Genomic DNA, 40443 nt, shown 5'->3' on the forward strand with positions numbered 1-40443 from the left:
CGGGCTGCGGGAGATCCCCGGCGCGGCCAAGGCGGCCTTCGACGCGGTGTTCGAGCCGGACCCGACCTTCTGGGGCGACAAGGAGCACGGCGTCGGGGTGGCGGTGGCCGCGCCGCGCTGACCTGACGCGTCGGCGCCGTCGGCGGCGGGGTTGTCGGTGGGGTGCGGGATGATCGGCGGGTGCGGTCGGTGCCGAGCATTCTCCACCTCGACATGGACGCCTTCTTCGCCGCGGTGGAGCAGGCGGCCAAGCCGAGCCTGCGCGGGAAGCCGGTCATCGTCGGCGGTCTCGGGGTGCGGGGGGTGGTCTCCACCGCCTCGTACGAGGCCCGGAAGTTCGGGGTGCACTCGGCGATGCCGATGGCCCAGGCCCGCCGGCTCTGCCCCAACGCGGCCTTCCTGAGCGGGCGCTACGACGCCTACCGCCAGGTCAGCGAGGTGGTGATGGGCCTGCTGCGGGAGCTCTCCCCGCTGGTCGAGCCGCTCAGCGTGGACGAGGCCTTCGTGGACCTGGAGGCCGGGCCGTACGGTCCGGCGCTGGCTGCGGTGGATCCGGAGGCGGGGGCGGAGATGGCGGTGGCCATCGCCACCGACCTGCGGGCCGACATCGAGGAGCGCACGGGCCTGACCGGCTCGGTCGGGGTGGCCGGCTCCAAGCTGATGGCCAAGATCGCCTCGGAGCAGGCCAAGCCGGACGGGCTGGTGCTGATCGGCGTCGGCCACGAGCGGGCGGTGCTCTCCACCATGTCGGCGCGGGCGCTGCCCGGGATCGGCCCGGCCACCGAGCAGGTGCTGCGCCGGGCGGGGCTGACCACGGTGGCGGACCTGGCGGAGGCCGGGGAGGGCGAGCTGGTCCAGCTGCTCGGCCGGGCGCACGGGGCCGGGGTGCACCAGATGGCGCTGGGCCTGGACGAGCGCCCGGTGGTGCCGGACCGGGACGCCAAGTCCGTCTCGGTCGAGGACACCTTCGAGGTGGACGTGGCGGACCGGGGCCGGGTGCTGCGCGAGATCGACGAGCTGGCGGCCCGCTGCGTCCGCCGCCTGCACGCGGCCGGGCGCTCGGGGCGGACGGTGGTGCTCAAGGTGCGGCGCTTCGACTTCTCCACCATCACCCGCTCCGAGACGCTGCGGTCCCCGACAGACGACCCGGTGGTGATCGCCGAGACGGCCCGGCGGCTGGCCCAGCAGGTGGACGTCACCGGCGGGGTCCGGCTGCTCGGGGTCGGCGTGGCGCAGCTTGCCGACTTCACCCAGGAGGACCTGTTCGCGCAGGCCGAGCGGGAGGAGCGGGCGGCGGAGGCGGCCGGGGCCGCGGAGGAGGACGTGCCGGAGGCGGTGGTGGCGGCCGCGGCGGTCGTGCGGCAGTGGCGGCCGGGGCAGGACGTGACGCACGCTCAGCTCGGGCCCGGATGGGTGCAGGGGAGCGGGGTGGGGCGGGTGACGGTGCGCTTCGAGACGCCGCAGGGCGAGGTGGGGCGGGTGCGGACCTTCGCGGTGGACGATCCCGAGCTGGAGCCCTCGGGGCCGCTGCCGCTGCGGCCGGGGATGGTGCGGCCGGCGGCGGAGGAGGGCGAGCAGGAGGAGCGCGAGCGGGCCGAGGGCGAGGAGGACGACCGGCGTCGGCCGGGTGAGTGGGGGCGGGAATGACGACGGCCCCCGCACCGTGTCCAGCGGTGCGGGGGCCATTCATCCTGCGGCCGCTCGTCCGGGCGCGATGCCCTCGCGTACCGGCGGCGGCCGGAGCCCACCCGCGCGACCCGTCCCTGAGCGCGCGGGTGGTGACGCCTCGTCAGGCGTCGGTCTTCACCAGCTCGGGCGAGGCGGCGGCCTCGGCCGGAGCGGGGATCTCCTTGATCCGGCGGATCGCGAACGGGACGACGGCGGCCACCAGGCAGACGGCGGCGGCGACCCAGAACGCGTGCTTGTAGGCGTCCAGGGTGGGCAGCTGGACCGGGATCGGCAGCTTCATGGTGTCGCCGGTCAGGATCGCGGCCATCACGGCGGTGCCGATGGCGCCACCGACGGTGCGCAGCACCGCGTTCATGCCGTTGGCGATGCCGGACTGCTCGGCCGCGACGGCGCCGTTGATGTAGGCGGGCATCGCCGCGTAGGCGAGGCCGACACCGAGGCCGAAGACGGCGGAGGCGAAGTAGATGTCGCCCTCGGCGGAGTGACGCAGCGCCAGGTAGACCATGGCGGCGGAGCCGAGCACGGCACCGAGGACCAGCGGCAGGCGGGGGCCGCGGCGGGCGATCAGCAGCGCGCCGACCGGGGCGGCGACCATCGAGCCGACGGCGGAGGGCAGCAGCATGACGCCGGCGTGCAGCACGGTGGCGGTGAAGCCGTAGTGGGCCAGCTTCTCCGGGGTCTGGGCGAAGTTGCTGATCACCATGAACGAGCCGTACATGCCGAAGCCGATCAGCAGGCCGGAGATGTTGGTGAAGGCGACGGCCGGACGGGCCATCATCTTCATGTCCACCAGCGGGTGCTTGACCTTGACCTCGATGATCCCCCAGACCAGGGCGATCACGGCGGCGGCGGCGAACAGGCCCAGGGTGCGGTTGGAGGTCCAGCCCCAGGTGTTGCCCTGGGAGACCGCGATCAGCAGGGCGGAGAGCCAGCCGGCCAGGGTGAGCGCGCCGAGCGGGTCGGCGCCGCCGTTCTTGTCGACCACCGGGTCGGTCGGGACGCGGACGGCGACCAGGACGACGGCGAGCAGGCCGAAGCCGAGGCCCATCCAGAAGATGGACTTGTAGTCCCAGTGCTCCAGCAGCAGGCCGGTGGCGACCAGGCCGAGGCCGGAGCCGACGCCCATCGAGGCGGAGATGGCCGCGACGCCGCCGGTGACCTTCTCCTTGGGGAGCTCGTCACGGACGATGCTGATCGCCAGCGGCAGCACGCCACCGCCGGCGCCCTGGAGGACGCGGGCGACCACGAGCCAGGTGAACGAGTGGGTGCCGACCGCGAGCGCGGAGCCGGCCACCAGGCCGGCGAGCGAGACCAGCAGCATCGGCTTGCGGCCGCGGAGGTCGCCGAAGCGGCCGAGCAGCGGGGTCAGGACGGCGGCGGACAGCAGGTTCGCCGTCATGAGCCAGGTGATGCTGGAACCGGAGACGTCCAGTTCGCGGGCCAGCGAGGGCAGGATCGGGACGACGGCGGTCTGCACCACGCTGAATGCCAGCATCGCCAGCACCAGGGCGGGGAGCACGCGCGTGCTGCTCGGCCTCACGGGAAGCTTCCTTCGGTTGAAAGTCAAGGGACTGAAGTAACCATGACGGGAGATACTTCAGTGTGTCAAATATTGTCTGGTGAAGCTTTGGCAAAGTGGGGTGCCCTGCCGGGCGGGCGAGGGGCGGAGGGGTGGGGTGAAGCTCTGGCGAAGTGGCCTGGGGCACGTGGGCGGGTTCCGGAAACGGCGAAGCCGCCCCCGGAGGGGCGGCTTCGTGAGGGGATGTCAGGAGGGGCGCAGGGGTTCCGGGCGGCCGGGGGAGGCCTGAGGGGCCGGGGGTGCCGGTTCGGTGGTGTCGTCGTGGATCTCGACCTGTTCGCGGCGGAGTTCGTCGTGGATGACGGCCTCCTCGGTGTAGCGCTCGACGACCAGGCGGACGCGTTCGACGGGGGCGAGGTACTTGCGGACCACCGGGCGTTCCTCCCGGAGGGTCACCTCCTCGACGGCCTCGGCGATCTCCTGCTCGCTGAGGGCGGCCCGCTCGGCCTCGGTGACCGGCACTCGTTCGACCCGGACCCGCTCCTTGACCACCGGGACCTTGCGTTCCACCGCCTCGGAGGTGACGTACTTGCGCAGCTTCGCGGTGCCCAGCACGTGCCACTCGGTGGTGACGTCGAGGCGCTCCTCGCGGCAGGTGATCTCGATCGGGCCGCTCGGGGCGTTGCCGGGGACGGTCGGGGTGGTGGGTGCGGCGGACTCGGCCGGCTTGGCGGTGGTGACCGGGGCGGCCGGCATCTCGGAGGTGGCGGTGAAGGCCATCGGGGCGGCCGTCATGGTCGGGGCGGTGGTGGTCGCGTTCACGCTGCTGCTTTCCTTGGTGGTGCCGATGGTGCCGAAGTCGAGGTCCTTGACGGCGTCCGTGCCGTTGGCGGCCACGGCGGCGGCCGCCACCGGGGCGGCGACGGGCATGCCGGTCTCCAGGCCGTAGTAGCGGTAGAGCTGCAGTTCCTGCGCCGGGGAGAGGTGCTGGCCGACGCCGAAGTCGGGCGAGTCCTTGATCAGTGACTTGTCGTAGGGGACCCGGAGCTCCTCGCCGGAGAACTCACTGGTGGTCAGCGGGACGAACGCGTCCCGGCCGAAGATCCCCGTGCGGACGGCCGCCCACTCGGGTTCGCCGGTCGCGTCGTCGAGGTAGACCTCGTCGACGGTGCCGATCTTGTCACCGTTCCGGTCGACCGCCTTGTGCCCGATCAGGTCTCGCGGGTCGATGTCGGTCTGCACGCTGTCCTCCAGAGGAGAGGTACGAAAGCACCCCTGACACTCCGTCAGGGGGCGGTCGGCAGAGCTGCCCGGCCGCACTTCACACGAAAAGCCATCAATCGGACGTCGGCCATTCGAACGCCGCCGTTGGGGAGGGGATGGGGCCGTTCGAGGGCGGGTCGGGAGCGGCCGGAGTGCGCCGGGGGCGCCCGTGATCTGCGGCGCGACCGCTGGTACCCTGGGCGCGACTGCCGAGCCCGCTCGGGAGAGTCCCCTCCGCCCCGGCGGAGCAGGGCGCCGAAGGAGCAAACCCTCCCCGGAATCTCTCAGGCATCCGTACCGTGCGGGGTAGGTCACTCTGGAAAGCAGGGCAGGACCGACGGCGAGGGAGCCGGCGGGCCCCACCCTCACCGACGGTGCAAGCCGACGGGCGGCCGCGGGCCGCCACGTGCGGGCGAAGCTCTCAGGTACCGATGACAGAGGGGGAGGCCTGACGGGTTCGTGCGTTTCGAGGCCCCCGCTGTCCCACGGCGGCGTTGGCCGACGGCGTGCGTACCCCCGCCGGTCCGTGACCAGGAGGCCTCGACCCCCATGAACGCCAAGCCGACCCTCACCGAGCTCGAACTCGCGAGCCCGTTCGAGAACCGTCACATCGGCCCCGACGCCGCCGCCCAGGAGAAGATGCTGGCGCACGTCGGCTACGGCTCGCTGGACGAGCTGTCCGACGCCGCCGTGCCGGACGCCATCAAGAGCCTCACCGCCCTCGGCCTGCCCGCCGGCCGCAGCGAGGCCCAGGTGCTCGCCGAGCTGCGCGAGCTGGCCGGGCGCAACACCGTCCTGCAGTCGATGATCGGCCTCGGTTACTACGGCACCTTCACCCCGCCGGTGATCCTGCGCAACGTGCTGGAGAACCCGGCCTGGTACACCGCCTACACGCCGTACCAGCCGGAGATCTCGCAGGGCCGCCTGGAGGCCCTGATCAACTTCCAGACCGTGGTCGCCGACCTGACCGGCCTGGACACCTCCGGCTCCTCGCTGCTCGACGAGGGCACCGCGGCCGCCGAGGCGATGTCGCTGGCCCGTCGCGTCACCAAGGTCAAGGGCGGCGTCTTCCTGGTCGACGCCGACACCCTGCCGCAGACCATCGCGGTCATCGAGACCCGCGCCGAGCCGACCGGTGTCGAGGTGGTCGTCGCCGACCTCTCCGCCGGCATCCCGGCCGAGATCGCCGAGCGCGGCGTCTTCGGCGTGCTGCTCCAGTACCCCGGCGCCTCCGGCGAGGTCCGCGACCTCGCCCCGGTGATCGAGCAGGCCCACGGACTCGGCGCGGTCGTCGCGGTCGCCGCCGACCTGCTGGCCCTCACCCTGCTGAAGTCCCCGGGCTCGCTCGGCGCCGACATCGCCTGCGGCACCTCGCAGCGCCTCGGCGTGCCGATGGGCTTCGGCGGCCCGCACGCCGGCTACCTGGCCGTCAAGGCCGCGTACGCCCGCAACCTGCCCGGCCGCCTGGTCGGCGTCTCGGTGGACGCCGACGGCAACCGGGCCTACCGGCTGGCCCTGCAGACCCGCGAGCAGCACATCCGCCGCGAGAAGGCCACCTCCAACATCTGCACCGCCCAGGTGCTGCTGGCCGTCATGGCCTCCATGTACGCGGTCTACCACGGCCCGGACGGCCTGGCCGAGATCGCCCGCCGCACCCACCGCTACGCGGCCGCGCTGGCCGAGGGCCTGCGGGCGGGCGGCGTGGAGCTGACCAGCGGTCAGTTCTTCGACACCGTCACGGCGAAGGTCCCGGGCAAGGCCGCCGAGATCGCCGCCGCCGCGCGGGCGAACGGCATCAACCTCTACCAGGCGGACGAGGACACCCTCTCGATCTCCTGCGACGAGACCACCACCCGCGAGCACCTGGCCGGCGTCTGGGCCGCCTTCGGCGTCACCGCAGAGGTCACCGAGACCGCCGACGCGCTGCCCGATGCGCTGCTGCGCGACGACGAGTACCTCACCCACCCGGTCTTCCACAGCCACCGCTCGGAGACCGCGATGCTGCGCTACCTGCGCCGCCTCTCGGACCGGGACTACGCGCTGGACCGCGGCATGATCCCGCTGGGCTCCTGCACCATGAAGCTCAACGCCACCACCGAGATGGAGCCGGTCACCTGGCCCGAGTTCGGCCAGCTGCACCCCTTCGCGCCGGTCGACCAGGCCGAGGGCTTCCTGACGCTGATCCGCGGCCTGGAGCAGCAGCTGGTGGAGGTCACCGGCTACGACGCCGTGTCGATCCAGCCGAACGCCGGTTCGCAGGGCGAGCTCGCCGGTCTGCTGGCGGTCCGCGCCTACCACCGCGCGAACGGTGACGTCGAGCGCGACGTGTGCCTGATCCCGTCGTCGGCGCACGGCACCAACGCGGCCTCCGCGGTGATGGCCGGGATGCGGGTCGTCGTGGTCAAGACCCTGCCGGACGGTGACGTGGACGTCGCCGACCTCAAGGCGAAGATCGAGCAGCACCGCGACCAGCTCTCGGTGCTGATGGTCACCTACCCGTCGACCCACGGCGTGTACGAGACCGAGATCACCGAGATCTGCGCGGCCGTGCACGAGGCCGGCGGCCAGGTGTACGTCGACGGCGCCAACCTCAACGCGCTGGTCGGCCTGGCCAAGCCGGGCAAGTTCGGCGCGGACGTCTCGCACCTGAACCTGCACAAGACCTTCTGCATCCCGCACGGCGGCGGCGGCCCGGGCGTCGGCCCGGTCGCGGTCCGCTCGCACCTGGCCCCGTACCTGCCGAACCACCCGCTCCAGGCGGAGGCCGGCCCGGCCACCGGCGTCGGCCCGATCTCGGCCGCCCCGTGGGGCTCGGCCGCGATCCTGCCGATCTCCTGGTCGTACGTCCGGCTGATGGGCGGCGAGGGCCTCAAGCGCGCCACCCAGGTCGCGGTGCTGAACGCCAACTACATCGCCAAGCGGCTCGCCCCGCACTTCCCGGTGCTCTACACCGGCCCGGGCGGGCTGGTCGCGCACGAGTGCATCATCGACCTGCGTCCGCTCAGCAAGGAGACGGGCGTGACGGTGGACGACATCGCCAAGCGCCTGATCGACTACGGCTTCCACGCGCCGACCATGTCGTTCCCGGTCGCGGGGACGCTGATGATCGAGCCGACCGAGTCGGAGGACCTGCACGAGATCGACCGCTTCTGCGAGGCGATGATCGCGATCCGCGGCGAGATCGAGAAGGTCGGCTCGGGCGAGTGGCAGGCGGAGGACAACCCGCTGCGGAACGCTCCGCACACCGCGGCGGCGCTGGCCGGTGAGTGGGAGCACGCGTACACCCGCCAGGAGGCGGTCTTCCCGGCGGGCGTCAACCCGGCGGACAAGTACTGGCCGCCGGTGAGCCGGATCGACGGTGCGTACGGGGACCGGAACCTGGTCTGCTCCTGCCCGCCGCTGGACGAGTACGGCAGCTGACCCGGCAGGGGGTCACACCCCCGTAGGTGGCTACACCAGGGGCGCGGGGAACTGCGCGAGGGTGGAACGGCAGCACCTGCAACTGGCTGATGGTGGGTCAGTTGCAGGTGGGCCGCCTCCCGGAGCGCGCAGTTCCCCGCGCCCCTAGGTCGCTGCCTGGCTGGTCACCCAGCGACGGCCAGGGGGCGGCGGGGGGCGATGATGCGGCCGTCGGGGAGGAGTTCGCCGGTGTCCTCGAAGAGGAGGACGCCGTTGCACAGGAGGCTCCAGCCCTGGTCGGGGTGGAAGGCCATCGGGACGGCGGCCTCGCGGTCGGTGGACAGTGCGGACGGACACTCAGGCTGGTGCTGGCACATCGTCGTACCCTCGCTTCAGATTCCCCTGACCGGCCCAGGTGTGAACCGGCGCTCCGACGGGTAGGACTGACGGCCCCCCGCGTCGGTTCCCAGTGTCGTCATCCCGAGGCCTTCCCGCAGCGATTTCGTGACATGCGCCACAAGCGGTGCCCAGGGATCACCCGTTCAGATGGAAAAAGGGCCACTGCCGCCCGACCGGAAGGTCGCGCGGCAGTGGCCCTTTCGGGTGAAGGGGTGTCAGGAACGCCCGGCGGGTGCGAGCGGGCGGGCGAGCAGGGCGAGCAGCTCGCCGGCGGGGTAGACGCGGTGGGCGGTGACGCCGAGCGGGGCCGGGGCGAGGGGGATGAGGAGGTCCACCGAGGGGCCCGGGTCGGGGTGGTGGAGCCAGAGGGCGGTGGCGTAGTGGCCGGGGATGGAGAGCAGCCGGGGGTGGTGCCGGGTGCGGGCGGAGATGGCGATCTGGTGGGCCTGGCGCAGGGCGCGCAGGGTGGAGTCCAGGTAGGGGCCGGCGGTGAAGTGCGAGAAGGCGTGGTGCTGTTCGGCCGTCTCGGTGACTTCGGCGGCGGCCACGGGGCCGCCGACGCCGGCTTCGACCAGGAACCGCCAGCCCGTCCGGCGGGCGCCGGCCAGGGGGGCGCCGGGCTCGTCGAGGACGTGCACCGCGAGCGGGTGGGTCGGGTGCAGCCGCTCGTCCCCCTCGCCGCCTGCGAGCGGGACGAGGGGGCCGAGCGCCGACTCACAGTCGAGCGCGCCGAGGACGGCGCGCAGGGCGCTCGGCGGTGGCTGGGGGGTCTGCAGGGTCATGGTGGGTCGCCTCTCCGTGCTGGAAACGGCGTGCGAGTGCGGCATACCGGCTGGTGGGTCGTGGACCCGGGCCGTGTCCGGTTGGGCATGGTCGCTTGCGGGCGCGGGCCTGCCGCTCGAAGGTCCTTCGGGGGCGGCGGGTGCCGGGCGGGAGCTGTGCGAATCCTGCTCGAACGGATGCACAGGGTGACTTTCTTATCACATTCGGTACCCGGCGGCAAGTCGGGATTCTTCTGACGTGTCGTCAGGAACCTTGTTCGACAACCGCGTTAGGGCAGGAGGCTAGGGATCTTCGGGGTGGGCATGATGCAGGGACCGTTCGGCTAGGTGGAGGGGCACCCATGGGCGAGAAGGTCGTCGCGACGCGTGCGGAACTGTCCGACCGGCAGTTGTACCGGCGCAAGCTCCAGTCCTGTCTGGACGCCCTGGAGCGGATGCTGCGCGAGGGCCGCTTCGACCGTCCGCGGGCCATGGTGGGGCTGGAGATCGAGCTCAACCTGGCCGATGACCTGGGGCGTCCGGTGATGCGGAACGAGCAGGTGCTCTCCTCGATCGCCTCGGGCGACTTCCAGACCGAGCTGGGCCAGTTCAACATCGAGGTGAACATCGCGCCCCGCCGCCTCACCGGTCACGTGCTGGACGAGCTGCGCGAGGAGATCGACACCGGGCTGCGGTACGCGGACCGCAAGGCCGAGGAGGTGGGGGCCCGGATCGTCATGGTCGGCATCCTGCCGACCCTCGACCTGGACCACACCGGGCTGGACGCGATGTCGCACAACGACCGGTACACCCTGCTCAGCGACCAGATACTGGCCGCCCGGGGCGAGGACATCGCGCTGGACATCGAGGGGGTGGAGCGGCTCAGCGTGGAGTCGGTCTCGATGGTGGCCGAGGCCGCCGCCACCTCGCTGCAGCTGCACCTCCAGGTGACCCCGGAGCGCTTCGCCCCGGTGTGGAACGCGGCCCAGGCGATCTCCTCGGTACAGTTGGCACTCGGTGCCAACTCGCCCTTCCTGTTCGGCCGGGAGCTCTGGCGGGAGACCAGGCCGGTGCTCTTCCAGCAGGCCTGCGACACCCGTTCGGCGGAGCTCAAGGCCCAGGGCGTGCGCCCCATCACCTGGTTCGGGGAGCGCTGGGTGAACTCCGCGCTGGAGCTCTTCGAGGAGAACCAGAAGTACTTCCCGGCCCTGCTGCCGATCTGCGACGACGAGGACCCGGTCAAGGTGCTGGCCTCCGGCGGCATCCCCCGGCTGGCCGAGATGCGGCTCCACAACGGCACCATCTACCGCTGGAACCGGCCGGTCTACGACGTCGCCGACGGCGTGCCGCACCTGCGGGTGGAGAACCGCTGCCTGCCGGCCGGGCCGACGGTGGTGGACACCCTGGCCAACGCCGCCTTCTACTACGGGCTGGTCCGGGTGCTGGCCGAGCAGCCCAGGCCGATCTGGACCAGGCTCGCCTTCGAGCAGGCCGACGAGAACTTCCACACCGCCGCCCGGTACGGCATCGACGCGGTGCTGCACTGGCCGAAGTCCGGGCGCGGAGCCCGGGGCACCGTGCCGGTGGCCGCCACCGAGCTGGTGCTGAACGAGCTGCTCCCGATGGCCCGTCAGGGACTGGACGACTGGGGCGTGGAGCCGGGGGACCGGGACCGCTACCTCGGCATCATCGAGCAGCGCTGTCTGCGCAGGACCAACGGCGCGGCCTGGCAGGCGGCCACCGTGCACCGGCTGCGCGACCACTACGGGATGGACCGGGGTTCCGCAATCGCGGCCATGACGCGCCGTTACATGGAGCACTCCCGCACCGGCGAGCCCGTCCACACCTGGCCGGTCGGCTGAGCGGGGTGGCGGACCGTCAGGTTGTCTAGACAATCTCGCCTCCGGCCCGTCACGTGATCATTGTTGTCTGTACACCTCGGGCGCTTAGACATGGGCGGGTCCGGGCCGGAACGCGGCCGGGAGCCGAACGAGGAGCACCCCCTGATGAGTCCCGAAGTCTCGCGCCGCACCCTGCTCGGCGGCGCGGCCGCGGCCGCCGTCCTGTCCGCCCTGCCGCTCAGCGTCCGGGAGGCGCTGGCCGCCCCGGCCAAGCCGGGGAAGCTGGCGGACATCCAGCACGTGGTGGTGCTGATGCAGGAGAACCGGGCGTTCGACCACTACTTCGGCACCCTGTCCGGGGTGCGCGGCTTCGGGGACCGGGCGGCGGTGCGCGGGGTCAACGGCCGGTCGGTGCTGCACCAGCCGGACGCCTCCCGCAAGGAGGGGTACCTGCTGCCGTTCGCGATGAACGCCGCGCACACCAACGCGTACCAGCAGGGCGCCCCGGCCTTCGGCTTCGTGGACTCGATGAAGGCGTGGAACGACGGCCTGGCCGACGGCGCCGTCTCCCGCCGCTCCTCCGGCTGGCTCGGCCAGGGCTACTACGAGCCCGCCGACATGCCGTTCTACTCGGCGATCGCCTCGGTCTTCACCACCTGCGACCACTACTTCGCCTCGGTGCAGTGCAACACCAACACCAACCGCGACCACTTCATGACCGGCACCAGCGGCGGCACCGTGCGGGACGTGCCGGTGACGGACAACACCGAGATCCCCGGCGGCTACGAGTGGACCACCTACGCCGAGCGGCTGGAGGCGGCCGGCATCAGCTGGCGGACGTACCAGGCGCTGGACAACTACGACGACAACGCGCTGGCCTGGTTCGCCCCGTTCGTGAAGGCCAAGCCGGGCGAGCCGCTGTACGAGCGCGGGATGAGGATGGTCGGTGACCCGGCCAAGAAGGGCGATCCGTTCGCGATGGGCGACGCGCTGGTGGAGGCCTTCGCCGCCGACGTCCAGGCCGACCGGCTGCCGCAGGTCTCCTGGCTGGTCGCGCCCGCCGCGCTCTCCGAGCACGCCAACTACGCGCCGCCGAACGGCGAGCACCTGACGGCCCGGCTGCTCTCGGCGCTGGCGGCCAAGCCCGAGGTCTGGGCCAAGACCGTCTTCATCCTCAACTACGACGAGCACGGCGGCTTCTTCGACCACCTGCTGCCCCCGGTGCCGCCGCTGGCCGCCGGACGCGGTGCCTCGACGGTGCCGGTGGACGGCGAGGTGGTGGTGCGGGTCTCCAAGGGCGGCTCGACCTACCACAGGGTGGTCGGCCAGGACGGCCGGTACCGGGTGAAGGCCGCCGACGGCTCGCTGACCTGGGCCGACGCGCTGCCGGCCGGGGGAGAAGCTGGAGTCCGGCCCCTACCCGATGGGCCTGGGGGTGCGGGTGCCGATGGTGGTGGTCTCGCCCTGGACCCGCGGCGGGGTGGTGGACTCCACCGTCTACGACCACACCTCGGTGCTGCGCTTCCTGGAGCGGCGCTTCGGCGTGGCCGAGCCCAACATCAGCCCGTGGCGCCGGGCCGTCACCGGTGACCTCACCTCCGTCTTCGACTTCTCCGGCGAGGACCCGGTCTGGCCGCAGCTGCCCGACACGGCCGGCAACCGGCAGAAGGTCACCGACACCGGCAAGCTGCCGGCCCCGACCGTGCCCAGCCCGCAGCGGACGCCCCGTCAGCAGGCCGGCACCCGTACCGCCCGGCCGACCCCGTACAACCTCAAGCTGAAGCCGAGGGTGAGGGACGGCCTGCTCACCCTGGACCTGGCCAACCACGGCAAGCAGGGCGCGGTGCTCGCCGCCTACCCCGCGCCCGGCCTGGCGCCCCGCCACTACACGGTGGGCGCCAAGGAGAAGCTCTCCGACAGCTGGCCGGTCGGCCCCGAGGGCTACGACCTGCGGGTGCACGGGCCGAACGGCGCGCTCTGGCACCTGCGCGGCGACGCGGCCGCGCAGTACGAGGTCGAGCTCTTCCCGGAGTCCGGCGCCGAGCGGGTGCTGGAGTTCCACCTGATCAACCGCTCGAAGAGCCCGCAGACCTTCCTGATCGGGGACCTCGCGTACGGCGGCGGCGTGCAGGAGGTCCGGATCACCGGGCAGGACACCCGGCCGGTGCGGGTCAAGGTCGGCCGCGAGGGCTGGTACGACGTGGCGGTGGGCGTGCAGGGCGACCTGACGTTCCGTCGGCGCTACGCCGGGCGGATGGCCGGGCAGGAGCAGGGCGTGACCGACCCGGCGATGGGCCTGGCGGACGCGCTCGTCCTGGACGTGGCGCTCGGCGCCGCCTCGGCCACCATCGACGAGGCGATCGTGCTGCCGGGCCGCCCGGCCCGGGTGAAGGCCACCTTCACCGCCGCCGCGGCGCTGTCCGGGCTGGAGGCGAAGCCGGTGGTCCCGCCGGGCTGGACCGTCCGCGAGGTCACCGCCGCCCCGGCCGCACTGGCCGAGGGCGCCACCGCCACCGCCGAGTGGGAGGTGCTGCCGCCGGCCGTGCTGCCGGACGGCGCCGCGCACCGCCTGCTGGTCACCGCCCGGGCCCGCTCGGGCCAGCGCTTCGTGCTGGCCGACGGCGAACTGGCCGCCCGCACCGCCCCGGTGATGACCGGTCACCTGCTGGACCAGGACTTCGAGGAGCTGGCCCCGCTGCTCGCCCCGGTCGGCACCGTCTCCGGCTGGACGGCGCAGGCGCCCCAGGGCTGGTCGGTGGTGAACGCTCCCGGCATGCCGCAGGGCACCGCCCGGCTGCAGGGCTGGACCTTCCACACCAAGCGGGCCTGGTCCAACCCGGCCGGGCAGGACCGGGGCAACTTCACCCGGGGCCTCGGCGTGCTGGCCGTCGCCGACCCGGACGACTGGGACGACACCGGCGCGCCGTCCGGCAAGGGGAAGTTCGACTCGACCCTGGTCTCCCCGGCGGTGGCGATCCCGGCGGGCGTCGGCAGCCTGTACCTGGGCTTCGACTCGCACTACCGGCAGGAGGCCCCGCAGAAGGCCGCCGTGACGGCGGTCTTCGACACCGGGCAGGAGGTCCGCCTGGTGCACTACAGCTCGGACGCGGCCGGGAACGACAACGCGGGCAAGGACGTCCAGAACAGCTTCGTGGTCCGGCAGTTCGCCGTCCCGGCGGGCGCGGCCTCGGTGACCCTGAAGTTCCGGATGTACGACGCGGGCAACAACTGGTTCTGGGCGGTGGACCACGTCCGCCTGGACAAGGCGCCGATCAAGGGCTGATCGAGGGCTGACCCGCTCTCAGGGGCGTGTGCGAGGATGATCGACCCGGCCGCCCGGCCGGGTCGGTCGTTCCTCGTGGGAGTCATGGTGACTGCGGTGTCCACCCCGCCCGAGGCCGCCGGGACCTCCCGGCGCCTGCTCGGGATCGAGCTGCTGGTGGTGCTCGGGCTCTCCTTCGGGATGAGCGGGCTCGGTGCCCTGATCAGCTTCGTGGGCTCCCTCACCGAGCCGGCCGAGCTGGGCAAGCAGGTCGCCACCCTGAACGGCTCGCGCGCCCCCGGCCGCCCCTGGCTGGACCTGGCCTGGCAGCTCTACTACATCGGGCGCGGCCTGATGCCGGTGGTGCTGGTCGGCTACCTGCTGGTGCGCGAGGGCGTCTCGCTGCGGGTGCTCGGCTTCGACCTGCGGGAGAAGCTGCGGGACTTCGGCCGCGGCACGGCGGTGGCCGCCGCGATCGGCGGCTCCGGGCTGCTGCTCTACCTGGCCTCCCAGGCCGCCGGGTTCAACCTCACGGTGGCCCCGTCCGGGCTGCCCGAGGTGTGGTGGCGGGTGCCGGTGCTGATCGCCTCCGCCTGGGAGAACTCGATCGCCGAGGAGGTGATCGTGCTGGGCTTCCTGCTGCGCCGGCTGGGGCAGCTGGGCTGGAGCTGGCCGGCGATCGTGGTCACCAGCTCGCTGCTGCGCGGCTCGTACCACCTGTACCAGGGCGTCGGCGGGCTGGTCGGCAACATCGTGATGGGCGTGGTCTTCTGCCTGCTGTACCGGCGGTGGGGCCGGGTGATGCCGCTGGTGGTCGCGCACGCGCTGATCGACACGGTGGCCTTCGTCGGGTACGCGCTGCTGGCCGGGCACGTGAGCTGGCTGCCGACGGGCTGACGCCCCGTCAGGCGTACGACAGCCCGAGCCGCTGGGCCACCGGCGGGCGGCGCAGCAGCCGGTCCACGTGGTGGCGCTCCAGGCCCTGGCCCGGGTCGATCCGCAGCAGCAGCCTGTCCCGGCGCAGGACGGACCGGCGGGTCAGCGAGCCGGGGATCACGTCGTCGACCCAGGCGAACGGGCGGCCGGCGGCGTAGCGCAGCAGCGGGGCCCACTTGTGGGCAGCTATCAGGTCGAGCACCGGCACCTTGGGGTCGTCCGGCTGCGCCACGTACCCGGAGAAGTGCACCACCGGGAGCTGGGGGAGGCCGAGCACCGGGGCGATGTGCTCGTTGGCGTGGTCCTCCCAGGTGGTGGCCCAGCAGAGGTCGTAGGTGCCCGCGAGCTCGCGCAGCCAGTCGCCGTGGCGGGCCGAGAGCAGCACGGCGTAGCCGAACAGCGTGTGGGTGTCGAAGTCCGCGTCCGGGTGCGGGCAGACGGGGTTGAGGACGCCGTCGACGTCCAGGAACAGCAGTGGCTTCGGCAAGTCGGCTCCCCCAGGTGACTCCTGTCACATGGTCGGACGAACGAGGCCCGGGGACGGTTGCGCTCCGTCAGGCGGAAGTGACGGCCGGTCGTTCCGGTTCGGCGGGGGTGGGGGAGGCCGAGGGGGTGACGGCCTTGCGGCGCAGGGTGCGGACCTGGGACTCGGCGAGCACGGCCACGGCGAGGACGGTCATCGCGAGGGCGCAGAGCCAGAGGGCGTTGCGCATGCCGAGCAGGGAGGCGGCCGGGCCGGCCAGCGCGGTGCCGACCGGGGCGAGGGCGATCGAGCCGAAGTAGTCGTAGGCGGAGACCCGGGAGAACAGCTCGGAGGGGATCTCCTGCTGGAGCGCGATCATCCAGTTGACGCCGAAGACGGTGACGCCGAGGCCGCTGGTGAACATCGCGGCGCAGAGCAGCCACAGCGGCGCCTCCAGCACCAGGGCGTAGGCGGGGGCCGCGAACAGGAAGACGCCGTGGTTGCCGGCGAGCAGGATGCGGGCGGGCTGCCAACGGACCATCAGGAAGCCGGAGAGGAACAGCCCGGCCGAGAAGGCGGCGAGCGCCAGGCCCCAGGCGTCCGCCCCGCCGAGGCGCTCCTTGGCGATGACGGGCCCGTAGACGGACTCGACCGCGCCGAGGCAGGCACCGACCAGGGAGAACTGCAGCACCACCACCCAGAGCCAGCGCCGGGAGGCGAACTCGCGCCAGCCCTCGCGCAGCGCCTGCACCATGCCGCCCTGCTCCGCCGGGGTGGTCGGGGCGTCGAGGTCGAGGAGCAGACGCAGGGCGGCGGCGAGGGTGAAGCCGGCCGCGTCCACGGCCAGCACCCAGCCGGGGCCGATCGCGGTGACCAGGACGCCGCCCAGGGCCGCGCCGGCGATCTGACTGCCGTTCAGGGCCATCCGGAAGACGGCGAAGGCGCGGGAGGCGTGCTCCTCGGCCACCGACTCCATGATCATGCCCTCGGAGGCGGGGGCGTAGAACGCCTGGCCCGCGCCGCCGGCGGCGGAGAGGGCGATCAGCTGCCAGAGCTGGGCGGTGCCGGTGAGGACGAGCACGGCGAGCAGGGCCTGGGAGGCGGCGTTGAAGAGGTTGGCGCCGACCATCACGTGGTGGCGGGGGAGGCGGTCGGCGAGGGCTCCGCCGATCAGCAGGAAGACCACCATCGAGGCGAGGTGGGCGCCCGTCACCAGGCCGACGGCCGTGGCCCCGCCGCCGAGGTCGAGGACGGCGAAGGCGGTGGCGATCGGGGCTCCGGCGTTGCCGAGGCCGGCGATAACGGTGGCGGCGGTCTGGACGCGGTAGTTGCGGCTCGCCCAGGAGAAACGACGGGTCTTCACCGGGAGACTATGGCGGCTGCCCCGCGGGGTGTCACCTGGTTATCGGCTACGCCGCCGGGGGCGCGGGGCTCTGCTGATATGCGGCTCCGCCGCGTGGGCGCGAGTCCGGAGGGAGGCCGGGGCGAGTGGTGAGGCCGGGGGCGCGGGGAACTGCGCGCTGGGGAACGGCACCACGTGCAACTGGCTGACGTGCCCCGATCTTGCGGTGGGCCGCCTTCCGTACTCGCGCAGTTCCTCGCGCCCCTGGGGCCGCTGGCGCGGCTCAGCCGAGGTGGGCCCAGAGGAAGGTGAGGGTGCGTTGCCAGGCGACGGTGGCTTGGAGGTCGTCCTGGTGGTCCGTCATGAAGCCGTGGGTGGTGGGGTAGAAGTGCAGCTCGGGGCGGACGTCGGTGGCTTCGCCTAGGCGGATGGCGGCTTCGTCGACGGCGGCGGGCGGGACGGTGGGGTCGGATTCGGCGAAGTGGCCGAGGACGTGGGCGGTGAGGCCGAGGTAGGAGAAGTCGGGGTCGGCGGGGAGGCCGTAGCAGGCGACCACGGCGGCGACGCGGTCGCCGAGGGCGGTGGCCAGTTCGAGGGCCTGGCCGCCGCCGGGACCGAGGCCGACGATGCCGATGGCGTCGCCGACCAAGCGGTCGTCGGAGAGGGTCCGGAGCGCGTCGGGGTCGGCCGGGCCGGTGAGGACGGCGAAGCCCTCGGCGAGGAGGCGGTCGACCAGCTCGGTGGGGTCGACGCCGGGCTCGGGGAGCAGCAGCACTCCGGGGCCGAGCCCGGCGGCGGGCAGGGTGACGTCCACTCAGCCCATCTCCTCCAGTGCCCTGCCCTTGGTCTCCTTGATGCAGAACGCCACGAAGGGGATCGAGAGCAGGGCGAAGGCCGCGTAGATGACGTACGTGGCGGAGAGGTTCCAGTCCGAGAGGTTCGGGAACGTGACGGTGATCGCCCAGTTGGCGATCCACTGGGCGGAGGCGGCCACCGAGAGGGCCAGGGCCCGGATCTTGTTGGGGAACATCTCGCCGAGCAGCACCCAGACCACCACGCCCCAGGAGAAGGCGAAGCAGAGCACGAAGACGTGGGCGGCGACCAGGGCCACGGTGGCGTGGGTGTCGTCGAGGGTGGCGGTGTCGCCGGTGCCGTGCCGGTAGGAGAAGGCCCAGGCGGCGGTGGCGAGGGCGGCGGCCATGCCGACGGAGCCGGCCAGGGCGAGCGGCTTGCGGCCGATCCGGTCGACCAGGGCGATGGCGATGACGGTGCCGACCACGTTGACGATCGAGGTGGAGAGCGAGATCAGCAGGGAGTTGGACTCGTCGATGCCCACCGACTGCCAGAGGAAGGAGGAGTAGTAGAAGATCACGTTGATGCCGACGAACTGCTGGAAGACCGAGGCGCCGATGCCGATCCAGACGATCGGCAGCAGGCCGAAGCGACCGCCGAGGAGGTCCTTCAGGCGCGGCTTGTGCGAGGTGTCGAGGACGGAGCGGATCTCGGCGATCCGGGCGTCCAGGTCGACGTCCGGGCCCTCGACCTCGAGCAGCACCTTGCGGGCCTGGTCCTCCCGGCGGTCGGCGATCAGGAAGCGCGGGGACTCCGGGATGGCGAGGGCCATCAGGCCGTAGACGATGGCCGGGATGGCCTCGACGCCGAGCATCCACTGCCAGGCCTGGACGCCGCCGAGGTGGCCGGTGGACTCGCCGCCGGCGGCCTCGTTGAGCGCCCAGTTGGCGAGCTGGGAGACGGTGATGCCGAGCACGATGGCCAGCTGCTGGAAGGAGGCGAGGCGGCCCCGGTAGGCGGTGGGGGCGACCTCGGCGATGTAGGTGGGGGCGATGACCGAGGCGATGCCGATGGCGATGCCGCCGATCACCCGCCAGAAGCCGAGCATCTCGATGTTGGGCGGGAACATCGAGCCGACGCCGCTGATCGCGAAGAGCACCGCGGCCAGCAGCATGGTGCGGATGCGGCCCAGGTGGTCGGCGAGCCGGCCGGCGATGACGGCGCCCGCCGCCGAGCCGAGCAGGGCGATGGCGACCACGAAGGCGGTCTCGCCGTTGCCGACCTCGAAGTGCTTCTGGATGCCCGTCACCGCGCCGTTGATGACGGCGCTGTCGTAGCCGAAGAGGAAGCCGCCCATCGCGGCGGCCGCCGAGATGAAGACCACGTGGCCGAGGTGGGCGTCGCCGCTCGGCTTGGTCGCAGGGGTGGTGGACAGGGCGCGCTCCCGGGGCCGGACGGACAGGAATCGTCATCCATTCCATCAGCCGGTGCGTCATATCGCATGGTACGAGGTGCATCTGATGGAATGTCGTTTTTCTCCGCCACCCGTCCGGCCCCCGGCGCCTACCCCCGTTCGCGCGGCTCAGACGGGGCAGCCCCCGGTGCGCCGGGCGTTGCGGCGCAGCAGCTGCTCCCGGGCGCCCGTGTCCCGGCCGGTCAGGTGGGGTGCCATCGCGGCCTGCTCGGCGGGCGGCTTCTTGTCGTCGTACTTGAACTTGGCGTCCACCCGGTCGACGGCGAGCCGCAGGCCGCGCAGGCCGGAGAGCTGGCCGCTGTACGGGGCCTGACCGGGCGTCACCGCCCCGCCGGGCCAGTCCGGCTCGAAGTGCGCGAGCTGGCGGTTGAGGATCTCCGCCTTGCCCGCCGCGTCGTCCACCGGCTCGGCGGTGCAGGAGAAGTGCACGGAGGCGTAGTAGCTGGTCGGCACGTGCGGGGCGGCCCGCCACTGCCCGGCGGCGTAGGCGTAGTCATCGGTGACGGCCAGGGTGACCTTGGGGTCGGCGGCGATCGCGGACCAGAAGGGGTTGGGCTTGGCCAGGTGCAGCAGGATGGTGTCGCCGTCCAGCAGGAAGTGCGTCGGCACCAGCACGGGGCCGCGGCCGTCGGGCCCGTTGGCGGCCAGCAGGCCGAAGTCGCGGCCGGCGGCCAGCCATGCGCGCCACTCCTGCTCCTCGCCGCGGTCCCAGGAACGGATCAGCACGGTGGCCTCCTCAGGTGGTGAGCGCCCGGAGGTTCTCCGGGAGCGGGACGGTGGTGGAGGGGTGCGGCTCGGGGGTGCCGTAGACGGGGGCGACGGGTACCACGCCGGCCCAGTACGGCAGGTCGAGGTCGGCCTCGTCGTCGCCCGCGCCGGCTGCCCGGGTCTTGGCGGAGACCTCGTCCAGGACCAGCCGGATCACCGCGGTCTTCGCCAGCTCCTTGGGGTTGGCCCGGCGGGTCTCGCCGGAGCGGCCGGGGACGGCGTGGTCCACCAGCGCGTCCAGTGCGACGGCCAGCTCCTCGGGGTCGGTGACCTGGTGGGCGGTGCCGTGGGCCACCACGGAGCGGTAGTTGACGGAGTGGTTGAAGGCGGACTTGGTGAGCACCAGGCCGTCCACGTGCGTGACGGTGACGCAGACCGGCATGCCCTGCTCGTCGGAGGCGCCGCGCATCGGGCGGCTGCCGGTGGAGCCGTGGACGTACAGGCGGTCGCCGACCCGGGCGAAGATGGTGGGCAGGACGACGGGCGCGCCGTCCACCACGAAGCCGAGGTGGCAGACCCAGGCGGCGTCCAGGATCGCGTGGATCGCGTCCTGCTCCCAGGTGGCGCGGTCGCGGTAGCGGGTCGGGGTGGTGCGGGCGTTCCGGGTGTAACTGGGCGCGTCCGACATGACAACCTCTATGTACTAGTGCATAATCTGCTTTGTGCTAGGAGACTATACGATCAAGGGACGGCGTGCCAGTGAGATCGCGGCCGACGTCGAACGGGCCGTCAACGATGGGCAGTTGCAGCCCGGTTCGGCCCTCCCGGCGCTCCGCGACCTGGCCGTGGAGCTCGGCGTCAACCCCAACACGGTGGCCGCCGCCTACCGCCTGCTGCGGGACCGGGGCGTGATCGAGACCGCCGGGCGCAAGGGCAGCCGGGTGCTGCCCCGCCCCGTCACCACCCCGCGTGACCAGATCCCCGTCCCGGTGCCCCCCGGCGCCCGCGACCTGGCGGCGGGGAACCCCGACCCCGCCCTGCTGCCCCCATTGGCCCCCGCCCTCGCGGTGGCCGCGGCCGCCGCCGACGCCGCCCCCACCCTCTACGGGCACCCGGTGGCCGACCCGGCGCTGCTCGCCCTGGCCCGGGCCGGCTTCCTGGCCGACGGGGTGCCGGACGGCGAGCTGGCGGTCTGCTCCGGCGCCCTGGACGCGATCGGGCGGATCCTCAACTCCCGGCTGCGGCCCGGGGATTCGGTGGCCATCGAGGATCCGGGCTGGGGCAGCCTGATCGACCAGCTGCCGGCCCTCGGGCTGCGCCCGGCCCCCGTGCGGCTGGACGATGAGGGACCGCTGCCGGACTCGCTGGCCGCCGCGCTGGCGGCGGGGGCCCGCGCCGTGGTGGTCACCGTCCGGGCGCAGAACCCGACCGGCGCCGCGCTGACCCCTGGGCGGGCCGCCGCGCTGCGCGAGGTGCTGGCTCGGCACCCCGAGGTGCTGGTGATCGCCGACGACCACGGGCACGGCATCGTCACCCAGGCCCACCAGTCGCTGGCCGGGGTCACCGAGGCCTGGGCCGTGGTCCGCTCGGCGGCCAAGGCCTACGGGCCCGACCTGCGGCTGGCGACGGTGATGGGCGACGCGGGGACGGTGGGCCGGGTGCTGGGCCGTCAGCGGCTGGACTCGGGCTGGGTCTCGCTGCTGCTCCAGCGCACCGTGGCCGAGCTCTGGCGCTCCGGCGCGGCCGCCGGGGTGGCCGAGGTCTACCAGGCCCGCCGTGACGCCCTGCTGGCCGCGCTGGCCGTGCACGGCATCGCCGCGCACGGGGCGAGCGGGCTGAACGTCTGGGTGCCGGTGGCCGAGGAGGCCGGGGCGATCGCCGCGATGGCCCAGCGCGGTTGGGTGGCCGCGCCGGGCGCCCGGTACCGGATCCAGTCCCCGCCGGCCATCCGGTTCACCGTCTCGGCGCTGCCGGAGGCGGAGGCCCCGGCGCTGGCGGCGGACCTGGCGGCGGTGCTGCTGCCGGGGCGGGCGGGGTCGCGGCTGGTGTGAGGGGGCGACGGGAGAGACGCAGGTGACGGACCGTGTGCGGTCGGTCCGTCACCTGCGGGAGCGGTTCGTAGGTCGTCCAAGAAACTCCTGTCGGATACCTAGCGGTAACAACGGTGGGCATGTCACATTCATCGCGCCACCGGCCGGCGGTACACCCTCACAAGCGCCTCCCCACCCCACCTTTCGGGAGGCCGTTCGCAGGAGTTTCGCCGTGCTCGAAAACTGTCGAAGCATCAGAACCGCCGTGCGCTTCCTGGCCGCAGCCGCCCTCACCCTCCCGCTGCTGGCCCTCACCACCTCCGCCCAGGCCGCCACCGGCCCCACCGCCTCCGTCTCGATGGGGGACAGCTACATCTCCGGCGAGGCCGGACGCTGGAAGGGCAACAGCGTCACCACCTCGGGGAGCCGTGCGGGCACCGACCGGGCCTGGACCGGCAGCGCCTACGACCCCGCCCGGGCCTACGGGAGCAGCTACGCCAACGGCTGCGACCGCTCCGACTCCGCCGAGGTGCGCAGCGCCTCCGGCATCGCGCAGGCCCAGATCAACCTGGCCTGCTCGGGCGCCACCACCCAGAACGTCTTCCGGGCGAGCAACGGCGGCCAGGCGTACAAGGGCGAGGCCCCGCAGGCCGACCAGCTCGCGGCGGTGGCGGCGGCCAACGACGTCAAGCTCATCACGCTCTCCGTCGGGGGCAACGACCTCGGCTTCGCCGACGTGATCGAGACCTGCGTCAAGGACTACCTGATCTGGTACTCGTACTGCCACGACGACCAGCAGGACGCGGTGGACTCCCGGATGCCGGCCGCGATGGCGGGCGTCGGCAAGTCGATCGACGAGATCCGCGCGGTGATGGCGGGCGCCGGGTACGCCTCGTCCTCGTACCGGATCGTGCTCCAGTCCTACCCCTCGCCGATCCCGCGCGGCGCCGACATGCGCTACTCCGAGAGCGGCTGGAGCCGCGCCGACACCGGCGGCTGCCCGTTCTGGAACGGGGACGCCGACTGGGCGCGCTCCTCGCTGGTGCCGCAGATCTCCGACGAGCTGGCCAAGGTGGCCAAGGCCAAGGGCGTGCAGTTCCTGGACCTGCGGGACATGCTGGCCGGCCGCGAGGTCTGCTCCAAGGCCACCAAGCAGGCGAGCTCCACCTCCGCGCCGAGCGCCACCACCAGTGAGTGGGCGCGGTTCGTGGACGCCGGCCTGTCGGCCTCCCAGGGCGACACCCGGGAGTCCATGCACCCGAACTACTACGGCCAGCTGGCGCTCGGCCGCTGCTTGACCCTGCTCTGGGCGAAGAGCGGCGACCAGTCCTGCCGCAACACCGCCGGGCAGGACGCCAACGGGATGTACCTGACGGCCCGTTGAGACGCGACGGAGCCCCCGCGCGTGCGGCGCGGGGGCTCCGTCGGGGCCTTCGAGGACCGGGCCCCGGTCAGCCCTTGGCCAGCAGGGCCTGGGCGTGCTCGCGGACCTGGTCCTTCGTCAGGTACGCGTCGGTGTACTCGAAGTCGCGCAGCCGGGCGGGCTGGCGGGCCAGGAAGCCGGTACGGACGAAGTCGTCGCCGGCGGTCGCGTTGAGCAGCCAGTTGGCGCCGACCCGGAACTTGGCGGCGTTGGTCCGCATCGCCATCATGTGGTAGCCGCGGGCCACCAACTGGGCCGGGACGCCCCGGAGTTCGACGCCCACCGGCTTGGATACGGCGTCCTTGCCGCCGAGGTCGACCACCAGGCCGAGGTCCTTGTGGTAGTACGGCTCCAACGGCTGGTTGCGGAGCGCGGCGACCAGGTTGTCGGCCACCTTCTTGCCCTGCCGGGCCGAGTGCTGGGCGGTGGGCGGGCAGACCGCGCCGTCTCCCTTGGCCAGGTCCGGCACGGCCGCCGCGTCGCCGAGCGCGAAGACGTTCTCGAACTGCGGCACCCGCATCTCGGCGGTGACGGCCACCCGGCCGCGCACCGTCTCGGCGTCCAGGGTGCCGATCAGCGGGCTGGCCGCCACGCCGGCCGTCCAGATCAGGGTGCGGCAGGGCAGCACCCGGCCGTCGGTGAACTTGACCGTCTCGGCGCCCACCTCGGCCACCGAGACGCCGAGCGAGACGTCCACGCCGCGGTCCCGGAGCACCTCCATCGCGCTGGTGCCGAGCTTGTCGCCGAGCTCGGGCATCAGCTTCGGGGCGATGTCGATCAGGTGCCACTTGATCAGCCGAGGGTCCAGCCGCGGGTAGCGCTTGCTGGCCGCCGTGGTCAGCCGCTGCAGGCAGGCCGCCGTCTCGGTGCCCGCGTAGCCGCCGCCGACCACCACGAACTGCAGCCGGGACTCGCGCTCGTGCTGGTCCAGGGTGGCCGAGGCCAGGTCCAGCTGGGCGATCACGTGGTCGCGCACGTACGTCGCCTCGGCCAGGGTCTTCATGCCGCGCGCGTAGTCGGTCAGGCCCGGGATGTCGAAGGTCCGGGTCACGCTGCCGGGGGCCAGCACCAGGTAGTCGTACTGCTCCGCCACCACCTCGTCGGTGATCTTGCGGACCACGCAGACCCGGGAGCGCGGGTCCACCCCGATCGCCCCGCCGGGCAGGATGTGGGTGCGGCGCAGCGTGCGCCGCAGCGAGATCGCCACCGACTGCGGGGTGAGCACGCCGGCCGCCACGTGCGGCAGCAGCGGCAGGTAGAGCTGGTAGTTGAACGGGGTGACCAGGGTCAGCTCCGCCTCGGAGGGGGCGAGCTTGCGCTCCAGTCGGCGGGCGCACTCCAGACCGGCGAAACCGCCGCCGACGATCAGGATTCGAGGTCGTGCCATCGTCCGGTCCTTATCTGTGGAGTGGGCCGATCGGTCCGAGGGGCCGTGCCGGGACAACTGCTCGCCACCCTCGCACGGGGGCTGACGGGTTGCCACCGGGTGAGGCACTAGGGTGATCGCGTGCTTCAAGAGGTGACGGCGGTCCGGTACGTGACGCCCCTGCGCGAGGGCGGGTCGATGCCCGGTCTGGTCGAGGGCGACGACCGGCGGCTCTACGTGCTCAAGTGGTCCGGTGCGGCGCAGGGGCGCAAGGCCCTGGTGGCCGAGGTGCTCGCGGGGGAGCTGGGGCGCGGCCTCGGGCTCCCGGTGCCCGAGCTGGTGCGGCTCGACCTGGACCCGGTGCTGGCGCGCAGCGAGCCCGAGGTGCAGATCCAGGACCAGATGCGGGCCAGCGGCGGGGTCAACCTCGGGATGGCCTTCGTCAGCGGCGCGCTCAACTTCGACCCGCTCTGCTTCGAGGTGGACCCGGAGCTGGCCGGGCGGGTGCTCTGGTTCGACGCCCTGATCGGCAACGTGGACCGCTCCTGGCGCAACCCCAACCTGCTGGTGGCCACCGGCGGCCTGCGGCTGATCGACCACGGGGCCAGCCTGATCTTCCACCACCACTGGGCCGGCGCCGCCTCCTGGGTGGCCCGCCCGTACGACGCCTCGGACCACGCGCTGTGCGCCTTCGCCCCACAACTGGCCGAGGCCGACGAGGAGTTGGCACCGCTGGCGAAGGAGGCGGTGGAGCGCGCGGTGGCGCTGATCCCCGAGGAGTGGCTCACCGACGAGCCCGGCTTCGACTCCCCGGCCGAGGTGCGCGCCGCGTACCTGGCCCAGCTGACCGCCCGGCTGGCCGGTCCGCGCGACTGGCTCCCGGAGGTGGCCCCCCGATGACGGAGCAGCTGCACGACTACGAGTACGCGGTGATCCGGGCGGTGCCCCGGGTGGAGCGCGGTGAGTTCGTCAACATCGGCGTGCTGCTGTACTGCCGCCACAGCTCCCACCTGGCCGCCCGCACCCACCTGGACCAGGGCCGGCTGCTGGCGCTGGACCCGGTGGCCGACGTGGCCGGGGTCCGGCGCGCGCTCTACGGCTTCGAGGCGGTCTGCGAGGGCGGCGCGGCCGCCGGCCCGGCCGCCCAGGACAGCCCCGGGCAGCGGTTCCGCTGGCTGACCGCGCCGCGCAGCGCGGTGGTGCAGCCCGGCCCCGTGCACACCGGCCTGACCGCGGACCCGGAGGCGGAGCTGCGCAGGCTGTTCGAGCAGCTGGTGCTCTGAGCCGGGGAGAGGTGCTTCACCTGCTCGAAACTGGAGTATGTCAAGCGACTGTGCGTACCCTTGCGGCATGGGCACCACCACCCCTCCCTCCACCGCGGACCTGATGGAGGCGGTCGCCGCCGTCGGCACCGCCTACTTCCAGGACTTCGCGGCCTCCGCCGCCCGGCACGGGCTCAGCTCGTCCCAGGCCAAGGCGCTCAAGTCGCTGCGCGAGCCCGTCCCGATGCGGGCGCTGGCCGGACGGCTCGGCTGTGACGCCTCCAACGTCACCGGCATCGTCGACCGACTGGAGGGCCTCGGGCTGGCCCACCGGGAGGCCTCGGCCGGGGACCGCCGGGTCAAGATCGTCACCATCACGGACAAGGGCCTGGAGGTGCTGGAGCAGGTCCAGCGCGACATGGCCAAGGCGCACCGGGCCTTCGCCTCGCTCAGCCCCGAGCAGCGGACCGCCCTGGACGGGCTCTGCCGCCAGGTGCTCCCGCTGCTCACCGGCTGACGGTCCGTCGGCTCCCCTCGGCTGACCCCGGCCGCCCCTCCGTGCGCCCCCGGCAGTCGCCGGGAACCGGCCCGTAACCGGTGGTCCCGGTGCTACCAATGGCCCGGGGCCGGACGGGGGAGCGGGCGGCCCCGGGCCCGCCCGGGGCGGGCGGGCCGCACCGACCTTGGGGGGTCCTCGCGATGCTGCTCTACAACCTGGCCGGCCCGGGCGCCGCGGCGCCGACCTACACCACCAGCCACCCGCTGGTCGCGCAGGAGTTCGTCCTGGACCCGGCGGCGTACGTCGGCTACTCCTTCCGCAACGGCGCGGGCGCGCCCAACCTGGTGGCGGCCCCGGCCGGCACCCGGCTGGCGGTCTCGCAGAACGGCCGGTTCGCGATCGAGGCCGCCGACCTGACCCGGCGTCAGCCGAAGTTCTTCTTCGCCGACCCGGCGCAGCTGCCACAGTGGAACAAGGCGCTGGCCCGGGCCGGCTCGGAGTTCCAGCTCTTCGCCGAGCCGACCCGGACGGTGGTCTTCACGCTGCCCGGCGCCGCGGCCACCACCACGCTGGTCCGGGTGCGGCAGGCGAACCTGAGCGCCCGCAACAGCGCGGGCGGCGTCACCATGACCGAGAACTGCGACGTGGCGGTGCAGAACGTCATCGGCTCGGTGCTCCAGCCCAGGCCGGTGCTGGGCCGCAAGCCCTTCCTGGGCAGCAACGCGACCGAGCGGACGGTCTTCGGCGAGTACCACCTGGCCAACCACCTGGTGCGGGCTGTGCCGCTGGCCGACCTGCCCGCCGCCGCCCCGGCCCGGGACGCCGCCCGGGACCTGATCGCGCAGCACTACGGCGAGGACATCCACACCCTGGCCAACGGCGGGGTGCTGCACGCGCCGAACATCGCGGCCGAGCTGCAGGCCGTCGGCCTCAACCAGCACGCCCGCCCGACCGCCGTCGGCCAGGGGCTGTACAGCACCTCGCTGGGCACCGTCCACCCGCACCTGCCGACCGGGCAGCAGGTTTTCGACTTCGCGAACAACCGTCAGCTGGACCACCTGGTGACCATCAACGGCCGGGTCTGGGGCTTCCACTGGGGCGGGGTGGTGGCGATCGACGGCACCGACTACCTGACCCTGGAGAACTACGCGCGCACCGCCGAGAACTCGGCCGGCAACGCCGCCCACCTGGGCTACTTCCAGGCCTACGGCGCCGGCCCGGGCCAGGACTGGCACACCCGGTGGACCACGCCGAGCGCGCACGGCAAGCAGTTCGCCAACGCGCTGACCATGGTGGTCGAGCCGGAGGGCGTACGCGGTCTGGCCAACTGGGTGCCGGCCGAGAAGTCGAACAGCGCGGCGGTCGGCACCGCCGTGACCAACGCCGCCCTGACCACCGCGCTGCTCAACGGCCTCAACTACGCCAACGTGCACATCTACGCGGCCGAGCTGGTGGCCGAGTACGCCGACCCCAACCGCCGGATCGGCTGGATCCAGGAGCTGAACGCGCGGATCGCCGCCCCGCCGGCCTGGTTGGACGACGAGACCAGGGCGCTGCTCCAGCACGTGCGCAACGAGATGGTGAAGGTCAAGTCCGGCCTCTGACCGGCCGGGTGGGCCGCCGTCAGTCGACGGTGAGCACGATCTTGCCCCGGAGGTGGCCCCGCGCGGCGCGCTCGTGCGCGGCGGCCGCCTCCCGGAGCGGGAAGACGGAGTCGACCGCGGGGGTGAGCTCCCCGGCGTCGATCCGGCGGGCGAGCTCGGCCAGGCCGGCGCCGTCGGAGCGGACCTGGAGGAACGGGGCCAGCGTGATGCCCAGGTCGGCGGCGCGCTCCGGGCGCTGGTCGGCCAGGTAGACGGAGCAGAGCGCACCACCGGGGCGCAGCGCGTCCAGCAGCAGGTGCGCCTGCGGGCCGCCGACGGTGTCGAGGACGAAGTCCGCACCGCGGACCGCGGCCGCGACCGGGCCGGCCAGGCGGTCCACGAAGAGGTCCACGCCCAGCCCCTCCAGGTACTCCCGGTGCCGCCCGGAGGCCACCGCGACCACCCGCTCGGCCCCGGCCGCCCGGGCCAGCTGCACGGCGAGGTGGCCCACCCCGCCGGCCGCGCCGTTCACCAGCACGGTGCCCCGGACGTGCTCGGCCAGGTGCTCGAAGAGGAACTGGTGCACCGTCAGCCCGGCCAGCGGAACGCCCGCCGCGGTGAGGTGGTCGAGGGTGGCGGGCTTGCGGGCCAGGTGGTCGGCGGGGGCGGTGGCGTACTCGGCGTAGGCGGCGCCCCGGCCGGGGAAGTTCACCAGCCCGAACACCTCGTCGCCGATCTCCCACCGCGTCACCCCGGGGCCGAGCGCGGCCACCGTGCCGGAGAGGTCCGAGCCCGGGACCACCGGGAGCGGCCAGTGCGGCCGCATCGGCTCGGGGACCTTGCGGAAGCCCTCGCGGACGTGCATGTCGGCCGGGTTGTAGCCCGCGGCGCGGACCCGGACCAGGACCTCGCCGGGGCCGGGCACCGGCCGGGGGAGCTCGGTCCAGGCGAGCTGTTCGGGGCCGCCGAACTCGGTGATGCGGATCGCGTGCATGGTGGGCACGGCCATGTCCCCTCCCTGGGAATGACGGAGTGGCAGGGCTCGGTAAGATGCGGAGCACTGCTCCGGAAATTGAAACGGAGCAGTGCTCCGGATGTCAAAGGGTGGACCGCTCATGCCTGCTGAGCCCTCGTCGGGTCAGTCGCCGCGCGCACCGCGCGCCGACGCCGTGCGCAACCGCGAACGGCTGCTGGAGGTGGCCGCCGAGGTGGTCGCCGAGCAGGGCACCCAGGCCTCGCTGCGGGACGTCGCCCGCCGGGCCGAGGTCGGGCTGGGCACCCTGTACCGGCACTTCCCCACCCGGGAGGCGCTGTTGGAGGCACTGCTGCACCGGCGCTTCCGCGCGCTGGCCGAGCGGGCCGACGGGCTGGCCGGGGGAGGGCCGGCGCCGGAGCGGGCACTGCGGGAGTGGCTGTACGAGTTCACCCGGGAGGCGGGTGCGTACCAGGGGCTGCCGGCCACCCTGGTGGCCACGCTGGGGGACGTCGGATCGCCGCTCCACGCGGACTGCCTGGCCATGCGGGAGGCGGCCGGGCGGCTGCTGGAGCGGGCGCAGCGGGCCGGGGCCGTGCGGAGCGACGTGACGCCGCTGGACCTGTACGCGCTGAGCAACGCGCTGGGGTGGGTGAGCGGGCAGTCGGAGCAGCTGGCCCGGCGGCGGGACCACCTGTTCGAGCTGCTCTTCGCGGGGCTGGGCGCCGCCCCCAGCACGGAGCTACGCGCGTAGTCAAGTCCCTTGCCCGAGCCGCTGCCAACGGCTCCCACCTCGACTGTTAGGCTTGCGAAGCGTGAGCGCGAAGCCCCAGATCCCCAATGTCCTGGCCTCCCGGTACGCCTCGGCGACCCTGGCCCAGCTCTGGTCCCCCGAGCACAAGGTGGTCCTCGAGCGCCACCTGTGGCTCGCCGTCCTGAAGGCCCAGCAGGACCTCGGCATCGAGGTGCCCGAGACCGCCGTCGCCGACTACGAGCGCGTCATCGACCAGGTCGACCTCGGCTCCATCGCCGCCCGTGAGCGGATCACCCGCCACGACGTGAAGGCCCGCATCGAGGAGTTCAGCGAGCTCGCCGGGCACGAGCAGATCCACAAGGGCATGACGTCCCGGGACCTGACCGAGAACGTCGAGCAGCTCCAGATCCGCCAGTCCCTGGAGCACGTCCGGGACCGTACGGTGGCCGTCCTGGTCCGCCTCGGCGCCCTCTCCGCCCAGTACGGCGAGCTGGTCATGGCCGGCCGCTCGCACAACGTCGCCGCCCAGGCCACCACCCTCGGCAAGCGGTTCGCCTCGATCGCCGACGAGCTGCTGGTCGCCTTCGCGCGGCTGGAGGAGCTGATCGCCCGTTACCCGCTGCGCGGGATCAAGGGCCCGGTCGGCACCGCCCAGGACATGCTCGACCTGCTCGGCGGCGACGCCGGGAAGCTGGCCGAGCTGGAGCAGCGGGTCGCCACCCACCTCGGCTTCGAGAACGTCTTCACCAGCGTCGGCCAGGTCTACCCGCGCTCGCTGGACTTCGAGGTGGTCACCGCCCTGGTGCAGCTCGCCGCCGGCCCGTCCAGCCTGGCCAAGACCATCCGCCTGATGGCCGGCCACGAGCTGGTCACCGAGGGCTTCAAGGCCGGCCAGGTCGGCTCCTCGGCGATGCCGCACAAGATGAACACCCGCTCCTGCGAGCGCGTCAACGGCCTCGCGGTGATCCTGCGCGGCTACGCCTCGATGACCGCCGAGCTCGGCGGCGACCAGTGGAACGAGGGCGACGTCTCCTGCTCGGTCGTGCGCCGGGTCGCCCTGCCGGACGCGTTCTTCGCCTTCGACGGACTGCTGGAGACCTTCCTGACGGTGCTCGACGAGTTCGGCGCCTTCCCGGCCGTGATCGAGGCCGAGCTGGACCGGTACCTGCCGTTCCTGGCCACCACCAAGGTCCTGATGGGCGCGGTGCGGGCGGGCGTCGGCCGGGAGACCGCGCACGAGGTCATCAAGGAGCACGCGGTCGCCTCGGCGCTGGCCATGCGGGAGGGGGCGCGGGAGAACGCGCTGCTCGACAAGCTGGCCGCGGACGAGCGGATCCCGCTCGACCGGGCGGGTCTGGACGCGCTGCTCGCCGACCGGCTCTCCTTCACGGGGGCGGCGGGGGCGCAGGTCGCCGAGCTGGTCCGCCGCATCGAGGCCGTCGCCACGGCGTACCCGGCGGCCGCCAAGTACGCGCCGGGGGACATCCTGTAGCCAATCGGTGATCCCGGGGGCGCGGGGAACTGCGCGCTCCGGGAGGCGGCTCACCTGCAACTGAGGCTCCGTCAGTCAGTTGCAGGTGCTGCCGTTCCCCTGCGCGCAGTTCCTCGCGCCCCCGGGGGGCCTTCGGCCGCACTCGGCGGCGGATCAACCGTGGGGTTGACGACGGGGCCGTGAGGGGCGGTTAACCTCCGTGCGGTGCGGTGGCGGACGGTGGGCGGGCGGCGGGGGCTGGAGGTGTCGGCGGCCGTGGCGTTCGCGGTCGGCGGGTGTGTGGTGGGGAGCGGGTACCGGCCGCCGGGGTGGCGGGAGTTCGACGCGTGGGCGTACCTGCTGACCGTCGGGTCCGCCGCGCCGTTGGCGGTCTGCGGCCGCTACCCGTTCGCGGCGGTGGTGCTCTCGAACCTCGGGTACTCGGCGTACCTGACCATCGGCTACCAGCCGTCGGTGAACTGGTGGTGCGGCCTGCTCGCGCTGCTGGTGGTCTGCGAGCTGCGCCCCTGGCGCACGGCCGTCCCGGCGCTGGCGCTCACCATGGCGGTGATGGTGCAGAGCGGGATCGCGGGCGGCCTGGCGCCCGGGGTGGTGGTGGCGCAGGCGCTGCTGGCGCCGCCGGCGGGGGCGTTGATCGGATTCTCGATGCGCCGGGCGGGCGAGCGGCAGGCGGAGCTGCTGCGGGCGGCCCGTTCGGCGCGGGAGCAGGAGGACCGGGCGCGGCGGGCGGTGGTGGACGAGCGGATCAGGATCGCCGGTGAGCTGCACGACCTGATCGCCCATCACATGGCGGTGATCTCGGTGCAGGCGGGGCTGGCCGGGTACGTGTTCAGCTCCGATCCGGCCGCGGCGCGGCAGGCGGTGGACACCATCCGGGGGGTCAGCCACGAGGTGCTGGCGGAGCTGCGGACGCTGACCGGTGCGCTGAGGGAGGGTCAGGACGGCCCGGCCGGGAGCGCGTCGGGGCCGCCGTTGGACGCGCTGCCCGGGCTGGCCGAGATCGCCGCGCTGGTGGAGCGCTCGGTGCGGGCCGGGGCGCGGGTGGACTACCGGCAGGAGGGGCGGACGGGCCCGCTGTCGCCCGGGGTCGAGCTGTGTGCGTACCGGACGGTGCAGGAGGCGCTGGCGAACGTGGACGAGCACGCCGGGGGAGCGACCACCGAGGTGGTGGTGGCGCAGAGCCCGGGCTGGCTGCGGGTGACGGTGCGCAACGCCGGGGACGGGGAGCGCGGTGCGTCCGGCCCGGTGGAGGAGGCGGGCCACGGGTTGATCGGACTGCGCGAACGGGCCAGGATCAGTGGCGGCGAACTGTCGGCGGGGGAGACCGGGGACGGGGGCTTCGAGGTGCGCCTCGTGCTGCCGGTGCGGCCGGACCCGTCGGCGGAGGGCGCGACGGGACAGGGGAGTTGACGTCGGGTGGGCGGAGGTGGGGCCGTGACGAGCGTCCTGGTGGTGGACGACCAGTACCTGGTCCGGGCGGGGGTGGCGGCGCTGCTGCGGGCGGCCCCCGGCTTCGGGCCGGTCTGGGAGGCCGGCGACGGCGAGGGGGCGCTGGCCGCCGCCGCGCTGCACCGGCCGGAGGTGGTGCTGATGGACATCCGGATGCCGGGCATGAACGGCATCACCGCCACCGAGCGGCTGCTGGCCGGGGTCGCGGGGGAGGCTCCGGCGGAGCGTCCGTGCGTGATCATGCTGACCACCTTCGACCTGGACGAGTACGTCTACGCCGCGCTGCGCGCCGGGGCGAGCGGCTTCCTGCTCAAGGACACCCCGCCGGAGCGGCTGCTGGCCGCCATCGCCACCATCGCCGCCGGGGACGTGCTGTTCGCCTCGGGGGTGACCAGGCGGCTGGTGGAGGCGTTCGCGCCGCGTGCCGAACCGGCGGGGGCGCGGCCGGAGCTGGAGCAGCTGACGGGCCGTGAGCGGGAGGTGCTCACCTGGGTGGCCCGCGGCCTGTCCAACGAGGAGATCGCCGCCCGCCTGGTGGTGAGCGAAGCCACCGTCAAGACCCATCTGCACCGGGTGATGACCAAGCTCGGCCTGCGCAGCCGGGCCCAGGCGGTGATCGCCGCCTACGAGGCGCGGCTGGTGGTGCCGGGAGCCTTGGCCGGCTGATCGGGGGCGGGTGACCGGCTGTCCGGGGGGACCGGTCGTGCACGGAACTCAACCCGCCGGTGTACGGCACCGACGGGGGATCAACTCGTCGGTGGATGCGGCTCGGTGGCGTCCGGGGGACGATCGGAGCGGCTCACGGGGAGCTGAGGACCGCCCCCGTCCGGATGCACGGGGGTTATCCGGACGGGGGCCGGTCGAGCGGTGGGGTGGTGCCGTCGCAGTACCACTCGCAGGTGGGTTCGGCGATCTCGTGCTCGGGCTCCAGCGCGGCGCGCGGGACGGTGAGGGCGGAGAGGACGGCGCCCAGCAGGAGCAGGCCGGCGCAGGCGTACATCGCGGTGCCGAAGGCCGTGTCCACCCGGGCCGGGTCGAGGTAGGCGTCGCCGGTGAGCCCGGCGAGCGGGGGCAGGGCGGCCACCGCCAGTAGTCCGGCCGCGCGGGCGGCCGCGTTGTTCACACCGCTGGCGATGCCGGCGCGGCGGACCTCGACGGCGGCCAGCACGGTGGCGGTGAGCGGGGCGACGAGGAGCGTCATGCCCGAGCCGAGCACGGTGACGGCGGGCAGCACGTCCGTCCAGTACGAGGCGCCCGGGCCGACCCGGAGCAGCAGCAGGACCCCGGCCGCGCAGAGCAGCGGACCGATGACCAGCGGCAGCCGCGGCCCGACCCGGTGGCCGAAGCGCCCGGCCCGGCCGGAGAACGCCAGCATCAGCAGGGTGATCGGCAGCAGGGCCAGTCCGGCGGTCAGCGGGGTGAAGCCGGAGACGGTCTGCAGCTGCACCATCAGCAGCAGGAAGACGCCGCTGAACGCGCCGTAGACGCAGAGCGTGACCAGGTTGACGGCGGAGAACAGCCGGGAGGAGAAGAGCGTCAGCGGCATCATCGGCTCGGCGCTGCGCCGTTCGACCAGCACGAAGGCCACCCCCAGCAGCACACCGGCCGCGCCGAGCAGCAGGGAGGGGCCGCGGCCCGCCTCGGTGAGCGCGTAGGTGATCCCGGCCAGCGAGAGCGCGGCGAGCACCGCGCCGGGCACGTCGAAGCGGCCGGTGGCGGACTCGTCCCTGGACTCCGGGACGTGACGGGCCGTCACCGCGATCACCACGGCGGCCAGCGGCAGGTTGAGCAGGAAGACCCAGCGCCAGCCCGGCCCGTCCACCAGCCAGCCGCCGAGGAACGGCCCGGCCGCCGCGCCGACCCCGCCCAGGCCGGACCAGACGCCGACCGCGCCGGAGCGGTCGTCCGGGTGGAAGGAGGCCTGCAGCATGGCCAGCGAACCCGGCGTCAGCAGGGCGCCGCCGATGCCCTGGAGGGCACGGGCGGCGATCAGCAGGCCGACGTTCGGGGCGAAGGCGCAGAGCGCGGAGGCGGCGGTGAACCAGACCACGCCGATCAGGAAGACCCGGCGGCGGCCGTAGCGGTCGCCGAGCGAGCCGCCGAGCAGGATCAGGCCCGCCAGGGTGAGCAGGTAGGCGTTGACGGTCCACTGGAGCGCGGCCATCGAGGCGCCGAGGTCGGCGCCGATCCGGGGCAGGGCGACGTTCACCACCGTGCCGTCGAGCATCGCCATGCCGGAGCCGAGCGCGGTGGCGGCCAGCACCCAGCGGCCCCGCGCGGTACCGAGGCGCAGGCCGTCGGACGGGTCCGGGGAGGCGGGCTGGTTGGTCTCCACGGGCCGATCCTCCTCCCGGGCCGAGGGTCCCGCCAGCGTGGGCGCGGACTCCCGGGGGTCGGGGCGGGTGGTCCTGCCAGTCGGCGGTGGCAGGCTCCCACCCCTGCCGCTGACCGTGCTCCGACAAGGAAGCTGGGGCCCTCCCGACCCCCCACTTCGGAGGCTGATGATGAAGCGTCAACTGGCCCGTTGGTCGTCCCTCGCGGCCGGTGCCCTGATGGCGACCGGTGTCATGGTGCTGCCCGCCCAGGCCGGGGAGGTGACGCCGAGCGTGGTCGGCGGCACCAAGGCCGCACAGGGCGAGTTCCCGTTCATGGTGCGGCTGTCGATGGGTTGCGGCGGTGCGATGATCACCCGGCAGGTCGTGCTGACCGCCGCGCACTGCGTCGGCGCCAGCGGCAACACCACCAGCATCACCGCCACCGTCGGCGTGGTGGACCTGCAGAGCGCGAGCGCCGTGAAGATCAAGTCCACCAAGGTGTACCGGGCCCCCGGCTACACCGGTGCGGAGAACGGCAAGGACTGGGCCCTGATCAAGCTCGCCTCGGCGGTGCCGGCCTCCGTCACGACCCTGCCGATCGCCTCCACCACCGCCTACGACAGCGGCACCTTCACGGTGGCCGGCTGGGGCGCGGCGAGCGAGGGCGGAGCCCAGCAGCGCTACCTGCTCAAGGCCAACGTGCCGTTCGTCAGCGACGCCAGCTGCGCCTCGGCCTACCCCGGCCTGGTCACGGCGGCCTCGCTCTGCGCGGGCAACCTGGCCAGCGGCGGGGTGGACACCTGCCAGGGCGACTCGGGCGGCCCGATGTTCCGCCGGGACTCGGCCAACAACTGGATCCAGGTCGGCATCACCAGCTGGGGCGAGGGCTGCGCACGGCCCGGCAAGCCGGGCGTCTACACCCAGGTGAGCACCTACGCCTCGGCCATCACGGCCGCCGCCGCCTCGCTCTGACGGCTGAACGGCACGGCCCCTTCGCCCGGGTGGGCGGAGGGGCCTTCGGCGTATGCGGAGGCACGTAGGTGGCGACCCCCCGGGGGGGCGCGGGGAACTGCGCGCGGGGGAACGTCAGCACGTGCAACTGGCTGACGTGTCCTCAGTTGCAGGTGGGCCGCCTTCCGACTCGCGCAGTTCCTCGCGCCCCCGGGGTGACCACGTACGTTCCTGGCGGCCCCGGGGGCCACGTACGTTCCTGGCGCCCCCGTGGGGTGGCCGGGGTCTCAGAGGTGGTGGTGGCGGGCGAGCCAGCGTTCGGACTGGCGGCGTTCCTCGGCGACGCGGCCGAGGGCGGCGGGGACGCGGGCCAGGGCGGTGGCGGCGGCCTCGGGGCGGCCGGCCCAGGCGAGGGCGCCGGCCAGGCGGGCCGTCACCAGGCTGCGGTAGTGCTGCTGTTCCGGGGGAAGCCGGGTCAGGCCCTGTTCGAGGGCGTCGGCGGCGGCCCGGGCGTGGGTGCGGCGGCCGGTGCGGACGGCGAGGTCGCGGTGGCAGGTGCCGTGGGTGAGCAGCAGCAGGGTGCCGGCCTCGGTGGAGGGTGCGGCGGCCGTGCGGTCGGCGGCCCGCTCCAGGGCGGCCTCGGCGGCGGCGCGGTCCCCGGCCAGGGCGTGGCCGCGGGCCTGGGCGAGCGCGGCCCGGGCCTCGGCGACCGCCCGTCCGGAGCGGGCGGCGTGCGCGGCGGCGGTCCTGGCCGAGCCGAGGGCGGCGGCGGCGTGTCCGGAGGCCCAGTGCACCGCGCTCTGCCGGGCCAGTAACAGCGCCGCCACCGCCAGGTCGTCGGCGGCCAGCGCCCACTCGCGGCCGCATTCGTACCAGGCCAGCGCCCGCCCGTACTCCAGCCGGTCGAAGCGGGCCCAGCCGGCCAGTTCGGCGTACCGGGCGGCCAGTGCGCCGAGCCTGGCCCGCTCGGCGGCGGGGGCGGTGCGCTGCTGACGGGCCGCCAGCCGGGTGTGGTGCTCCAGCACGTCGACCAGGGCGTGGCCGCCGACCGCGCGGGCGGCGCTGCGGTAGGTCACCAGCAGCTGGGCCAGGGTCTCCGGGCCGGGGCCGGCGGCCAGGCTGCGGCTGTGCTGCGACAGGCGCCGCCGCTCGCGCTCCACCTGGGGCCAGAGCTCGGCCAACTCGCCTTCGGTGTCGAGGAGTTCGTCTATCCGCTCGGCCATTCCGGCAGGGGGCCAGCGGCGGGTGTTCTCGACTCGGCTGATGTGCGAGTCGTCGTAGCCCAGGCGGCGGCCGAGTTCGGCCTGGCTCAGGCCGCGCAGCAGGCGCCAGTGGCGCAGCCGGGCGCCGAAGTCGGACCGGGCCGAGGCGGCTGGATGCAGCTCGACGGACACGGGACCTCCAGTGGGGGTGTCCAGGGGGTGTCCAGTGGGGTGGACGGATGGGGGTGGACGCTGGGGTGCGAGGTGCTCGGGAGGGTCAAGCGCTGGACAAGAGGGGGTGAACGACGGGTGTGAGTCCGACAAGGAATTGTCATGGACAGGTATCCCCGGAATGCCGAGAACGTCAAAACCGACACGGGGGTCCTGACCCTCCGTCAGCAGGGAGTCACCGTACGCTGCGGAGCGACGGGACGACAGAGGTGGTGATCCGGGATGGCGGTGCCGGGGCCGGACTGGGACGTGTTGGCGCCGCACTGGCGGCCGGAGCTGCGCTCGGAGCGGGACGACGCGGCCGCCGAACGGGAGTTGGCCGGTATGCGGGCCACTGCCGAGCGGCTGGCCGGCGGTGGCATCCGGGCGGCGGTGCTCGGGGTCAACGACGGGCTGGTGACCAACCTGTGCCTGATCCTCGGGGTGGCGGGCGCGGCGGCCGAGGCCGGAACGGTCCGGCTGTCGGGGCTGGCCAGCCTGGTCGCGGGGGCGCTCTCGATGGCGGCCGGCGAGTGGGTCTCGGTGCGCAGCCAGTCCGAGGTGGCGCGGGGCATGGAGGGCTCGCTGCGGGAGGCGTGGCGGCTCTCCCCGCCGGTGGTGCTGGGGCACCTGACGGCCAGTCTGCGGGAGCGGGGGCTCGACCGGGAGACGGCGGTGCGGGCCAGCCGGGGCGTGGTGACGGGGCGGTCGGCCTCGGAGACGAGCACCCGGATCCTGTACGGCGTGAGCGCGAAGGACGCCGGCTCGCCGATGGTGGCGGCGGTCTCCTCGCTGCTGCTGTTCGCGGTCGGGGCACTGCTGCCGCTGCTGCCGTGGTTCTTCGCGAGCGGCAACGGCGCGGTGGTGGCCTCGGTGGTGATCACGGCGGTGGCGTCGCTGGTGGTCGGCGGGGCGCTCGGGCGCGGCTCGGGGCGGGGTGCGTGGCGGACGGCGGGGCGGGCAACTGCTGATCGTGGCACTGGCCTCGGCGGTCACGTACGGCCTGGGCGCCGTGGCGGGGACCTCGGTGACCTAGGGAGAGTGGCCACCCCGGGGCGCGGAGAACTACAGGTAGGGGAACGGCAGCACGTGCAACTGGCTGACGGAGCTTCAGCGGCAGGTGGGCCGTCTTCCGATTCGCGCCCCGCGGCGGAGCCGCAGATCAGCAGAGCCTCGCGCCCCCGAAGGGCGGCCGCCGGCGGACGACCACGCGGTGCCGGATCAGGCCGTCAGGTTGGTCCGGAGGGCGTCGAGGGTTTCGTCCGTGAGGCCGAGGGCGGTGCGGGCGTAGGTCTCGGCGTCGCCCCAGCCGTCGGTGAGGGTCTCCAGGGCGGCGGCCAGGTAGGCGGGCCGGACGGTGAGCAGCTCCTCGGTGACCCGGGGGTCGCCGCCGGCCGCGGTGAAGGCCTCGACGACGGGGGCGAAGGCGGCGCGGACGGCCGGGTTGACGGCGAGGTACTCGGCCTCGACGGTGGCGGGGTCGGCGCCGAGCAGGAGGAGCAGGAGGGCGGCGCCCCCAGCCGGTGCGGTCCTTGCCGGCGGTGCAGTGGAAGAGGACGGGCCCGTCGGCGGGCGAGGCGAGCTCGGTGAGCAGGGTGCGGTAGGCGGCGCGGCCGGAGTCGCCGGCCACGAAGGAGCGGTAGTCGGAGATCAGTGCCTCGGCGGCGCGGCCGTCGCCGAGGAGGCGGTTTGGCGGCGAGCGGGTCGGCCATCACGGTGCGAGTTTGGAGGCGGCGCCGGAGCTGACCAGGTCGGCGAGGACGTCGGCGACCACCAGGCGGCCGCCGGGCGGGATGACGTCGGGCCGGGCGGCGCGTTCGCGGTCGGTGCGCAGGTCCACCACGGTGCGCACGCCCAGGGCGTCGAAGAGCGGGTCGGCCCCGGGTGCGAAGCGGTCGAGCTGCCCGGAGCGCAGCACCAGGCCGGGTCTGACGGTGCGTCCGCCCGCGAGGGGGATGCTGCCGAGGTCGCGCAGATTGGGGACGGTGGCGGCCTCGATGGGCAGCGAGTACGGCACGGGTTCTCCTCCGGTCGGTCCGCTGCTGACGGTACGGGCCGGGCGGAGGCGGCGCGAGAGGGGCGCCCGGGGATGGAAGGAGGGGGCGCACACAGGGAGCGCACGGGGGGCGCGCGGAAGCACGGAGCGGGCGTGATCACCAGGGTCCGTTGCCGGTGGACGGCCCGGCGCGGAAGGGTGGGGGCGGACCGTCCACGCGGGTGGGCGGCCGGTCTGCGAAGGGCGTGGAATGACGGCGAAGGTCCTGATCGTCACCGGTGACGCGGCGGAGTCGCTGGAGGTGCTCTACCCGTACCAGCGGCTGCGCGAGGAGGGCTACGAGGTGGTCGTCGCCGCGCCGTCGAGGAAGACGCTGCAGTTCGTGGTGCACGACTTCGTGCCCGGCTTCGACACCTACACCGAGAAGGCCGGCTACACCTGGCCCGCCGACGTGGCGTTCGAGGACGTCGACCCGGCCGAGTACGTGGCGCTGGTGATCCCCGGCGGCCGCGCCCCCGAGTACCTGCGCAACGACCCGCAGGTGAAGCGGATCGTGGCCCACTTCTTCGAGGGCGACAAGCCGGTCGCGCAGATCTGCCACGGCCCGCTGATCACCCTGCCGGGCGGCGCCCTGACGGGCCGTCGCACGGCCGCGTACCCGGCGCTGGAGCTGGACGTGACCGGGGCCGGCGCGGTCTACGAGGACGCCGAGGCCGTGGTCGACGGCCAGCTGGTCTCCGCCCGGGCGTGGCCGGACCACCCGGGCTGGATGCGGGAGTTCGTGCGGATCCTGCGGGACAAGGCGCCGGTGGAGTGAGCTGAAACGGCGTCGGGCCCCGGGTGCCCCGGTCCTCCTCGTGAGGGCCGGGGCACCGGCCGTTCGGCGTGGGGGCGGGCGCCGTCGGCGGCGGCGGGTTAGCGTCGGGGCATGCACGTGGTGATCGCCGGTGGGCACGGGAAGATCGCGCTCCAGCTGGAGCGGCTGCTGTCGGCGCGCGGGGACACCGTGACCGGCCTGATCCGCTCCGCCGCCCAGGCCGCGGACCTCAAGGCGGTCGGGGCCCGGCCGGTGGTCTGCGATCTGGAGTCC

The 40443-nt window shown here is 73.6% G+C and carries 33 protein-coding genes, 3 pseudogenes and 1 riboswitch; of the genes and pseudogenes, 20 read left to right on the forward strand and 16 right to left on the reverse strand.

Features of this window, described 5'->3' with window-relative positions:
- Positions 1-180 precede the first annotated feature (180 nt).
- The gene (locus ABD946_RS05320; RefSeq protein ID WP_345280572.1) at positions 181-1647 is read left to right on the forward strand and encodes a DNA polymerase IV; all 1467 of its coding nucleotides are present in this window, start codon (positions 181-183) and stop codon (positions 1645-1647) included.
- Positions 1648-1789: 142 nt separating this feature from the next.
- Here the strand turns inward: ABD946_RS05320 and ABD946_RS05325 are convergent, their stop codons facing one another.
- A complete protein-coding gene (locus ABD946_RS05325) occupies positions 1790-3229 on the reverse strand; it encodes an MFS transporter (protein ID WP_345280574.1) in 1440 nt (479 codons plus the stop codon).
- A gap of 225 nt (positions 3230-3454) precedes the next feature.
- The gene (locus tag ABD946_RS05330) at positions 3455-4450 is read right to left on the reverse strand and encodes a PRC and DUF2382 domain-containing protein (RefSeq protein ID WP_345280576.1); all 996 of its coding nucleotides are present in this window, start codon (positions 4448-4450) and stop codon (positions 3455-3457) included.
- 231 nt (positions 4451-4681) lie between these two features.
- Positions 4682-4781: riboswitch (glycine riboswitch) on the forward strand.
- A 239-nt stretch (positions 4782-5020) separates the two neighbouring features.
- Between ABD946_RS05330 and gcvP the strand changes: the two genes are divergently transcribed.
- Positions 5021-7891, forward strand: coding sequence for an aminomethyl-transferring glycine dehydrogenase (gene gcvP, locus ABD946_RS05335; protein WP_345280578.1), 2871 nt, complete (start codon positions 5021-5023; stop codon positions 7889-7891).
- A 164-nt stretch (positions 7892-8055) separates the two neighbouring features.
- On the opposite strand, the gene ABD946_RS05340 is transcribed toward gcvP, so the two are convergent.
- Both ABD946_RS05340 and ABD946_RS05345 read right to left on the reverse strand, forming a co-directional pair.
- The gene (locus ABD946_RS05340; RefSeq protein WP_345280580.1) at positions 8056-8247 is read right to left on the reverse strand and encodes a DUF5999 family protein; all 192 of its coding nucleotides are present in this window, start codon (positions 8245-8247) and stop codon (positions 8056-8058) included.
- A gap of 237 nt (positions 8248-8484) precedes the next feature.
- Complete coding sequence (locus ABD946_RS05345; protein ID WP_345280582.1) at positions 8485-9051, reverse strand: hypothetical protein; 567 nt, start codon at positions 9049-9051, stop codon at positions 8485-8487.
- Between the two features lie 341 nt (positions 9052-9392).
- Here ABD946_RS05345 and ABD946_RS05350 point away from each other — a divergent pair, with 341 nt between their 5' ends.
- The 4 genes and pseudogenes from ABD946_RS05350 to ABD946_RS05365 all read left to right on the forward strand — a co-directional run bounded on the left by ABD946_RS05350 (position 9393) and on the right by ABD946_RS05365 (position 15030).
- Complete coding sequence (locus ABD946_RS05350; RefSeq protein WP_345280584.1) at positions 9393-10892, forward strand: glutamate-cysteine ligase family protein; 1500 nt, start codon at positions 9393-9395, stop codon at positions 10890-10892.
- Between the two features lie 144 nt (positions 10893-11036).
- A pseudogene (locus ABD946_RS05355) lies at positions 11037-12113 on the forward strand (alkaline phosphatase family protein); the annotation flags it as partial.
- A gap of 205 nt (positions 12114-12318) precedes the next feature.
- Positions 12319-14154 carry a phospholipase domain-containing protein gene (locus ABD946_RS05360; protein WP_345280586.1) on the forward strand — a complete coding sequence of 612 codons (1836 nt, stop codon included), beginning with the start codon at positions 12319-12321 and terminating at the stop codon, positions 14152-14154.
- Between the two features lie 84 nt (positions 14155-14238).
- Positions 14239-15030, forward strand: coding sequence for a CPBP family intramembrane glutamic endopeptidase (locus ABD946_RS05365; protein WP_345280588.1), 792 nt, complete (start codon positions 14239-14241; stop codon positions 15028-15030).
- Between the two features lie 7 nt (positions 15031-15037).
- On the opposite strand, the gene ABD946_RS05370 is transcribed toward ABD946_RS05365, so the two are convergent.
- The 6 genes from ABD946_RS05370 to ABD946_RS05395 form a co-directional block, all read right to left on the reverse strand.
- Positions 15038-15556: an HAD domain-containing protein gene (locus tag ABD946_RS05370; RefSeq protein WP_345280590.1), complete on the reverse strand. Its 519-nt coding sequence runs from the start codon at positions 15554-15556 to the stop codon at positions 15038-15040.
- Positions 15557-15623: 67 nt separating this feature from the next.
- Positions 15624-16895 (reverse strand): MFS transporter, encoded by a 1272-nt coding sequence (locus ABD946_RS05375; protein WP_345280592.1) that lies wholly within the window; start codon positions 16893-16895, stop codon positions 15624-15626.
- A 262-nt stretch (positions 16896-17157) separates the two neighbouring features.
- Positions 17158-17688 (reverse strand): dienelactone hydrolase family protein, encoded by a 531-nt coding sequence (locus tag ABD946_RS05380; protein WP_345280594.1) that lies wholly within the window; start codon positions 17686-17688, stop codon positions 17158-17160.
- Entirely contained in the window at positions 17689-19050 is a 1362-nt protein-coding gene (locus tag ABD946_RS05385; protein WP_380148383.1) for a sugar porter family MFS transporter, read from the reverse strand.
- Positions 19051-19248: 198 nt separating this feature from the next.
- Entirely contained in the window at positions 19249-19866 is a 618-nt protein-coding gene (locus ABD946_RS05390; RefSeq protein WP_345280596.1) for an FMN-binding negative transcriptional regulator, read from the reverse strand.
- Positions 19867-19876: 10 nt separating this feature from the next.
- Positions 19877-20536 carry a pyridoxamine 5'-phosphate oxidase family protein gene (locus ABD946_RS05395; protein ID WP_345280598.1) on the reverse strand — a complete coding sequence of 220 codons (660 nt, stop codon included), beginning with the start codon at positions 20534-20536 and terminating at the stop codon, positions 19877-19879.
- Positions 20537-20570: 34 nt separating this feature from the next.
- Between ABD946_RS05395 and ABD946_RS05400 the strand changes: the two genes are divergently transcribed.
- The gene (locus tag ABD946_RS05400) at positions 20571-21899 is read left to right on the forward strand and encodes an aminotransferase class I/II-fold pyridoxal phosphate-dependent enzyme (protein WP_345280599.1); all 1329 of its coding nucleotides are present in this window, start codon (positions 20571-20573) and stop codon (positions 21897-21899) included.
- Between the two features lie 244 nt (positions 21900-22143).
- Positions 22144-23262 (forward strand): GDSL-type esterase/lipase family protein, encoded by a 1119-nt coding sequence (locus ABD946_RS05405; RefSeq protein ID WP_345280600.1) that lies wholly within the window; start codon positions 22144-22146, stop codon positions 23260-23262.
- Positions 23263-23329: 67 nt separating this feature from the next.
- Here the strand turns inward: ABD946_RS05405 and ABD946_RS05410 are convergent, their stop codons facing one another.
- Positions 23330-24688: an NAD(P)/FAD-dependent oxidoreductase gene (locus ABD946_RS05410; protein WP_345280601.1), complete on the reverse strand. Its 1359-nt coding sequence runs from the start codon at positions 24686-24688 to the stop codon at positions 23330-23332.
- A 120-nt stretch (positions 24689-24808) separates the two neighbouring features.
- Between ABD946_RS05410 and ABD946_RS05415 the strand changes: the two genes are divergently transcribed.
- The 4 genes from ABD946_RS05415 to ABD946_RS05430 all read left to right on the forward strand — a co-directional run bounded on the left by ABD946_RS05415 (position 24809) and on the right by ABD946_RS05430 (position 28032).
- A complete protein-coding gene (locus ABD946_RS05415; protein ID WP_345280602.1) occupies positions 24809-25567 on the forward strand; it encodes a HipA family kinase in 759 nt (252 codons plus the stop codon).
- Positions 25564-25950, forward strand: coding sequence for a DUF3037 domain-containing protein (locus ABD946_RS05420; protein WP_345280603.1), 387 nt, complete (start codon positions 25564-25566; stop codon positions 25948-25950). Before ABD946_RS05415 ends, ABD946_RS05420 begins: the two co-directional genes overlap by 4 nt.
- A gap of 67 nt (positions 25951-26017) precedes the next feature.
- Complete coding sequence (locus ABD946_RS05425; protein ID WP_345280604.1) at positions 26018-26446, forward strand: MarR family winged helix-turn-helix transcriptional regulator; 429 nt, start codon at positions 26018-26020, stop codon at positions 26444-26446.
- A gap of 182 nt (positions 26447-26628) precedes the next feature.
- Positions 26629-28032: a hypothetical protein gene (locus ABD946_RS05430; protein WP_345280606.1), complete on the forward strand. Its 1404-nt coding sequence runs from the start codon at positions 26629-26631 to the stop codon at positions 28030-28032.
- Positions 28033-28051: 19 nt separating this feature from the next.
- On the opposite strand, the gene ABD946_RS05435 is transcribed toward ABD946_RS05430, so the two are convergent.
- Positions 28052-29020, reverse strand: coding sequence for an NADP-dependent oxidoreductase (locus ABD946_RS05435; RefSeq protein ID WP_345280608.1), 969 nt, complete (start codon positions 29018-29020; stop codon positions 28052-28054).
- Positions 29021-29126: 106 nt separating this feature from the next.
- Here ABD946_RS05435 and ABD946_RS05440 point away from each other — a divergent pair, with 106 nt between their 5' ends.
- The 4 genes from ABD946_RS05440 (at position 29127) to ABD946_RS05455 (ending at position 33345) form a co-directional block, all read left to right on the forward strand.
- Positions 29127-29738 carry a TetR/AcrR family transcriptional regulator gene (locus ABD946_RS05440; RefSeq protein WP_345280610.1) on the forward strand — a complete coding sequence of 204 codons (612 nt, stop codon included), beginning with the start codon at positions 29127-29129 and terminating at the stop codon, positions 29736-29738.
- Between the two features lie 52 nt (positions 29739-29790).
- Positions 29791-31230 carry an adenylosuccinate lyase gene (gene purB, locus ABD946_RS05445; protein ID WP_345280612.1) on the forward strand — a complete coding sequence of 480 codons (1440 nt, stop codon included), beginning with the start codon at positions 29791-29793 and terminating at the stop codon, positions 31228-31230.
- Between the two features lie 255 nt (positions 31231-31485).
- Positions 31486-32640 (forward strand): sensor histidine kinase, encoded by a 1155-nt coding sequence (locus ABD946_RS05450; protein WP_345280614.1) that lies wholly within the window; start codon positions 31486-31488, stop codon positions 32638-32640.
- Between the two features lie 24 nt (positions 32641-32664).
- Entirely contained in the window at positions 32665-33345 is a 681-nt protein-coding gene (locus ABD946_RS05455) for a response regulator (protein WP_345280616.1), read from the forward strand.
- A 175-nt stretch (positions 33346-33520) separates the two neighbouring features.
- On the opposite strand, the gene ABD946_RS05460 is transcribed toward ABD946_RS05455, so the two are convergent.
- Positions 33521-35014 (reverse strand): MFS transporter, encoded by a 1494-nt coding sequence (locus ABD946_RS05460; RefSeq protein WP_345280618.1) that lies wholly within the window; start codon positions 35012-35014, stop codon positions 33521-33523.
- A gap of 169 nt (positions 35015-35183) precedes the next feature.
- Here ABD946_RS05460 and ABD946_RS05465 point away from each other — a divergent pair, with 169 nt between their 5' ends.
- Positions 35184-35966 (forward strand): S1 family peptidase, encoded by a 783-nt coding sequence (locus ABD946_RS05465; RefSeq protein WP_380148675.1) that lies wholly within the window; start codon positions 35184-35186, stop codon positions 35964-35966.
- A gap of 266 nt (positions 35967-36232) precedes the next feature.
- On the opposite strand, the gene ABD946_RS05470 is transcribed toward ABD946_RS05465, so the two are convergent.
- Positions 36233-37339 (reverse strand): helix-turn-helix domain-containing protein, encoded by a 1107-nt coding sequence (locus tag ABD946_RS05470; RefSeq protein WP_345280620.1) that lies wholly within the window; start codon positions 37337-37339, stop codon positions 36233-36235.
- A gap of 363 nt (positions 37340-37702) precedes the next feature.
- Here ABD946_RS05470 and ABD946_RS05475 point away from each other — a divergent pair.
- A pseudogene (locus ABD946_RS05475) lies at positions 37703-38263 on the forward strand (VIT1/CCC1 transporter family protein); the annotation flags it as partial.
- A gap of 315 nt (positions 38264-38578) precedes the next feature.
- Here ABD946_RS05475 and ABD946_RS05480 read toward each other — a convergent pair.
- Entirely contained in the window at positions 38579-38860 is a 282-nt protein-coding gene (locus tag ABD946_RS05480; protein ID WP_345280630.1) for a tyrosine-protein phosphatase, read from the reverse strand.
- Between the two features lie 70 nt (positions 38861-38930).
- Positions 38931-39629 (reverse strand): annotated as a pseudogene (locus ABD946_RS42445) (tyrosine-protein phosphatase); the annotation flags it as partial.
- Between ABD946_RS42445 and ABD946_RS05495 the strand changes: the two are divergent.
- Positions 39604-40170: a DJ-1/PfpI family protein gene (locus tag ABD946_RS05495; RefSeq protein WP_345280624.1), complete on the forward strand. Its 567-nt coding sequence runs from the start codon at positions 39604-39606 to the stop codon at positions 40168-40170. The pseudogene ABD946_RS42445 and the gene ABD946_RS05495 sit on opposite strands and share 26 nt — an antisense overlap.
- Before the next feature lie 111 nt (positions 40171-40281).
- Positions 40282-40443 (forward strand): NAD(P)H-binding protein (locus ABD946_RS05500; protein WP_345280632.1); only part of this gene is annotated, 162 nt, incomplete at its 3' end.

The organism is Kitasatospora albolonga, assembly GCF_039535905.1.
GTDB lineage: Bacteria > Actinomycetota > Actinomycetes > Streptomycetales > Streptomycetaceae > Kitasatospora > Kitasatospora albolonga.

Coding starts and splice junctions, on each gene's coding strand:
- gcvP (WP_345280578.1), top strand. CDS start 5,021: ATGAACGCCAAGCCGACCCTCACCGAGCTCGAACTCGCGAGCCCGTTC.
- ABD946_RS05340 (WP_345280580.1), bottom strand. CDS start 8,247: ATGTGCCAGCACCAGCCTGAGTGTCCGTCCGCACTGTCCACCGACCGC.
- ABD946_RS05345 (WP_345280582.1), bottom strand. CDS start 9,051: ATGACCCTGCAGACCCCCCAGCCACCGCCGAGCGCCCTGCGCGCCGTC.
- ABD946_RS05350 (WP_345280584.1), top strand. CDS start 9,393: ATGGGCGAGAAGGTCGTCGCGACGCGTGCGGAACTGTCCGACCGGCAG.
- ABD946_RS05360 (WP_345280586.1), top strand. CDS start 12,319: ATGGTGGTGGTCTCGCCCTGGACCCGCGGCGGGGTGGTGGACTCCACC.
- ABD946_RS05365 (WP_345280588.1), top strand. CDS start 14,239: ATGGTGACTGCGGTGTCCACCCCGCCCGAGGCCGCCGGGACCTCCCGG.
- ABD946_RS05395 (WP_345280598.1), bottom strand. CDS start 20,536: ATGTCGGACGCGCCCAGTTACACCCGGAACGCCCGCACCACCCCGACC.
- ABD946_RS05410 (WP_345280601.1), bottom strand. CDS start 24,688: ATGGCACGACCTCGAATCCTGATCGTCGGCGGCGGTTTCGCCGGTCTG.
- ABD946_RS05420 (WP_345280603.1), top strand. CDS start 25,564: ATGACGGAGCAGCTGCACGACTACGAGTACGCGGTGATCCGGGCGGTG.
- ABD946_RS05425 (WP_345280604.1), top strand. CDS start 26,018: ATGGGCACCACCACCCCTCCCTCCACCGCGGACCTGATGGAGGCGGTC.
- ABD946_RS05430 (WP_345280606.1), top strand. CDS start 26,629: ATGCTGCTCTACAACCTGGCCGGCCCGGGCGCCGCGGCGCCGACCTAC.
- ABD946_RS05435 (WP_345280608.1), bottom strand. CDS start 29,020: ATGGCCGTGCCCACCATGCACGCGATCCGCATCACCGAGTTCGGCGGC.
- ABD946_RS05440 (WP_345280610.1), top strand. CDS start 29,127: ATGCCTGCTGAGCCCTCGTCGGGTCAGTCGCCGCGCGCACCGCGCGCC.
- ABD946_RS05465 (WP_380148675.1), top strand. CDS start 35,184: ATGAAGCGTCAACTGGCCCGTTGGTCGTCCCTCGCGGCCGGTGCCCTG.
- ABD946_RS05495 (WP_345280624.1), top strand. CDS start 39,604: ATGACGGCGAAGGTCCTGATCGTCACCGGTGACGCGGCGGAGTCGCTG.